Annotated in this window: 52 protein-coding genes, 2 pseudogenes and 1 riboswitch (2 of these 55 only partly in view); of the genes and pseudogenes, 25 read left to right on the forward strand and 29 right to left on the reverse strand. The window is 71.7% G+C overall.

The window, feature by feature from the left end; genetic code table 11:
* The 5 genes from ACZ4EG_RS16395 to ACZ4EG_RS16415 form a co-directional block, all read left to right on the forward strand.
* A protein-coding gene (locus tag ACZ4EG_RS16395) for a pectate lyase family protein (RefSeq protein ID WP_467791069.1) crosses the window boundary here: on the forward strand, positions 1-183 show its 3' portion. The gene continues 1131 nt to the left of window position 1, outside the view; only the last 183 of its 1314 coding nucleotides appear in the window; the start codon falls outside the window, past its left edge; its stop codon occupies positions 181-183.
* Positions 184-215: 32 nt separating this feature from the next.
* Entirely contained in the window at positions 216-1364 is a 1149-nt protein-coding gene (locus ACZ4EG_RS16400) for a pectinesterase family protein (RefSeq protein WP_453548452.1), read from the forward strand.
* Between the two features lie 5 nt (positions 1365-1369).
* Positions 1370-2254 carry a right-handed parallel beta-helix repeat-containing protein gene (locus tag ACZ4EG_RS16405; protein WP_467791070.1) on the forward strand — a complete coding sequence of 295 codons (885 nt, stop codon included), beginning with the start codon at positions 1370-1372 and terminating at the stop codon, positions 2252-2254.
* A 99-nt stretch (positions 2255-2353) separates the two neighbouring features.
* The gene (locus ACZ4EG_RS16410) at positions 2354-3151 is read left to right on the forward strand and encodes an HAD family acid phosphatase (protein WP_453548456.1); all 798 of its coding nucleotides are present in this window, start codon (positions 2354-2356) and stop codon (positions 3149-3151) included.
* A 161-nt stretch (positions 3152-3312) separates the two neighbouring features.
* Positions 3313-4467, forward strand: a complete 1155-nt coding sequence (locus ACZ4EG_RS16415; protein ID WP_467791071.1) for a right-handed parallel beta-helix repeat-containing protein — start codon at positions 3313-3315, stop codon at positions 4465-4467.
* A 102-nt stretch (positions 4468-4569) separates the two neighbouring features.
* Here the strand turns inward: ACZ4EG_RS16415 and ACZ4EG_RS16420 are convergent, their stop codons facing one another.
* The 3 genes from ACZ4EG_RS16420 to ACZ4EG_RS16430 all read right to left on the reverse strand — a co-directional run bounded on the left by ACZ4EG_RS16420 (position 4570) and on the right by ACZ4EG_RS16430 (position 6903).
* Positions 4570-5400 carry a pectate lyase gene (locus tag ACZ4EG_RS16420; RefSeq protein ID WP_467791072.1) on the reverse strand — a complete coding sequence of 277 codons (831 nt, stop codon included), beginning with the start codon at positions 5398-5400 and terminating at the stop codon, positions 4570-4572.
* Positions 5401-5485: 85 nt separating this feature from the next.
* Entirely contained in the window at positions 5486-6337 is an 852-nt protein-coding gene (locus ACZ4EG_RS16425; RefSeq protein ID WP_453548460.1) for a hypothetical protein, read from the reverse strand.
* Positions 6334-6903 (reverse strand): SigE family RNA polymerase sigma factor, encoded by a 570-nt coding sequence (locus ACZ4EG_RS16430; protein ID WP_453548463.1) that lies wholly within the window; start codon positions 6901-6903, stop codon positions 6334-6336. Before ACZ4EG_RS16430 ends, ACZ4EG_RS16425 begins: the two co-directional genes overlap by 4 nt.
* Positions 6904-7139: 236 nt before the next feature.
* Between ACZ4EG_RS16430 and ACZ4EG_RS16435 the strand changes: the two genes are divergently transcribed.
* On the forward strand, positions 7140-8591 hold the full coding sequence (locus ACZ4EG_RS16435; RefSeq protein ID WP_453548465.1) for an NCS2 family permease: 1452 nt from the start codon (positions 7140-7142) through the stop codon (positions 8589-8591).
* 133 nt (positions 8592-8724) lie between these two features.
* Here the strand turns inward: ACZ4EG_RS16435 and ACZ4EG_RS16440 are convergent, their stop codons facing one another.
* The 5 genes from ACZ4EG_RS16440 to ACZ4EG_RS16460 form a co-directional block, all read right to left on the reverse strand.
* The gene (locus ACZ4EG_RS16440; protein ID WP_453548467.1) at positions 8725-10179 is read right to left on the reverse strand and encodes a peptidoglycan D,D-transpeptidase FtsI family protein; all 1455 of its coding nucleotides are present in this window, start codon (positions 10177-10179) and stop codon (positions 8725-8727) included.
* A gap of 53 nt (positions 10180-10232) precedes the next feature.
* The gene (locus ACZ4EG_RS16445; protein WP_467791073.1) at positions 10233-10895 is read right to left on the reverse strand and encodes a response regulator transcription factor; all 663 of its coding nucleotides are present in this window, start codon (positions 10893-10895) and stop codon (positions 10233-10235) included.
* A complete protein-coding gene (locus ACZ4EG_RS16450) occupies positions 10892-12142 on the reverse strand; it encodes a sensor histidine kinase (RefSeq protein WP_467791126.1) in 1251 nt (416 codons plus the stop codon). Before ACZ4EG_RS16450 ends, ACZ4EG_RS16445 begins: the two co-directional genes overlap by 4 nt.
* On the reverse strand, positions 12139-13107 hold the full coding sequence (locus ACZ4EG_RS16455) for a hypothetical protein (protein ID WP_467791074.1): 969 nt from the start codon (positions 13105-13107) through the stop codon (positions 12139-12141). Before ACZ4EG_RS16455 ends, ACZ4EG_RS16450 begins: the two co-directional genes overlap by 4 nt.
* Positions 13108-13193: 86 nt before the next feature.
* Positions 13194-13967 (reverse strand): IclR family transcriptional regulator, encoded by a 774-nt coding sequence (locus ACZ4EG_RS16460; protein WP_363297317.1) that lies wholly within the window; start codon positions 13965-13967, stop codon positions 13194-13196.
* A gap of 154 nt (positions 13968-14121) precedes the next feature.
* Between ACZ4EG_RS16460 and ACZ4EG_RS16465 the strand changes: the two genes are divergently transcribed.
* From ACZ4EG_RS16465 to ACZ4EG_RS16495, 7 genes and pseudogenes are all read left to right on the forward strand, one after another.
* Positions 14122-15651 carry an aldehyde dehydrogenase (NADP(+)) gene (locus ACZ4EG_RS16465; protein WP_467791075.1) on the forward strand — a complete coding sequence of 510 codons (1530 nt, stop codon included), beginning with the start codon at positions 14122-14124 and terminating at the stop codon, positions 15649-15651.
* Positions 15647-15857: pseudogene (locus tag ACZ4EG_RS16470) on the forward strand (aldehyde dehydrogenase (NADP(+))); the annotation flags it as partial. The gene ACZ4EG_RS16465 and the pseudogene ACZ4EG_RS16470, both read left to right, overlap by 5 nt.
* Before the next feature lie 10 nt (positions 15858-15867).
* Positions 15868-16061, forward strand: a pseudogene (locus ACZ4EG_RS16475) (aldehyde dehydrogenase (NADP(+))); the annotation flags it as partial.
* A 57-nt stretch (positions 16062-16118) separates the two neighbouring features.
* Positions 16119-16727: a DUF1349 domain-containing protein gene (locus ACZ4EG_RS16480; RefSeq protein WP_363297319.1), complete on the forward strand. Its 609-nt coding sequence runs from the start codon at positions 16119-16121 to the stop codon at positions 16725-16727.
* A 43-nt stretch (positions 16728-16770) separates the two neighbouring features.
* Complete coding sequence (locus tag ACZ4EG_RS16485; protein WP_467791076.1) at positions 16771-17277, forward strand: GNAT family N-acetyltransferase; 507 nt, start codon at positions 16771-16773, stop codon at positions 17275-17277.
* A 75-nt stretch (positions 17278-17352) separates the two neighbouring features.
* On the forward strand, positions 17353-18069 hold the full coding sequence (locus tag ACZ4EG_RS16490; protein WP_453548479.1) for a DsbA family oxidoreductase: 717 nt from the start codon (positions 17353-17355) through the stop codon (positions 18067-18069).
* Between the two features lie 96 nt (positions 18070-18165).
* Entirely contained in the window at positions 18166-19227 is a 1062-nt protein-coding gene (locus ACZ4EG_RS16495; protein ID WP_453548481.1) for an aminotransferase class V-fold PLP-dependent enzyme, read from the forward strand.
* 35 nt (positions 19228-19262) lie between these two features.
* On the opposite strand, the gene thpD is transcribed toward ACZ4EG_RS16495, so the two are convergent.
* The 5 genes from thpD to ACZ4EG_RS16520 form a co-directional block, all read right to left on the reverse strand.
* Positions 19263-20147 carry an ectoine hydroxylase gene (thpD, locus tag ACZ4EG_RS16500; protein ID WP_467791077.1) on the reverse strand — a complete coding sequence of 295 codons (885 nt, stop codon included), beginning with the start codon at positions 20145-20147 and terminating at the stop codon, positions 19263-19265.
* Positions 20148-20152: 5 nt separating this feature from the next.
* On the reverse strand, positions 20153-20557 hold the full coding sequence (locus tag ACZ4EG_RS16505; RefSeq protein WP_453548487.1) for an ectoine synthase: 405 nt from the start codon (positions 20555-20557) through the stop codon (positions 20153-20155).
* A gap of 20 nt (positions 20558-20577) precedes the next feature.
* The gene (gene ectB, locus ACZ4EG_RS16510) at positions 20578-21849 is read right to left on the reverse strand and encodes a diaminobutyrate--2-oxoglutarate transaminase (protein WP_467791078.1); all 1272 of its coding nucleotides are present in this window, start codon (positions 21847-21849) and stop codon (positions 20578-20580) included.
* A gap of 13 nt (positions 21850-21862) precedes the next feature.
* A complete protein-coding gene (gene ectA, locus ACZ4EG_RS16515; protein ID WP_453548489.1) occupies positions 21863-22381 on the reverse strand; it encodes a diaminobutyrate acetyltransferase in 519 nt (172 codons plus the stop codon).
* Positions 22382-22621: 240 nt separating this feature from the next.
* On the reverse strand, positions 22622-23599 hold the full coding sequence (locus ACZ4EG_RS16520; protein ID WP_453548492.1) for a pyridoxal-phosphate-dependent aminotransferase family protein: 978 nt from the start codon (positions 23597-23599) through the stop codon (positions 22622-22624).
* 225 nt (positions 23600-23824) lie between these two features.
* On the opposite strand from ACZ4EG_RS16520, the gene ACZ4EG_RS16525 reads away from it, so the two are divergent.
* The 5 genes from ACZ4EG_RS16525 (at position 23825) to ACZ4EG_RS16545 (ending at position 28487) form a co-directional block, all read left to right on the forward strand.
* Positions 23825-24679, forward strand: a complete 855-nt coding sequence (locus ACZ4EG_RS16525) for a transporter substrate-binding domain-containing protein (RefSeq protein WP_453548494.1) — start codon at positions 23825-23827, stop codon at positions 24677-24679.
* A gap of 3 nt (positions 24680-24682) precedes the next feature.
* The gene (locus ACZ4EG_RS16530; protein WP_453548496.1) at positions 24683-25516 is read left to right on the forward strand and encodes an amino acid ABC transporter permease; all 834 of its coding nucleotides are present in this window, start codon (positions 24683-24685) and stop codon (positions 25514-25516) included.
* Complete coding sequence (locus ACZ4EG_RS16535) at positions 25513-26316, forward strand: amino acid ABC transporter ATP-binding protein (protein ID WP_390730987.1); 804 nt, start codon at positions 25513-25515, stop codon at positions 26314-26316. Before ACZ4EG_RS16530 ends, ACZ4EG_RS16535 begins: the two co-directional genes overlap by 4 nt.
* A gap of 19 nt (positions 26317-26335) precedes the next feature.
* The gene (locus tag ACZ4EG_RS16540; protein WP_467791079.1) at positions 26336-27427 is read left to right on the forward strand and encodes an amidohydrolase family protein; all 1092 of its coding nucleotides are present in this window, start codon (positions 26336-26338) and stop codon (positions 27425-27427) included.
* A gap of 151 nt (positions 27428-27578) precedes the next feature.
* On the forward strand, positions 27579-28487 hold the full coding sequence (locus ACZ4EG_RS16545) for an SCO1860 family LAETG-anchored protein (RefSeq protein WP_453548501.1): 909 nt from the start codon (positions 27579-27581) through the stop codon (positions 28485-28487).
* An 87-nt stretch (positions 28488-28574) separates the two neighbouring features.
* Here ACZ4EG_RS16545 and cobC read toward each other — a convergent pair whose 3' ends face one another.
* From cobC to cobM, 6 genes are read right to left on the reverse strand one after another with little or no spacing between them, the layout of a single operon-like run.
* Positions 28575-29651: an Rv2231c family pyridoxal phosphate-dependent protein CobC gene (cobC, locus tag ACZ4EG_RS16550; protein WP_453548503.1), complete on the reverse strand. Its 1077-nt coding sequence runs from the start codon at positions 29649-29651 to the stop codon at positions 28575-28577.
* A complete protein-coding gene (locus ACZ4EG_RS16555; RefSeq protein ID WP_453548505.1) occupies positions 29635-30573 on the reverse strand; it encodes a sirohydrochlorin chelatase in 939 nt (312 codons plus the stop codon). The genes cobC and ACZ4EG_RS16555 overlap by 17 nt, the downstream gene beginning before the upstream one ends.
* Positions 30570-31154, reverse strand: coding sequence for a precorrin-8X methylmutase (locus ACZ4EG_RS16560; protein WP_453548507.1), 585 nt, complete (start codon positions 31152-31154; stop codon positions 30570-30572). Before ACZ4EG_RS16560 ends, ACZ4EG_RS16555 begins: the two co-directional genes overlap by 4 nt.
* A complete protein-coding gene (gene cobJ / locus ACZ4EG_RS16565; RefSeq protein ID WP_453548510.1) occupies positions 31151-32854 on the reverse strand; it encodes a precorrin-3B C(17)-methyltransferase in 1704 nt (567 codons plus the stop codon). The genes ACZ4EG_RS16560 and cobJ overlap by 4 nt, the downstream gene beginning before the upstream one ends.
* The gene (gene cbiE / locus ACZ4EG_RS16570; protein ID WP_453548513.1) at positions 32851-34092 is read right to left on the reverse strand and encodes a precorrin-6y C5,15-methyltransferase (decarboxylating) subunit CbiE; all 1242 of its coding nucleotides are present in this window, start codon (positions 34090-34092) and stop codon (positions 32851-32853) included. The genes cobJ and cbiE overlap by 4 nt, the downstream gene beginning before the upstream one ends.
* A complete protein-coding gene (gene cobM / locus ACZ4EG_RS16575) occupies positions 34089-34907 on the reverse strand; it encodes a precorrin-4 C(11)-methyltransferase (protein ID WP_453548515.1) in 819 nt (272 codons plus the stop codon). The genes cbiE and cobM overlap by 4 nt, the downstream gene beginning before the upstream one ends.
* Positions 34908-35002: 95 nt before the next feature.
* On the opposite strand from cobM, the gene ACZ4EG_RS16580 reads away from it, so the two are divergent.
* Positions 35003-35887 carry a ZIP family metal transporter gene (locus ACZ4EG_RS16580; RefSeq protein ID WP_453548516.1) on the forward strand — a complete coding sequence of 295 codons (885 nt, stop codon included), beginning with the start codon at positions 35003-35005 and terminating at the stop codon, positions 35885-35887.
* A 26-nt stretch (positions 35888-35913) separates the two neighbouring features.
* Here the strand turns inward: ACZ4EG_RS16580 and cobI are convergent, their stop codons facing one another.
* The 9 genes from cobI to ACZ4EG_RS16625 form a co-directional block, all read right to left on the reverse strand.
* Positions 35914-36645 carry a precorrin-2 C(20)-methyltransferase gene (gene cobI, locus ACZ4EG_RS16585; protein ID WP_453548519.1) on the reverse strand — a complete coding sequence of 244 codons (732 nt, stop codon included), beginning with the start codon at positions 36643-36645 and terminating at the stop codon, positions 35914-35916.
* Positions 36642-38027, reverse strand: coding sequence for a cobyrinate a,c-diamide synthase (locus ACZ4EG_RS16590; RefSeq protein ID WP_467791080.1), 1386 nt, complete (start codon positions 38025-38027; stop codon positions 36642-36644). The genes cobI and ACZ4EG_RS16590 overlap by 4 nt, the downstream gene beginning before the upstream one ends.
* Complete coding sequence (cobO, locus tag ACZ4EG_RS16595) at positions 38027-38629, reverse strand: cob(I)yrinic acid a,c-diamide adenosyltransferase (protein ID WP_363297343.1); 603 nt, start codon at positions 38627-38629, stop codon at positions 38027-38029. Before cobO ends, ACZ4EG_RS16590 begins: the two co-directional genes overlap by 1 nt.
* On the reverse strand, positions 38629-40632 hold the full coding sequence (locus tag ACZ4EG_RS16600; protein WP_467791081.1) for a putative cobaltochelatase: 2004 nt from the start codon (positions 40630-40632) through the stop codon (positions 38629-38631). The genes cobO and ACZ4EG_RS16600 overlap by 1 nt, the downstream gene beginning before the upstream one ends.
* Positions 40629-44282: a cobaltochelatase subunit CobN gene (gene cobN / locus ACZ4EG_RS16605; RefSeq protein WP_467791082.1), complete on the reverse strand. Its 3654-nt coding sequence runs from the start codon at positions 44280-44282 to the stop codon at positions 40629-40631. Before cobN ends, ACZ4EG_RS16600 begins: the two co-directional genes overlap by 4 nt.
* Positions 44279-45811 carry a cobyric acid synthase gene (locus ACZ4EG_RS16610; RefSeq protein WP_467791083.1) on the reverse strand — a complete coding sequence of 511 codons (1533 nt, stop codon included), beginning with the start codon at positions 45809-45811 and terminating at the stop codon, positions 44279-44281. Before ACZ4EG_RS16610 ends, cobN begins: the two co-directional genes overlap by 4 nt.
* Positions 45808-46758: a cobalamin biosynthesis protein gene (locus tag ACZ4EG_RS16615; protein WP_453548530.1), complete on the reverse strand. Its 951-nt coding sequence runs from the start codon at positions 46756-46758 to the stop codon at positions 45808-45810. Before ACZ4EG_RS16615 ends, ACZ4EG_RS16610 begins: the two co-directional genes overlap by 4 nt.
* Before the next feature lie 101 nt (positions 46759-46859).
* Positions 46860-46999: riboswitch (cobalamin riboswitch) on the reverse strand.
* A 158-nt stretch (positions 47000-47157) separates the two neighbouring features.
* On the reverse strand, positions 47158-47385 hold the full coding sequence (locus ACZ4EG_RS16620; RefSeq protein ID WP_263207263.1) for a hypothetical protein: 228 nt from the start codon (positions 47383-47385) through the stop codon (positions 47158-47160).
* Positions 47386-47417: 32 nt separating this feature from the next.
* Positions 47418-48665: an inorganic phosphate transporter gene (locus ACZ4EG_RS16625; RefSeq protein ID WP_453548532.1), complete on the reverse strand. Its 1248-nt coding sequence runs from the start codon at positions 48663-48665 to the stop codon at positions 47418-47420.
* Between the two features lie 306 nt (positions 48666-48971).
* On the opposite strand from ACZ4EG_RS16625, the gene ACZ4EG_RS16630 reads away from it, so the two are divergent.
* The 3 genes from ACZ4EG_RS16630 to ACZ4EG_RS16640 all read left to right on the forward strand — a co-directional run bounded on the left by ACZ4EG_RS16630 (position 48972) and on the right by ACZ4EG_RS16640 (position 52578).
* The gene (locus ACZ4EG_RS16630; protein WP_467791084.1) at positions 48972-49703 is read left to right on the forward strand and encodes a class II aldolase/adducin family protein; all 732 of its coding nucleotides are present in this window, start codon (positions 48972-48974) and stop codon (positions 49701-49703) included.
* A gap of 123 nt (positions 49704-49826) precedes the next feature.
* On the forward strand, positions 49827-50954 hold the full coding sequence (locus ACZ4EG_RS16635; RefSeq protein WP_453548536.1) for an alpha/beta hydrolase family protein: 1128 nt from the start codon (positions 49827-49829) through the stop codon (positions 50952-50954).
* A gap of 190 nt (positions 50955-51144) precedes the next feature.
* The gene (locus ACZ4EG_RS16640; RefSeq protein ID WP_467791085.1) at positions 51145-52578 is read left to right on the forward strand and encodes a hypothetical protein; all 1434 of its coding nucleotides are present in this window, start codon (positions 51145-51147) and stop codon (positions 52576-52578) included.
* A 22-nt stretch (positions 52579-52600) separates the two neighbouring features.
* Here the strand turns inward: ACZ4EG_RS16640 and ACZ4EG_RS16645 are convergent, their stop codons facing one another.
* Positions 52601-53014 (reverse strand): VOC family protein, encoded by a 414-nt coding sequence (locus tag ACZ4EG_RS16645; RefSeq protein WP_390711324.1) that lies wholly within the window; start codon positions 53012-53014, stop codon positions 52601-52603.
* A 684-nt stretch (positions 53015-53698) separates the two neighbouring features.
* On the opposite strand from ACZ4EG_RS16645, the gene abc-f reads away from it, so the two are divergent.
* The 3 genes from abc-f to ACZ4EG_RS16660 all read left to right on the forward strand — a co-directional run.
* Positions 53699-55297, forward strand: coding sequence for a ribosomal protection-like ABC-F family protein (gene abc-f / locus ACZ4EG_RS16650; RefSeq protein ID WP_467791086.1), 1599 nt, complete (start codon positions 53699-53701; stop codon positions 55295-55297).
* Positions 55298-55632: 335 nt separating this feature from the next.
* Positions 55633-55854, forward strand: a complete 222-nt coding sequence (locus ACZ4EG_RS16655; RefSeq protein WP_010355597.1) for a helix-turn-helix domain-containing protein — start codon at positions 55633-55635, stop codon at positions 55852-55854.
* Positions 55855-55999: 145 nt separating this feature from the next.
* Positions 56000-56326 carry the beginning of an enoyl-CoA hydratase/isomerase family protein gene (locus tag ACZ4EG_RS16660; RefSeq protein WP_453548542.1) on the forward strand. 477 nt of this gene lie beyond the right edge of the window, so 327 of the gene's 804 nt are visible here — the first part of the coding sequence; its start codon is at positions 56000-56002; its stop codon lies beyond the right edge, outside the window.

The raw sequence follows: 56326 nt of genomic DNA on the forward strand, positions 1-56326 counted from the left end.
GCCGCCGACAACTACGTCAACGGCACCCCGACCGATCTCATCGCCGTCCACAACGCCGAAGTGCCGGGCGAGATCCTCCAGTCGGGCGCGGGCTGGACGCCGACCCTGCGGACGAAGGTCGATCCGGCGAAGGCCCTGCCCGGCATCGTCGACCACTGCGCCGGCGCCGGTCACCTGCGCTGATCCGCCGCCCTGCACCGCGAAGGAGCACGCTCATGCCCTCGCACCATCCTCGAACCTCCCTGTCCCGGCGCGGTTTCCTCATGGCGGGCGCCGCGCTGGGCCTTCTGCCGGCGGCTCCCGCGCGGGCCGACGGCGGGCCGCGCCCGTTCGGGCGGTACGGCTCACCGGCCCGCCGTCTCACCCCCGCCACCCTGTACGTCGACCCGCACGGCCGGGGCGACCACACCTCCGTCCAGGCCGCGGTGACCGCCGCTGGGGGCACCTCCCAGGCGTTGAGCACTGGGGGAGGGAGCGGCCGGACGCTGGTCATCGCACCGGGCACCTACCGGGAGACGGTCGTCGTCGACGCCGGCCGCACGGAGACGACCTGGATCGGCGCCTCGGAGGACCCCCGGGACGTCGTGATCGTGTACGACAACGCGGCCGGCACCCCCAAGCCCGGCGGCGGCACCTACGGCACCACCGGATCGGCCACCACCACCGTGCAGGCGGACGGCTTCACCGCCCGCTGGATCACCTTCGCCAACGACTGGCTGCGCGCCGAGCACCCGGAGATCACGGGCACCCAGGCCGTGGCCGTCAAGGTGCAGGGCGACCGCGGTTCGTTCACGCACTGCCGGTTCCTCGGCCACCAGGACACGCTCTACGCCGACTCGATCGCGCTCGGTGCCTTCGCCCGCCAGTATTACCGCGACTGTTACGTCGAGGGCGATGTCGACTTCGTCTTCGGCCGGGCCACGGCGGTCTACGAGCGGTGCCACTTCCGCACCCTGAACCGCGCCGACCTGACCGCCGCGCCGTACGGCTTCGTCTTCGCGCCCTCCACGGCGGTCGCCAACCCGCGCGGCTATCTGGTCACCCGCAGCCGTGTCAGCAGCGAGGCCCCGGACGCCTTCTACAAGCTGGCCCGCCCCTGGGTCCCCGGCTCCGACCCCACCGCCCGTCCGATGCTCACCGTCCGGGACACCCGGCTCGGCCCCGGGATCGACGCGGTCGCGCCCTACACCAATATGTCGGCTGCCTATCCGTGGCAGAGCCAGCGGTTCGCCGAGTATCGCAACACGGGCCCGGGTGCCGGGATCACCGTCTGGGAGAACCGGCCCCAGCTCACCGACGAACAGGCCGGCTCGGCGACCCGCGAGACGTATCTCGGCGACTGGACCCCGTGGAAGGAGTGCTGACGACGATGCGCAGACGCTCCCTCCTCGCCGGGATCGCCGCCGGGGGACTCGGCGCCCTCGGTGCCGCCCCCGCGGCCCTGGCCCACGGCCGCTGTGTCCTGCACGTACGGCCCGGCGGGTCGGTGCAGGCGGCGGTCGATGCGGTGGACGGGCCCGGGTGGACGATCGTCGTCCACCCGGGGACATATCGCGAGGTCGTCCATGTCCCCGCGGACAAGGCGGAGCTGACCGTGCGCGGCGCCGGCCGCGATCCCCGGGCCGCCGTCATCGTGTACGACAACGCCAACGGGACACAGAGGCCGGCCGACGGGATCGCCATCAAGTTCGGCTCCGGCACGGGGAACCTGGTCACCGGAGCCCGCCTTTACAACAATGCGGACGACGGGATCGACTTCTGGTCCTTCTCCTCGCCCGTCACCGTCGAGCACACCTGGTCCTTCGGCAACGGCGTCAACCGCTGGTCCGACTCGGCCTTCGCGGGCGACGGCAACGGCTACAAGCTGGGCGGCGACGGCGAGGTGGTCGCGCACGTGGTCAACAACTCGGCCGCCTGGGGCAACGCGGGCAACGGCTTCACCGAGAACTCCAACACCGGCGCGATCGTCATCAACCGCACCACCGCCTACGCCAACGGCAAGTGGGGCTACTACTTCGCCACCAGCGCCGCCCGCCTCGGCAAGAACCTCGCGGTGAGCAACGGCAGCGGCCGGGTCACCAAGGGCTCCTCGGTGGTCTCCGCCGGCAACAACTGGGACTCCGGCATCTCCACCCCGTCCTTCGTCTCCACCGACGCGTCCACGACGTACAACTCCCGTAAGTCGGACGGCTCGCTGCCCTCGACGACGTTCCTGACGACGGGCAGTACGACCATCGGGGCGACCATGAACTGAGCCGGACGGGTGAAGTGAGGCCCGTGTCACCTGTGGGATAGATATCGATCAGGCAACGGGCCTCGCGCTCACCCTGGTGACGCGCGTAGAACCTTTGTCATGCATAAATCACTGCGTCTCGCGGCCGTCGCCGCCGCCTGTGCCGTCGCCGGTGGCGCCCTCTACGGGGCCGGCGCGGCCACCGCACACCAGTCGACGGCCAACTCCACCCACGAGCCGTACAACATCGGGCTCCTGGTGAAGGACATCGACACGTACTACGGCACCACCGCCGACAGCAACGGCGTGTACCAGGCGTCCCCGGACAGCCCGTACGCCAAGGACCTGGCGCGCATCGACGCCGCCGCCAAGCGCTACATCGACCGGGCCGCGCTCAAGGCCCACCACCGGGGCGAGCAGCCCGCGGTCGTCTTCGACATCGACGACACGCTGCTGCTCAGCCTCGACTACGAGAAGCGCTACAACTACACCTACAACGGGACCACCTGGGCGGACTATGTGAACAAGGCCGACCGCCCGGCCGTCTTCGGCAGCCCCGAGCTGGTCCAGTACGCCGAGTCCAAGGGCGTCGAGGTCTTCTACAACTCGGGCCTGAGCGAGGCGCAGCGCACCGCCGCGGTCGAGAACCTGAAGAAGATCGGCGCCGATGTGAACCTCGACGCCGACCACATGTTCCTCAAGGACAAGGCCAACCCCCCGGCCTACCTGAAGGACTGCGCCACCCCGGGCACCTGGAACTGCACGACCGTGCAGTACAAGGCCGGCACCCGCGAGCACATCGAGGACGACCTCGGGTACGACATCATCGCCACCTTCGGCGACCAGTACTCGGACCTCGACGGCGGCTACGCCGACCGGACGTACAAGCTCCCGAACCCGACCTACTTCGTGAGCTAGTCCGGTACGGGTCAGACACTTGGACGGGATCGTCCCCGGCTCGGTCCATCGACCGGGCGGGGGACGGTCCCGTCGCGTTTCCTTTCCTGCGGGCGCGGCAACCTCTTTTGGCCATGGCGGCAACCTGACTGCGTCCCATCCCCCTAGGAAAGGAGCGGTCAGTGCGTCAGAGCAGCGGACGCCACCGCAGGACGCGCACCCTCTCGATCGCCGCCGCGGTGGCCGCCTCCGCCGGGGCCGGCGGCGTCTGGCTCGGCCTGTCCCACAGTGGGGCCCAGGCCGCCACGACGACGGTCACCGTGTCGAGCACGGCCCAACTGGAGTCGGCCGTGAAGAACGCCGGCGCGGGCACCGTCATCCAGGTGCGCGGCGGCACGTACTATCCGACGGCCACCCTCAAGTCCACGGCCAACGGGACGAGTTCCAACCGGATCACGCTCCAGGCCTACGGCGGGGAGAAGGTGAGGATCGACGGGTCCAAGCTGCCCGCCGGCTCCTGGCTCGCCGGGATCTACGGCAGCTACTGGACCGTGCAGAACCTCACCTTCCAGAACTCCCCGGCCCAGGGCTTCGTCGTCACCTCCTCCACCGGCGGTGTCTTCAAGAACCTGGTCACGGCGGACAACGGCGACTCCGGCTTCACCCTGCGCGGAGACAACACGGTCGGCAACCTCGTCCAGAACCTGGACAGTTACGGCAACTACGACGCGTCCGGCCACGGCCAGAACGCGGACGGCATCGCCGTCAAATTCGGCTCCGGCAGCGGCAACAAGGTCACCGGCGCCCGCCTCTACAACAATTCGGACGACGGCCTCGACCTCTGGCAGTTCTCCTCGCCGGTCGCCATCGAGCACTCCTGGGCCTTCGGCAACGGCAAGAACCGCTGGCACGACTCGGCCTTCGAGGGCAACGGCAACGGCTTCAAGCTGGGCGGCGGGGGAGTCGCGGTCGCGCATGTCGTCAACAACAACGCGGCCTGGGACAACACCCTCAACGGCTTCACCGAGAACTCCAACACCGGTGCGATCGTGCTGAACCGCAACACCGCGTACGCCAACACCGAGGCGGGCTTCTACTTCGCCACCGGCAAGGCACGCCTCGCCCGCAATCTGGCGGTCGGCAACATGGGGGGCCTGGCCAAACTGGGCTCCCGCACCGTGTCCGCCGCCAACAACTGGGACAGCGGCGTTGCCACCCCGTCCTTCAAGTCGACGGACGCGACGACGGCGTACGGTTCCCGCGCGTCGAACGGCTCACTGCCCACGACCACGTTCCTGACCACGGGCAGCACGGCCATCGGCGCCACGATGAACTAGGCGCTGAGCCAGGCACAGGCGAACGCCCCCGCCGGTCGTCACCGGCGGGGGCGTTCTCATGCCGGCCGAGGGGGGCCAGGCCGGCGGATCGAGGTGGGTCGCTCACCCGTACGTGATGTCAGATGAGGAGAAGAGGCAAGAGGTTCCGTCGGGGCCGGTGCCCAATTCCGTCGGCTCCTTGCCGGTGTTGTTGCCCTTGAAGCGGACACAGGTCTTGATCTTCTTCTTGGCGTCGCCGTGGATGCGGATCTTGCGCAGCGCCGCGGTGTCCCCGAAGTTGGAGTTGACACCGACGACGGCCTTGAGCGGCGCGGTGACGTCCACGTCGTTGATGATGATCGTCCGCTTGAACTGCTTCTTGCAGTTGCCGCAGGAGCGCACCAGCTTGCCGGAGTTCTCCACCTGGAACTTGCTGACCACCAGCTTGCCCGCGCCGTTGAACTGCAGCACCTTGTCGTCGGCGTTCTTCGCGCCACCCCCGTGGACCGTGTACACGCCCGAGGCGGACGTGCCCTTGAAGGTCGCGGCGTCCTCGCCGACGTCCAGCCACCACACGTTCTGCAGTGTGCAACTGCCCAGGCAGTGCACGCCGTCCGCGGCCGGGGTGCCGATGATGACGTTCTTCAGGGTCGCGCCGTCGGCGAGCTCGAAGATCGGGCCCTGGTTCTCGTCCTGGCTGTCGGTGCCCAGGGCGCCGGACCCGAAGAACTTGGTGAGCTTGCCGTCGTAGGTGCCCGACACCTCGATCGTCTTCGACACGGCCTTGCTGCCCTTGGCGGTCGGCCAGGAGGTCGCGGCGCCCGCGGAGGCCAGCATCGTCGTGGTGACGATCGCGGCGCCGGTGATGCCGAGGGCGACGGAGCCGGCGATCAGCGCCCGCCGCTTCGTGACCCGGCGGCGGTGGCGGACGCGCTGTTCAGCTCGTGCAGTCATGCCCATTCCTTGTGTGGGGAGAGGAACCTTGCGCTTCCTGGTCGCCGCCGGTGGGGAATGGGTTGCCGCGTCCGCGGAATTTCTTTTACGAGTCGCCCGCGCCGGTGTCGTGCGCCGCGAAGTCCCCGGTCACCGCGTACTGCTTGCCGCCCGCGCCGCCCGTGATGGTGTAGCGGTCGTCCTTGGCGTCCCGGCCGCCGCGCTCATGGTTGTACTGCCCGGCGAACACCCACTGACCCGCCGCGACCTTGCGGCCCTCCTTCAGCGTCCACGTGTAGACCAGGAAGCCGTCCTCCTCGGTCACCGTCTGCGTGAAGTCGGTCTCCGGCAGCGAACGCCAGGCGCCGGCCGAGGACACCCCGCCGGTCTGGGCGACCTTCAGCCGGACGGTGAGCGAGGTCAGTTGCTCCGAGGCCTTCAGGGTCACATTGCTCTGCGCCCAGAAGTCATTGCTGTGCGGGTCCACCGAGCCGTCCGACCACAGCGGACCGTCCTGCTCACCCCGCGCGGTGGGCGCCTGCGCGGAGCCGGAGGCCGTCGGGGTCGGCGAGGGGGAGGAACTCGGCCTGCGGGAATCGTGGGTGGCGCCGGAGCTGGGGGCCGGGTCCGCCGGATGGACCGGCGGCCGCATCGTCGCGTCCGGCGACGGCGTGGGCGTCGGTGACACCGCGACCGTCTGCTGCGGGAGAGCCTTCTCCTTCACCGCGGACGCCACCGCGTACCCGCCGACCGCGAGGACACCGGCGACCGCGGCGGTGGCACTCACCACCCGCACCCAGCCGAACACGGGCGGGCGCGTGGCGCGGTGGTCGGGGCGGGCCTCGGCGGCCATGCCCCGCTCGACGCGGGCGAGGATGCGCGCGCGGTCGGGTTCGTGCGCCTCGGCCGCCTCGTGCAGCCGGGCGCGCAGCTCGTCGTGCACGTCCTGCTGCCTCATCGGTTCCTTCCTCCGCTCTCGCCGCCACGCGCCGCCACCGCCGCGTGCACCTTCTGCGGAACACCCTGGGCGCCGAGCAGCTTCTGCAGTTCGGCCATGCCCTTGGACGTCTGGCTCTTAACCGTACCCACCGAGATCCCCAGGGCGAGGGCGGTGTCCTTTTCCGACAGGTCGAACGCATGTCGAAGCACCACACATGCGCGTTTGCGGAAGGGCAGCCGGCGCAGCGCCGACTGCACATCCACCACGCCCGCCACATCGGGGTTCTCGGTCTTCTCCTCGCGGTGCGACCAGAACAGGGCGATCCGGCGGCGCTCGCGGACCGCGCTGCGGATGCGGGTGCGGGCCAGATTGGCGACGACGCCGCGCGCGTACGCCACCGGGTGGTCGGCCGCGCGCACCCTGTCCCAGCGGTGCCACAGCGCGAGCAGCGCGTCCGCCGCGAGGTCGTCCGCGGCGTCCGCCTCGCCGGTCAGGAGGTGGGCGAGGCGGGACAGTTCGGCGTAGTGGCGTTCGAAGAAGGCGTGGAACTCCACCGAGGCGGCGTCGTCGACGACTGTGCCCACGGGTGACCTCTTCTGTCTGTGGGTGTCATGTGAATGACATGCGAGCATCCGGAGAAGTGCCGGACGGGATTCGGAGCGTAGCAGTGATCGTTTGGCCTGCCCCGTACGGGGATTCGGACACGGTATGGCAGGCCGAACCCGGTTCCGTAACACGGAGAAAACCTGAAACCGGTTCAACGTGGGAACAATCCAGCCAGCATCCACGCACGATCACTCAGGCAACGAGGAGGACGACCATGTCCGAGATCCAGAAGGCGGCCGACCGGCCAAGTGCCGCGCCGCCCGCGGTGAACAGCGTCGACCGGTACTTCAAGATCTCCGAGCGGGGGTCCGGCCTCGGCCGGGAGATACGCGGCGGCATCGCCACATTCTTCACGATGGCCTACATCCTTGTCCTGAATCCGATCATCCTGGGCAGTGCCAAGGACAAGTTCGGCCATCAGCTCGACACCGGCCAACTGGTCACCGCCACCGCGCTGGTGGCCTGTGTGATGACGATCATCATGGGCGTCGGCGGCAACCTCCCGCTCGCCATCGCCGCCGGCCTCGGTCTCAACGCCGTCGTGGCCTTCCAGTTGGCGCCGCTGATGAGCTGGGCCGACGCCATGGGCCTGGTCGTCCTGGAGGGCATCCTGATCTGCGTCCTGGTCCTCACCGGACTCCGGGAAGCGATCATGAACGCCATCCCCCACCAGCTCAAGCAGGCCATCGGCGTCGGCATCGGCCTGTTCATCGCGTTCATCGGCTTCGTCGACGCCGGGTTCGTCAGCCGCATCCCGGACGCCGCGCACACCACCGTGCCCGTACAGCTGGGCGCCGTCGGCCGGCTCACCGGCTGGCCCGTACTGGTCTTCTGTCTCGGCGTGCTGCTGACCATCGCGCTGGTCGCGCGGAAGGTGAAGGGCGCGATCCTCATCAGCATCGTGACCATGACCGTCGTCGCGATCGTCATCAACGCCGTCGCCGACGTCAAGAGCTGGGGTCTGACCACCCCGAAGGTGCCCGACAAGATCGTCGCCGCCCCGGACTTCGGACTCGTCGGTCACTTCAGCCTGTTCGGCGGCTTCGCCGAGGCCGGGGTGCTCACCGCGGTCCTGCTGGTCTTCACCCTGGTCCTGTCGGACTTCTTCGACGCCATGGGCACCATCGTCGGCATCAGCGCCGAGGCCGGGCTGCTCGACGAGAAGGGGCAGGTGCCGGGCATCGGCCGGGTTCTGTTCATCGACGGCGCCGCCGCCGTCGCGGGCGGAGTGGGCTCGGCCTCCTCCAACACCGCCTACATCGAGTCCGCGGCCGGTGTCGGCGAGGGTGCCCGCACCGGTTTCGCCAACCTGGTCACCGGCGGGCTCTTCGGTCTCGCGCTGTTCCTCACCCCGCTGCTGACCATCGTCCCGCTGCAGGCGGCGGCGCCCGCGCTGATCGCGGTGGGCTTCCTGATGATGACCCACGTCAAGCACATCGACTGGGACCGGTACGAGATCGCGATCCCGGCGTTTCTGACGATCGCCGCGATGCCGTTCACCTACTCGATCACCGATGGCATCGGGGCGGGGTTCTTGTCGTACGTCGTCATCAAGACGGTGCTGGGGAAGGCGAGGGAGGTCAACTGGCTGCTGTGGGGGGTTTCGGTGCTGTTCCTTGTCTACTTCGCGATCGATCCGGTGGAGCAGGTTCTTGGCGTGAAGTGAGGGTGGCTGCGCGATCGGCCGCGGGTTCGATGCGGCTGGTCGCTCCCCCAAGTTCTCGGCTTCGCTCGAACAGGGGGGACCCCCATCGCGGCGGAGCCGCATATCGATACAGCCCCGCGCCCCTTTGGGGCGCTTACTTCAGTGCCGCTTGCATCATCGCCTTGGCCACCGGGGCCGCCAAGCCGTTGCCGCTCACTTCCGACCTTGCCGCGTCCGACTGCTCCACCATCACCGCGACCGCGACCTCCTTGCCGCTGCTGTCGGACTTGCCGTAGGAGGTGAACCAGGCGTACGGCGTCTTGCTGTTGTTCTCGCCGTGCTGGGCCGTGCCCGTCTTGCCGCCCACGGTCACGCCGTCGATCAGCGCGTTCGTACCCGTGCCGTCCTTGACGACCGTCTCCATCGCCGACTGCAACTGCTCGGCGGTGGAGGAGCTCACGATCTCCTTGGTGTCCGTGTTGTCGTCGTAGTTCTGCAGCGCATCGCCACCGCTGTCGGTGATCTGCGAAACCATGTGCGGCGAGACCAGCTTGCCGTCGTTGGCTATGGCCGCCGACACCATGGCCATCTGGAGCGGGGTCGCCGTCACGTCGAACTGGCCGATGCCCGACAGGGCCGTCTGCGCCTTGTCCATGCTCGACGGGTACACGCTCGCGTAGGCGCGCACCGGCACGTCCTGCTTGTCGTCGTTGAAGCCGAACTTCTCGGCCATCGCCCTCACCTTGTCCTGGCCGAGGTCGACGGCCATCTTGCCGAAGACGTTGTTGCAGGAGTAGCGCAGGGCGACCCGGATCGAGGCGTTCTCACAGGGCGCCGACTTGTTCTCGTTGGCGAGGATCCTGGTGGTGCCGGGCAGCGTGTACGGGTCGGGGCTGTCGGTGTGTTCGTCCACGTTCCTGTACAACCCGTCCTCCAGCGCGGCCGCCGCGACGACCAGCTTGAACGTCGAGCCCGGCGGCAGCGGCTGACGCAGCGCGCGGTTGGTCAGCGGCTTGTCCGAGTCGGCGCCCAGCCGCTTCCAGGCGGTCCCCGCGGTGTTGGCGTCGGTGAGCGTCGTGGGGTCGTACGACGGGGTCGACACCACCGCGAGGATCTTCCCGGTCTTCGGGTCCATCGCGAGAGCCGCGCCCTTGTTGCCGCCCAGGGCCCGGTAGGCCGCCTTCTGCACATCGGGATCGATCGTCGTGACCACGTTGCCCGGATCGGCGCGCTTGCCGGTGACCGTGTCCATGATGTTCTTCAGCCGGTTGTCCGTGCCGTTGAGCAGGTCCTGGTAGATGCCCTCCAGCTGGGTCGGCGCATAGGCCTGGGACGCGTAGCCCGTGACCGCCGCGTACAACGCGCCGTTCTTGTACGTCCGCTTGTACGCGAGGTCGCCCCCCGTCGTCCGCGTCGAGCCGGTGATGGAATCGCCGGCCACGATGATGTTCCCGAGCGGCTCCGCGTACGTCTCGATCGCGTTGCGCCGGTTGTCCTTGTCGTCCGCGAGGGCCCGGCCGTCGTAGTACTGCACCCAGGTCGCCCTGATCAGCAGAGCGAGCACGAGCAGCAGCGCGAAGACGGACGCCCGCCTGATCGTCTTGTTCATCCCGGAAGAAGACGACCGAGAGGGCCGCAATCGTTCCCGTACGCCCGTTTTTCTCATCGGGGTTTCAGAAAGCCCGCCTCGTACGCGGCGATCACCGCCTGCGTCCGGTCCCGTGTGCCGGTCTTGGCCAGCACCGCCGCGACGTGTGTCTTCACGGTGGCGGGGCCGACCTCCATGCGCCGGGCGATCTCGGCGTTGGTGAGCCCGGCGGCCAGCTGCCGCAGCACCTCCTTCTCCCGTCCCGTGAGCCTCGCCACCCAGGCCGGAGGCGTCGGGACGGCGCGCGCGTACTCGGCGGCCAGCGTCCTCACGGCCGACGGGAACAGCAGGCTGTCGGTGCGCGCGACCAGTCGTACCGCCTGCACCAGCGCGTCGGCCTCGGCCCGCTTCAGCAGGAACCCGGCGGCCCCGGCGCGCAGCGCGTCGTACACATAGGAGTCGTTCTCGAAGGTGGTCACGACGACAATGCGGGGCGGCTCGTCGAGCGTGGCCAGGATCTGCTCGGTGGCCCGGATCCCGTCGGTCTCCGGCATGCGTACGTCCATCAGGACCACGTCGGGCCTCAGCTCCCTTACGACCGACACGGCCTCGGCGCCGGTCGCCGCCTCGCCGACGACCTCCAGGTCCGGCTCGGCGGAGAGAATGGCGCGCAGGGCCGTGCGCACCATGCGCTCGTCGTCGGCGAGGACGATCCGGATGGTCGGGGCCTGGGTCATACGGGTCCTTTCATCGGGAGTCGTACATGCAGCCGCCACATCCCCTCGGCCGGGCCGGCCGTCACCGTGCCGCCCAGGAGGCGGACCCGGTCGGCGATGCCGCGCAGCCCGTGGCCCCCGCCGGGCCGGGAGGGGCAGGGGCCGCTGAGCGGGTTCTCCACGGTGATCTCCAGGTGCCCGTCGGCGGCCGCTATCCGCAGGGCGGCCTCGACCTCGGCGCCCGCGTGCTTGAGGACGTTGCTCAGGCCTTCCTGCACGATGCGGTAGGCCTCGCGGGAGAGTGGCGGCGGCAGTGTCTCCGGGTCGGCCGTGACGGTGGCCTCGACGCTCTGCCCGCCCGCCCGGGTGCGCCGCAGCAGCCCGTCCAGGTCGGCCGCGAGGGTCGGCGCGGGCGCCGTGCCGGGCGCGTCGGCGTCCCGCAGCACGCCGAGCACCGCGTCGAGTTCGCCCACCGTGCGCCGGGTGGTGTCCTCGATGGCGGCGAGGGCCTCGCGGACGAACTCCAGGTCGGTGTCCAGGACACGGCGGGCCGCGCTCGCCTGCAGGGTGACGGCGCTCAGGGCGTGGCCGACGGAGTCGTGCAGCTCGCGGGCGAGCCGGTTGCGCACGGCGAGGTCGGCGGCGCGCGCCTCGGCCGCCGCGAGCCGGTCCTCGGGGGTGGGCCCGAGCAGCGCGGGCGCCCAGCGGGCGAGGAGCGCCCCGGACCCGGCCGCGCAGCCGGCGAGCGCGAGCAGCATGGCGACACCGGCGACCGGCGCGAGTGCCAGTGCCCAGGTGTGGTCGAGGACTTCGGGCAGGCCGAGCCGGGTGTCGCGCAGCCACGCGAAGAGCGGCAGCGCGATCAGCACCGCCGCGAACGGCGGCACGGCGAGGGACATCCCCGAGATGATCCCGCCGAACCCCAGATGCAGCGTGAACCAGGCCGCCGTCCGCCCCCTCGCGGCCCGGGTCCGGGCGGGACCGTGGGCCAGCGCGTCCGGGGGCACCCCGCACAGGGCGCGGGCGGCACCCGCCTCCAGCGGGCGGGTCAGCGGGAACAGGGAGGTGACCGCGGCGATCGGCAACCCCACGGCGAAGGAGCCCAGTTGGACGGGCAGGTCGCCCCAGAAGCGGTTCGAGCCGAGGACGGGCCCCACGATCACCTCGCCGACGAAGACGTACGGCATGGCGAGCGCGCCGCCCAGGATCAGATGGATCCAGCGGCGGCGCGCCGTGCGGCCGAACAGCGGCCGGGCGAACCTCCTCACCACGCGGGCCGCTTCGGGGACCGTGCGGACCGCTCGGCCAAGAACCGGGCGCCGAGGACCGCGACGAGGATGCCGGTCGCCACCTGGCCGGCGTAGGCGAGGTCCAGCAGTGCTGTCGGGCCGTCGGCGCTGTCGTTCACCCCGGTGAGCGGGGCCAGTGCCTGCCACGCGCCCCAGCAGGCCACCGCGCCGGAGCCGACCCAGCCCAGGGCGAGCGGCACGCCGACCGGCAGCGGGCGGCCGCGGCGGAAGGCGAGCTGCCAGGCGCCGATGACGGCGGCGGCCAGGAATCCGACGTACACCACCTCCATCGGCCGGCTGCCGCTCGTGTCCCGCCCGGTCGTGACCCCACAGGCCCACAGCAGCCGGAGCGTGCCAGGAACCAGCGCGAGCACGGCCGCCGTCACGGCTATGGTCCGCTGCGCGGCCGGCGCGCTCTGCGCGGGCAGGTCCCACACCCGCCCCTGCCACAGGTGTCCCCACCGCTCGCGGGCATACCCGACGAAGAGCGCCCCCAGCGCGAGCCCCTGCACGATGAACCCCCCATACACGACCCCGAACACCCACCCGTCGAGGAACGGCCGGTCGTCACCGCTGTCCGTACCCCCGTGGACGACCAGTTGCAGCGGAAATCCCACCATGATCGGCGCGAGAAGTCCCGTGGCGACCCACATCGGCACCGCGAGCAGCCAGGAGGGCACCCGCCGTCCCCACGGCCGGGTCAGCAACAGCGCCAGCACGATGACCGCCGCGTCCATCAGTACGGTGAGCCCGTTGGCGACCACCATGGTCACCCGGTGCTTCAGCAGCGGACTCCCGCCCGGGATGCCGAGGTGACTCCCGGCGATCCAGGCGAGCTTGAGGCCGAGATACGGCAGACAGGCGACGACGGCCACGAGCCGCAGCGCCCGGCGCCGGGAGCCGGTGGCAACGCGGGCCACGGCGGGCGCGGTTGAGAGGTTCATGCCTCAACGCTCCCGTGCCGGCGGGTGGGTCCACCTCCTGCACGACGATGATCCACCTCCGCCGCACGGGGGAGACGCCGTCCCGCTCACAGCCTCCGCGTGGCCAGCGTCAACCGGTCCCGGGCGTCGAACAGGGCATCCTTGATCATCTGCTCGTGGGCGGGGGTCAGCCGGGCCACCGGCACCGAGCAGCTGATGGCGTCGCGCGCGGGGGTGCGGTACGGGATCGCGACGCCGAAGCAGCGCAGCCCCAGCGTGTTCTCCTCGCGGTCCACGGCGAAGCCCTGCTCCCGGACCTGGTGCAGCTCCTCGATGAGCTGCTCCCGGTCGGTGATGGTGTGCTCGGTCAGCGCGGGCAGGGTCTCCGGGAGCAGCTTGCGGACCTGTTCGTCGGTGTGGGTCGCCAGCAGCGCCTTGCCGAGGGACGTGGAGTGGGCGGGCAGCCGGCGGCCGACGCGGGTGAACGGGCGCAGGTAGTGCTGGGACTGCCGGGTGGCCAGGTACACCACGTTGGTGCCGTCCAGGCGGGCCAGGTGGATGGTCTCCGTGGTGTCGTCGGAGAGCCGGTCCAGGGTGGGCCGGGCCGCCGCGACCACCTCGTCACCGTCGATGTAGGAGGTGCCGACGAGCAGTGCCCGCACCCCGATGCCGTACCGGGTGCCGGTCGCGTCCGTCTCCACCCAGCCCAGCTCCACCAGCGTGCGCAGCAGCATGTACAGGCTGGACTTGGGATATCCGACGGCCTCCTGGACCGCCGCGAGGGAGTGCATACCGGGCCGGCCGGCGAAGTACTCGAGCAATTCAACGGTCCGCACCGCGGACTTGACCTGCGCCCCGCCGCCTGTCTCGCCTGCCGACATCGCCCTTGACCCCTTCGTTCGACGGGAAATAGTCTCCAACAGCATATTCATCATCAGAGACGGTGTTCAGTATATCGAACGCCCTGGTGAATGACCCAGATACTGCGGTAATTGCAGCGGCAATGCATCCGCAATGAACGTGGAGGGATTCGCGGTGGCAGCAGCACCAGTCTGGAGTGTCGACCCGCGTACCGGGAAGCAGCGTGAGCAGGTTGCGGTGGAGGCCACGGACCAGGAGGTGGACACCGCCGTCCGGGCCGCCCACGCCGCGCGCGGCTTTCTCGCCGACCGCGCCGTGCGCTCGGCCTTCCTGCGCTCCGCCGCCGCGGGTCTCGACGCGGCCAGGGACCAGCTGGTCGAGGCCGCCGACGCCGAGACCGCGCTGGGCCCGGTCCGGCTGACCGGCGAACTCGCGCGCACCACCTACCAGTTGCGGGCCTTCGCGGACATCGTCGACGAGGGCGCGTTCCTCGACGTCATCGTCAACCACCCCGACGACACCGCGACCCCGCCGATCCCGGACCTGCGCCGCTACAAGGTCCCGCTGGGCGTCGTCGCCGTCTACTCGGCCTCCAACTTCCCCTTCGCCTTCTCGGTCGCCGGCGGTGACACCGCGAGTGCCCTGGCCGCGGGCAACCCGGTCGTCGTCAAGGCCCACCCCGACCACCCGGCACTGTCCGAGCTGGTCGCCAAGGTGCTGCGCCGGGCCGCCGCCGAGCACGGCATCCCCGACGGTGTCCTCGGCCTGGTCCACGGCTTCGAGGCGGGCGTCGAGCTCATCAGGCATCCGCTGGTCGCGGCGGCCGGCTTCACCGGTTCCGTACGGGGCGGACGTGCCCTCTTCGACGCGGCCGCCGCCCGGCCGGTCCCGATCCCCTTCCACGGCGAGCTGGGCTCCCTCAACCCCGTCGTCGTCACCGAGGCCGCGGCCGCCGAGCGCGCCGAGGCGATCGGCACCGGTCTCGCCGGGTCGATGACGCTGGGCGTGGGGCAGTTCTGTGTGAAGCCGGGCCTGGTGCTGGTGCCGTCCGGCGCGGCGGGCGACGGTCTGGTCAAGTCGCTCACGGACGCGGTCAGCGACACCGAGGCGGGGGTCCTGCTCGACCACCGGATGCGGGACAACTTCGTCGCCGGTGTCGCCGAGCGGGCCGCGCTGTCCGGCGTGGAGTCCCCGGTGACCCCCGGCGCGGGCAGCGAGCACACGGTCAGCCCGGGCTTCCTGACGGTTCCGGCGGGCCGGTTGGCGGAGGAGGGGGCGTACGACCTGCTCCTGGAGGAGTGCTTCGGACCGGTGACCGTGGTGGTCCGCTACGAGGACCAGGACGAGGCGACCGCCGTGCTGTCCCGGCTGCCCGGCAACCTCACCGCGACCGTGCACCTCTCGACGGAGGAGGCCGCGGGCGAGGGCCGCGGCGCGGAAATCCTCGCGGAGCTGACCCCGCTGGCCGGCCGGGTACTGGTGAACGGCTGGCCGACGGGTGTCGCGGTGGCACCGGCCCAGCACCACGGCGGCCCGTACCCGGCGACGACGTCCACCTCGACGTCCGTCGGCGGCACGGCCATCGAGCGCTGGCTGCGCCCGGTCGCCTACCAGAACGCCCCCGAGGCCCTGCTCCCGAAGGAACTCCGCGACGACAACCCCCTGGGCCTGCCCCGCCGCTTCAACGGCCATCTGGAACGCTGACCTGCGCCTCGCGGCGGAAGTTCCGGCTGGCGAGGGCGCGGCGCGGAGACGCCGGCGGCGTTGGCGCGGCCGGCGGGGCGGGCTCTGGTGAACGGTCGGCCGACGGGGGTGGCGGTGGCGCCGGCCCAGCACCACGGGGTCCGTGCCCGGCGACGACGTCCACCTCGACGTCCGTCGGCGGTACGGCCATCGAGCGCCGGTTGCGGCGTCGTGTGCGAGGGGTCGGCGCGCGAGGGTTGCGGCGCCGAGATTCTGGCGGCGTTGGCGCGGCCGGCGGGGCGGGCTCTGGTGAACGGCTGGCCGACGGGGGTGGCGGTGGCGCCGGCCCAGCACCACGGGGTCCGTGCCCGGCGGCGACGTCCACCTCGACCTCGAAATCCGTCGGCCCCGGCACTTCGGCGGCCATCTGGAACGCTGAACCCGTACATGGGCCGGTGACGGAGATCGGAAGCTGAGAGACTCTGGCCATGGACCTGGAACTTCCCGAACTTCCTTTTCTTCTCCGTACTTACGGCCCCGACGGGCACTGGTCCTATGAGGACGGCATCCTCAGCGGCTGGGCAGGGCCCCGGCAGGACCGGTTCGTGCCGCCCACCGACGAGGGGCTGGACCCCGCCTCCGACGCGCCCCGGCTGCTCGGGGCGCCGGAGGGGGAGTTCCAGCTGATCGCCCGGGTCACCGTCGGGTTCGGCGCCGCGTTCGACGCGGGTGTGCTCTACGTCCACGTGGGCGACCGGGCCTGGGCCAAGCTCTGCCTGGAGTACTCCCCGGACGTGCCCACCGTCTGCACGGTGGTCACCCGGGGGCACTCCGACGACGCCAACGCCTTCTCCGTGGACGGCAGTTCGGTCTGGCTGCGGATCAGCCGCACGGGCCGTGCCTTCGCCTTCCACGCCTCCCGCGACGGCGTGCGCTGGACCTTCGTCCGGCTCTTCACGCTGGGCGGGGAGAAGGAGACGGACGCGGCGCTGGTCGGCTTCATGACCCAGTCGCCGCTGGGGGAGGGGTGCGTGGTGACGTACGACCACATCGAGTTCAGGCCCGGCTGGCCGGACGACCTGCGCGACGGAAGCTGAGCCCCGGCGGAACCGGACCACTTCCGGACACGTCTTCCGCTGCATGATCAGAGAGCATCGGACCGTCGAATCCCTGGTGATCAGGACAGCCGTGCGCGCCGAGGCCCAGGTCATCGCCGACCTGCATTTCCGGGCCCGCTCGACCTACTACCCGGACGGCGTCCCGCAGTCCGACACGGACTGGAGTGCCGCCTGGCAGAACTCCATCGAGCGCCCGGACGGCCATGTGCTGTGTGCCGTCGCGCACGGCGCCATCGTCGGCATCGCCTCCTTCCGCACTCCGGAGGGCGCCCCCGCGGAGACGGTCAAGCTGTTCCAGTTCCACATCGACCCCGACCACTGGCGCTCCGGCCTCGGCACGGCCCTGCACCGGGCGTGCGTGGAGGAGTGGCGCGCCGACGGCAAGCGGACCGCCGTGCTCGACGTGCACGTGGACAACGCCCGCGCCCAGGCCTTCTACGCCCGCCAGGGCTGGGTCCCGGACCCGGACAACCCGCCCGCCGTGGGGGATCACCACCTCTTCCTGCGGTTCTCCGTGCCCGAGGAATGAACCTCTCTGCTTGAACGTTCATGTACTGGGCGGAGAGAGCCTCCGCGCCCGTACGACCTGGAGAGAGCCGAAGACATGCGCGTCGAGATCTGGAGCGACATCGCCTGCCCCTGGTGCTACGTGGGCAAGGCCCGCTTCGAGAAGGCGCTGGCGGCCTTCCCGCACCGCGACGAGGTCGAGGTGGTGCACCGGTCCTTCGAGCTGGACCCGGGCCGCGCCAAGGGTGACGTCCAGCCGGTGCTGAGGATGCTCGCCAAGAAGTACGGCATGAGCGAGGCGCAGGCCCAGGCCGGCGAGGACAACCTGGGCGCGCAGGCCGCCGCCGAGGGTCTGGACTACCGCACCCGGGACCGCGACCACGGCAACACCTTCGACATGCACCGCCTGCTGCACTTCGCCAAGGAGCAGGGAAAACAGGACGAGCTGATCCAGATCCTGTACCGGGCGAACTTCGCCGAGGAGCGCTCCGTCTTCAGCGAGGGCGACGAGCGGCTCGTGGCGCTCGCCGCCGAGGCGGGCCTGGACGCCGACGCCGCCCGCACGGTGCTCGCCGACCCGGCCGCGTACGCCGACGAGGTCCGCGCCGACGAGCGCGAGGCCGCCCAACTCGGTGCGAACGGGGTGCCGTTCTTCGTCCTCGACCGGAAGTACGGGGTCTCGGGGGCCCAGCCCGCCGAGGTGTTCACGCAGGCGCTCAGCCAGGCGTGGGGTGCGCGTTCTCCGCTGAAGCTCATCGACGAGGGCGGTGCCGAGGCCTGCGGGCCGGACGGGTGCGCGGTGCCGCAGCACTGAAAACCGCAGGTCGGCGCGGACGTATAAGCGTTCCTAAGTGGATCCACGTATAGATTCGCAATGGACTTATGAATTCAGCGGCCGCAGAGTGGATCCATGGAGACCACGGAGACGTTCGAGAGCCTCGTCCGCGCCGAGTTCGCCCCGAAGAGCACCTACCTCAACACCGCGAGCAACAGCCTGCTGCCGGCCCGTACCGTCGCCGCCCTGCACGAGGCGGCGCTGCTGCGGGCCGAGGGCCGCCCGCTGACCCCGCTGTTCGAGGACGTGGAGGCCTGCCGGGCCGCCTACGCCCGGCTCGCCGGAGTCCCGATGACCCGGGTCGCGGTGGGCGCCTCGGTCGCCGCGCACAGCGGGGTGATCGCCGCCTCGCTGCCCGCCGGCGCCGAAGTCCTCACCGCCGAGGACGACTTCACCTCCGTGCTGAACCCGTTCCACGTCCGCGGCGACCTCAAGGTCCGCACGGTGCCACTGGAGCGCATCGCGGAGTCCGTCCGCCCGGGCACCGCGCTGGTCGCGGTCAGCGCAGCCCAGTCGGCCGACGGACGCATCGCCGACCTGCCCGCCCTGCGCGAGGCCGCCCGCGAGCACGGGGCGCGCACCTACGTCGACCACTCCCAGGCCGCCGGCTGGCTCCCGATGGACGCGGACGCCCACGACTTCACCGCCGCCGTCTCCTTCAAGTGGCTGCTCGGCCCGCACGGCACGGCCTTCCTCGTGGTCCCCGAGGACTTCGGCGGGCTGAGCCCGGTGCTCGCGGGCTGGGTCGCGGGCGAGAACCCGTGGGACAGCTGCTACGGCCCGGTCGCCGAACTCGCCCACTCCGCCCGGCGCTTCGACCTCAGCCACGCCCTGTTCACCTTCGCGGGTCTGCGCCGCTCGCTCGACCTGATCGAGGAACTCGGCGTGGCCGCCGTCCACGCCCACGACGTGGCCCTCGCCGACCGGTTCCGGGCCGGACTCGCGACCCTCGGCCACGCGCCCGTGCCCGCCCCCGGCTCGGCGATCGTCTCGGTTCCCGCGCTCGGGGAGCGCCAGCCGGAGCTGAGCCGCGCCGGCATCGAGCTCTCCAACCGCGCGGGCAACCTGCGCGCCTCCTTCCACCTGTACAACACGCCTGCCGACGTCGACCGCCTGCTGGACGTCCTGTCGGGCTGACCCTCGTCGGCCTTGCTGTAGCCGGATGCGGCAGCTCAGCGCACCGGGGTGAAGTCCCGCGCCCCGATGAACTCCGGCCGTCGTACCGGAGCCGCGAACGGCTCGACCGCCGCGTTCTCCACGCTGTTGAACACGATGAAGACGTTGCTGCGCGGGAACGGCGTGATGTTGTCGCCGGACCCGTGCATGCAGTTGCAGTCGAACCAGGTCGCGGAGCCGGCCCGGCCGGTGAAGAGCCGGATGCCGTACTCGCCCGCCATGGCGGTCAGCGCCTCGTCGGACGGCGTGCCCGCGTCCTGCATCTGCAGCGACTTCTTGTAGTTGTCCTCGGGCGTGGCTCCCGCGCACCCGAGGAACGTCCGGTGCGAGCCCGGCATGATCATGAGCCCGCCGTTGGTGTCGAGGTTCTCGGTCAGCGCGATCGACACGGACACCGTCCGCATGTTCGGCAGCCCGTCCTCGGCGTGCCAGGTCTCGAAGTCCGAGTGCCAGTAGAACCCGCTGGCCCCGAACCCGGGCTTGACGTTGATCCGGGACTGGTGGACGTACACGTCCGAGCCCAGGATCTGCCGGGCCCGCCCGACGACCCGCTCGTCCCGGACGAGCGAGGCGAACACCTCACTGATCCGGTGCACCTCGAAGACGGAGCGGATCTCCTTCGACTTCGGTTCGACGATGGAGCGTTCGTCGGCGCGGATCGCCGGGTCGTCGACGAGCCGCTCCAGCTCCCGCCGGTAGACGGCGACCTCGTCATCGGTGATCAGCTGGTCGATCGGGAGGAAGCCGTCGCGCTCGTACGCCTGCAGGTCGGCGCTCGCGATCGGGCCGGGGGTGTCGGGGGCGCCCCAGACGACCGGGTCCTGGCGCGGAACGGACACCTCGGTGGCGCCGCGGCTGGGATAGAGATCGGTGACGGTCATGCTCCTCACACCTCCTCGGGTTCGGTGAGCAGGGGGTAGACGCCGTTCTCGTCGTGGTCCTCCCGTCCCGTCACGGGCGGGTTGAACACGCAGATGCAGCGGAAGTCCTCCTGGACGCGGAGCGTGTGCCGCTCGTGCCCGTCGAGGAGGTACATGGTCCCGGGAGTGAGGGAGTACGTCCTCCCGGTCTCGTGGTCGGTGAGCTCGGCCGCGCCCTCGACACACACGACGGCCTCGATGTGGTTCGCGTACCACATCGACGTCTCCGTCCCCGCGTACAGAACGGTCTCGTGGAGGGAGAAGCCGACCCGCTCCTTGGCGAGGACGATGCGCTTGCTCTCCCAGGTGCCGGACGCCGACCTCACATGCCGGTCGGTGCCTTCGATGTCCTTGAACGAACGGACGATCACGGTGGTGCACAGCCTCCTTGCTAGATGGTTTCGCGAACGGCCCGGGCGAGGACGCTCAGTCCCTCGTCCAGCTCCTCGGGGGTGACGGTGAGGGCCGGCAGCAGCTTGACGACCTCGCCCTCCGGGCCGGACGTCTCGATGAGCAGCCCGAGTTCGAAGGCGCGCCGCGCGACCCGGTCGGCGCGCGCCTTGTCGTGGAACTCCATGCCCCACACGAGCCCCCGGCCCCGGTACTCCTTCACGTCGGCGAGGTTCTCCTCGGTGATGGAGACGAGCGCCTGTTCGATCTGCTCGCCGCGGGCCCGGGTCTGCTTCTCCATGGCGGACCCGTCGGTCCAGTACGTCTCCAGGGCCGCGGTGGCGGTGACGAACGCGGGGTTGTTGCCGCGGAAGGTGCCGTTGTGCTCGCCCGGCTCCCAGATGTCCAGCTCGGGCCTGAACAGGCAGAGCGACATGGGCAGTCCGTAGCCGCTGATGGACTTCGACACGGTGACGATGTCGGGCACGATCCCGGCCTCCTCGAACGAGAAGAAGGCACCGGTGCGGCCGCATCCCATCTGGATGTCGTCGACGATCAGCAGCATGTCCTGGCGCTCGCACAGCTCGGCCAGGGCGCGCAGCCACTCCGGACGCGCGACGTTGATGCCGCCCTCGCCCTGCACGGTCTCCACGATCACGGCGGCCGGTTTGTTGAGGCCGGACCCCTGGTCCTCCAGGAGCCGCTCGAACCACAGGAAGTCGGGGACCTTGCCGTCGAAGTAGTTGTCGAACGGCATGGGCGTCCCGTGCACCAGCGGTATGCCGGCGCCGGCCCGCTTGAAGGCGTTGCCGGTCACGGCGAGCGAGCCGAGGGACATGCCGTGGAAGGCGTTGGTGAACGACACGATCGCCTCGCGGCCCTTCACCTTCCGGGCCAGCTTCAGTGCGGACTCCACGGCGTTGGTGCCGGTCGGCCCCGGGAACATGACCTTGTACGGCAGGTCGCGCGGCCGCAGCACCAGGTCCTGGAAGGTCTGCAGGAAGGACCGCTTGGCCGTGGTGGACATGTCGAGCCCGTGGGTGACCCCGTCGCGTATCAGGTAGTCGATCAACGCCCGTTTCAGGACGGGGTTGTTGTGGCCGTAGTTGAGCGAGCCCGCTCCGGCGAAGAAGTCGAGGTACCGGTGTCCGTCCTCGTCGTACATCAGGCTGCCCTGCGCACGGTCGAAGACGGTGGGCCAGCCGCGGCAGTAGCTGCGTACCTCGGACTCGAGGGTCTCGAAGACGCTGAGGTCGGGCTGGGTGATGGTCACGGTTGATCGCTCCTCAGTGCGATGTGTGGGGGGTCAACGGCCCGATGCGATAAAGGATTTCGGGCTCGTGGGCGCCGTCGGGGAACAGGCCCGCGTCGAACAGCACCTCGCGGGTGACACGGGCGCCGTGCCGGTCGGCGTACGAGGTGAACAGGCGCTCGGAGGCGGTGTTGCCGGGGGTGATGGTCGTCTCGACGGAGGTGATCGGGCGCTCGGCGCCGATCCGCGCGGTCAGTCCGTCGAGCAGCGCGGCGGCGATGCCGCGCCCCCGGTGGGTCGCGTCGACCGCCACCTGCCAGACGAGCAGGGTGTGGGGGCGCTCCGGCCGTACGTAGCCGGTGACGAATCCGACGGGCTTTCCGTCCGCCCCGCGCGCGACGGCCGATGTGCCGGCGAAGTCGCGGCACCACAGCAGATAGCTGTACGAGGAGTTCAGGTCGAGGGTCCCGGAGTCCTTGGCGATACGCCAGAGGGAACCCCCGTCCGTCACCTCCGGTCGGTCGATGAGCAGGTCTGCTTGTGCGGCAGTCATGCGGCTTGAATTTAGCGAGGCAAATTCAAAAATGCACGGAGTGAGGGTGTGGCCGGGATGACATCGGCTGGCTGAATATAGCGATTTGTACCGCGCGAAACTGGGCAAATGCACTGCCTGTGTGGAGTGTGTCACAGGGTTGAAACCAGGATGAAATTCCCCCTGTTTAGCTCCGCAAAAAGCGGGCAGAAGAACTCGGGAAAGCTATCGATGGAAAAGGATTCAGAAATTGCCCTGAATTCAGACCCCGGCGACTCCGTCGAGGTTCACGTTCAGGCCCTTCTCGGCGAGCGCCTTGCCCAGTGCCGTCAGGGAGTTCCGTACCGTCTCCGGGGTCGCGTCCGCTCCGTAGTGGTTGACCCTGATCATCTCCTTGGCCAGGGCTCCGCCGCCCGCGGCCGGCGGGAGGGTGGGGTCGGACTCCAGGGCCCGGGACACCAGTTCCGACGCCACCGTGCCCGGCGGTACGCGGAGCGTCGTGGCGACCGGTGCGGCGTCCTCGGCCTCGTGGGCGTACGGCTCCAGGCCTCCGCCCAGGGCCACCGCGCCCGCCCGCGTCGCCGCCGCGGCGGACGCATGGCGGGCCATGGCCGCGTCCAGCCCCTCTGTCTCGATCCGCTCGACGCACGCCTCCAGCGCCGGCATCTCCAGCTGGGCGGGGGTGTGCAGCAGCGCCTTGCGGCCGCCGTCGATCCACCGCTCCTTCCAGTCGAGGGGGGAGAGGTAGGAGCGGCGGGGCGCGTGCGGGTTCGCCGCCATCCGCGCCCACGCCCGCTCGCTCGCCGACACCGCCGACACACCCGCCGGCCCGCCCATCGCCTTCTGTGCCCCGATCACACACAGGTCCACGCCCCACGCGTCCGGCAGCACCGGCTCCGCGCCGACCGAGGCGACCGCGTCCAGGCAGAACAGTGCGCCGTGCGCCCGCACCACCTCGCCGATCTCCGCGACCGGGTTGGTGTTGCCGGTCGCCACCTCCGCGTGCACCAGGGACACGAAGTCGATCTCCGGGTGCTCGGCGAGGGCCTCGTGGATCTGTGCGGCGGTGACCGCCGTGTGGAAGGGCACCGCCAGATCGATCACCGTGGCACCGCAGTCCCGCAGCCAGTTCCCGAAGGTCTGGCCGTACGGCCCGGTGATCACGTTCAGTGCGGTCGTGCCCGGTCCCGCAGCCGCAAGGATCGCGCCCTCCAGGGGCGGCAGCGCCTCACCCTGCACGCCGGGGCAGATCGAGGTAGGCGTGGGTCACGGCGGTGCGCTCTTCGCTCACGAGGGGGTGGACGCAGACGAGCGTAACCGGCAGGCCTCACGCCCTCCGGCCGTGGACTTCGCAGGCCGCGCAGCCCCGCTGCCATGGGTTTGGTTTGAGGGACCCAAACATCTCCTTATAATCGGAACTCCCGCAACCGGAATCCAAAGCTCCCCCACAGGAGGTCCCCCCTCGTGAACACGCTCCTCGGGCGCCGGGCCCGCGTCCTGGCCGCAACCACCGCGACGGTCGGGCTCGTGCTCGTGGCCGGCTGCTCGTCGAGCGACAACGGCGGCGGCGCCAAGAAGACGGCCGCCGGCGGGGTCGCGCTCGCCAAGGCCGGTCAGCTCACCACCTGCACCCACCTGCCCTACCCGCCCTTCCAGTCGGAGATCGACGGCAAGGTGCAGGGCTTCGACGTGTCACTGATCGACCTCGTTGCCAAGAACCTCGAGGTGAAGCAGACGATCCTCGACACGCCGTTCGAGAACTTCAAGACCGGCGCGTTCCTGAACTCCGGCCAGTGCGACGTCGCCGCCGCGGGCATGACCATCACGGCCGAGCGCAAGAAGAACGTCGACTTCTCCGACCCGTACTTCGACGCAACCCAGGCCGTCCTCGTCGACAAGAAGAGCGGCGTCACCTCGCTCGCCGACGTCAAGGCCAAGGGCAAGAAGCTCGGCGCCCAGGCGCAGACCACCGGCGAGGACTACGCGAAGAGCAAGGGCTACGACCCGATCTCCTTCGAGTCCTCCGACGCGGTCCTCAACGGCCTGCGCACCGGCCAGGTCCAGGCGGTCGTCATCGACTACCCGGTCGTCCAGGGCTGGCTCAAGGACAAGGCCAACGCGGACGCCTTCAAGGTGGTCGACAACCTCAACACCGGTGAGCAGTACGGCTTCACGGTGAAGAAGGGCAACACCAAGCTCCTCGCCGCCGTCAACAAGGCGCTCGCGGACGCCAAGTCCGACGGCACCTACCAGAAGCTGTACGAGAAGTGGATCGGCCCGTACCCCGCGTCCGCGTCCGCCTCGCCCTCCGCCTCCTGACCCATGGCCTTCACAGACGTACCACTCCAGCCGAAGAAAAAGGGTCTGACCCGGCGCCAGAAGCGCAGCCTGTCGCGTGGCGTCCAGTACACCGTCTTCGTCGCCGCCGTGATCGCCCTCGCGGTCACGGCGGACTGGGGGCGGCTGCAGAACCAGTTCGCCCAGCCGGACATCGCCAAGCAGATGTTCCCCGACGTCATCACGCTGGCGCTGAAGAACACCGTGCTCTACACGGTGTCCGGCTTCGTGCTCGCGATGGCCCTCGGGCTGGTCGTCGCGCTGATGCGGCTGTCGTCCGTGGGCCCGTACCGCTGGGTCGCGAGCGTCTTCATCGAGGTCTTCCGCGGCCTGCCCGCACTGCTGATCTTCGTCTTCATCGGCGTGGCCGTGCCGCTGGCCTTCCCCGGCACGGAGATCCCGGGCGGCACCTACGGCAAGGCCGCCCTCGGGCTCGGTCTGATCGGAGCCGCCTACATGGCGGAGACGTTCCGTGCGGGCATCCAGGCGGTGCCCAAGGGGCAGATGGAGGCGGCCCGTTCACTGGGCTTCTCGCCCGCCCGCGCCATGGTGTCGATCATCATCCCGCAGGCGTTCCGGATCATCCTCCCGCCGCTCACCAACGAGTTCATCATGCTCTTCAAGGACTCCTCCCTGGTCCTGCTGCTCGGTGTGACCCTGGAGGAGCGCGAACTGTCGAAGTTCGGCCGTGACCTGGCCAGCACGACCGCCAACTCCACGCCGATCCTGGTCGCGGGTCTGTGCTATCTGCTCGTCACGATCCCGCTCGGCTTCGTCGCGCGCCGCTTGGAGGCCAATGCCCAGGAGGCGGTCAAGTGAGCAGTCCCGGCACCGCTGAGATCCAGGTCCGCGACCTGCACAAGTCCTTCGGCGACAACCAGGTGCTCAAGGGCATCGACCTGGAGATCGCCCAGGGCGAGGTCGTCTGCGTCATCGGCCCGTCCGGCTCCGGCAAGTCGACGCTCCTGCGGTGCGTCAACCTGCTGGAGGAACCCACCAAGGGCCAGGTCTTCGTCGGCGGCACCGAGGTCACCGACCCGGACGTCGACATCGACGCCGTACGCCGCCGTATCGGCATGGTGTTCCAGCAGTTCAACCTGTTCCCGCATCTGTCGGTGACCGAGAACCTCACCCTGCCGCAGCGCAGGGTGCTCCGGCGGGACAGGGCGACGGCCGCGCGGATCGCCGCCGAGAACCTGGCGCGGGTCGGCCTGTCCGAGAAGGCGGAGGCCTATCCGTCCTCCCTCTCCGGCGGCCAGCAGCAGCGCGTCGCCATCGCCCGCTCGCTGGCGATGGGACCCGAGGTCATGCTGTTCGACGAGCCGACCTCGGCGCTCGACCCCGAGCTGGTGGGCGACGTCCTCGCGGTCATGCGGATGCTCGCCGACGAGGGCATGACGATGATGGTCGTCACCCATGAGATGACCTTCGCCCGTGAGGTCGCCGACCGGGTCGTCTTCATGGACGGCGGTGTGATCGTCGAGGACGGCACCCCCGCCCAGGTCATCGGCAACCCGCAGCACGAGCGCACCCGTCACTTCCTCTCCCGCCTCCTCGACCCCGCGATGGCCGAGGTGGAGGAGGAGACCCCGGACCAGGTGGGGAAGTCCGAGGGGTAGCTGTCCTAAGGTGCGGTACATGAGCGATCACGCGGTACTGCACGTGAAGGGGCGGATCCTCGTCGGCCCCGACGAGGTCCGTGACGAGCTGTGGGTCGTCGGAGGGCGGATCTCCTACGACCGTCCGGCCGGCGCCCAGGACATCCGGACCGTCGAGGGCTGGGCGCTGCCCGGCCTCGTCGACGCGCACTGCCACGTGGGCCTGGGCGCACACGGCCCGGTCGACGCGGACGTCGCGGAGAAGCAGGCGCTGACCGACCGGGAGGCGGGCACCCTGCTGATCCGCGACGCGGGCTCGCCCTCCGACACCCGCTGGGTCGACGACCGTGAGGACCTCCCGAAGATCATCCGGGCCGGCCGGCACATCGCCCGCACCCGCCGCTACATAAGGAACTTCGCGCACGAGATCGAGCCGGACGAACTGGTCGCGTACGTCGCCCAGGAGGCCCGGCGCGGCGACGGCTGGGTGAAGCTGGTCGGCGACTGGATCGACCGCGACCTCGGCGATCTGTCGGCCTGCTGGCCCCGCGAGGCGGTGGAGGCGGCCATCGCCGAGGCCCACCGGCTCGGCGCCCGGGTCACCGCGCACTGCTTCGCCGAGAGTTCCCTGCGGGACCTGGTCGAGGCGGGCATCGACTGTATCGAACACGCCACGGGCCTGACGGAGGACCTGATCCCGCTGTTCGCCGAGCGCGGTGTCGCGATCGTCCCGACCCTCGTCAACATCGCCACCTTCCCCCAGCTCGCCGCCGGCGGCGAGTCCCGGTACCCGAGCTGGTCGGCCCATATGCGGCGGCTGCACGAGCGGCGCTACGACACGGTGCGCGGCGCGTACGACGCCGGGATCCCGGTCTACGTCGGCACGGACGCCGGCGGCTCACTGGCGCACGGTCTGGTCGCGGGCGAGGTGGCGGAACTGGTCACCGCCGGGATCCCGCCGGTCGAGGCCCTGTCGGCCACGGCCTGGGGCGCCCGGAAGTGGCTCGGGCGGCCCGGTCTTCAGGAGGCGGCTCCGGCGGACCTGGTGGTGTACGAGGCGGATCCACGGGCGGACGTACGGGTGCTGGCGGCGCCGCGACGTGTGGTGCTCAACGGGAGGGTCGTCGAGTAGAGGCGAGCGGGGGAACGCCTGTGCCGTGGGATTCGAATGGGTTCGCGGAAAGTCCACGATGGAGTGAAGTAACGCAGGAGTGCTGACCGTTCACCCACAGTGCGTAATTCTGACCGGGTCCCAAGCATGTCTCGTCTGGGGGTCCCACACCTTGAACGGCAACCACTTCCGCATGCCCGCACGCCGTCTCGCGACCGTCGCGACGGCCACGGCCCTCGCCGCCGGTCCCGCGGCGCTGGCCGATGCGGGCGCCGCGCACGCGACCACCGACCACGGTCGTGCGAGCGCCGTCGTCCTGCGCACCGGGCTCGATGTGTCCCTGCTCAACAAGTCCGTGAACGTCCCGCTCACGCTCTCGCTCAACGAGGTCCGAGCGCCGCGGAGCGCGTCGAAGACCGCGCTCACCGCCGAGCTCGACGGTGTGGCCGGCGGCAAGCCGTTCGCCGTGCTGGGCGCGGACGTCGCCGCGGCCAAGGCCACGCTCTCGGCGAGCCGCGCCGAGGGCTCCGTCCGCCTCGCCCACGCCAAGCTCCATGTCCCCGGCCTGCCCCTGCTGTCCCTCGTCGAGGTCGAGACGGTCACCGCGCAGGCGACCTGCGAGGCCGGCAGACAGCCCGTCGCGTCATCGAACGTGCTGGGCGCGGTCACGGTGCTCGGCAAGCGCGTGACGCTCACCGCTGGCGGCCCGACGAAGGTGAAGGTGCCCGGGGTCGGCGAGGTGCGTCTGGATCTCTCCCAGCGGCAGACCACTTCCCGCACGGCCGCCGCCACCGCCCTCGAACTGAAGGTCTCCGTCAACCCGCTGAAGCTCAACGTGGCCGAGGTGGAAGGAACGTTGACCCTCGCCAGGGCGACCTGCGAGAGCCCCGCCGCCCCGGCGAAGTCCGCCCCGCCGAGCACCGATCCGGCGCCCGACGTCAAACCGCAGGGAGCCCCGGCCGAGGCGGGCCTCGCGGAGACCGGCGGCAGCTCGACCACGCCCTACATCGCCGGCGGGGCACTCGCGCTGGTCGTGGCGGGCGGGGGAGCCCTGGTGCTGGCCCGGCGGCGCCGGGGCTGAGCGCCGCGGCCTGCCCGGCCTGGTCATCGGAGGCCGGACGGGCCGGTCATCGGAAGCCGGACGGGCCGAGCCGCCCGTCCGGCGTCCTCACCGTCCGGCCAGCGTCATGGCCTTGTCCAGGGCTTGCAGGAAGCCGTTCACCGTCGCCCGGTCCCGCACCGCGAGCCGCAGCCACTCCTCGTCCAGCCCCGGGAAGGTGTCCCCGCGCCGTACCGCATAGCCGAGGTGGCGCAGATGCCGGCGCACGGCGGCCGCCCGTGGCAGCCGTACGAGGACGAAGGGGCCCTCCGCGGGAGTCACCACCCGCAGCCCTTCCGGGGCGAACTCCTCAAGGCCCGCGACGAGATGGGCCCGGTCCGCAGCGATGCGATGGGCCGCGTGGGCCGCCTCCGCCAGGGCCCGGGGCGCCACACACGCCCGGGCCGCCGCCAGCGCGGGGGTGGACACCGGCCACAGCGGCTGGGCCCGCTCCAGTTCCGCGATCGTCTCCGGCGCCGCCAGCACGTAGCCGATCCGCAGCCCGGCCAGACCCCAGGTCTTCGTCAGACTGCGCAGCACCACCAGGCCGGGCACGTCGGTCCGCCCGGCCAGCGCCTCGCGCTCACCCGGCACCGCGTCCATGAACGCCTCGTCGACCACCAGGGTCCGCCCGGGACGGGCCAGTTCCGCGACGGCCGCCGCCGGGTGCAGCACCGACGTGGGATTCGTCGGATTGCCGATCACCACCAGGTCGGCGTCCTCGGGCACGGCCGCCGGATCCAGCCGGAAGCCGTCCTCCGCCCGCAGCAGCACCCGCTCCACGGTGTGGCCCGCGTCCCGCAGCGCCGCCTCCGGCTCCGTGAACTGCGGGTGCACGACGACCGGCAGACGCACCTTCAGCGCGCGCGCCAGCAGCACGAACGCCTCGGCCGCGCCCGCCGTCAGCAGCACCCGCTCCACCGGAACCCCGTGCCGCGCCGCCACCGCAGCCCTCGCGGCCCGCCCGTCCGGGTAGGCCGCGAGACCGGTCAGCGAATCGGTGATCCGCTCCCGCAGCCACTTCGGGGGCGTGTCGGCGCGGACGTTGACGGCGAGGTCGACCAGTGCCGATCCGTCGTCCCGGACCTCGGCGTCACCGTGGTGGCGCAGATCGTGCCCGGGGGTGTCCTCAGTGCGCATGGGCATGTCCGCCGTGGTGATGATGCCCGTGCCCGTGGTGATGGTGTCCGTCGTCGTCCGGGTGGAAGTGCGGCTGCTGCGGCAGCCCCACCTTGTCCTCGAAGCCGGGCAGCGCGATGCGGTACACGCACGAGTCGCAGTTCATCCGCAGCTCGCCCTTGACGGCCTCCTCGTACCGCTCCATCACCAGGTCGAGCAGTTCAGGCTCGGGCCCGATGACATCGGCCGAGCGCACGTCGAGTTCCGGATGCGCGGCCGCCCAGTCCTCGGTCTGCTGTCGCACCCGGTCCGGGAGGATGCCGGTGAACAGGAAGTACGGCAGCACGACGATCCGCTTCGCGCCCAGCTTCGCGCACCGGTCCAGGCCGCTCGGCACGTCCGGCGCCGCCAGCGACACGAACGCCGTCTCCACGCCCGCGTATCCGCGCCCCTCCCACAGCAGCCGGGCCGCCTTGTGCACCTCGGCGTTGGCGTCCGGGTCCGTCGAACCGCGCCCGACCAGCAGCACGGTCACCTCGGCCCGGTCCAGCGGGGTGCGCCGCCCGGCGTCGGTGCCCAGCGCCTCGTCCAGGCGCCGCTCCAGCACGTTCAGCAGCGCCGGATGCGGGCCCAGCGGACGGCCGTAGGTGTACGAGATCCCGGGGTGGCGTTCCTTCTCGCGGGCCAGCGCGGCCGGGATGTCGCCCTTGGCGTGCCCGGCGGACACCAGCATCAGCGGAACGGCGGCGAACCGGCGTACGCCCCGCTCCACCAGCTCGGTCACGGCCTCGCCCAGCGGCGGCGGGGACAGCTCGATGAAGCCTCCCGCGACGGGCAGTTCGGGGTGGCGACGCCCCAGCTCGCGCACGAAGTCGCGGAACGCCTCGGCCCCGGCGTCGTCCCGGGTGCCATGGCCGGCGATGAGCAGGGCGGGCGGCGGGGTGGTCACGCGTTCTCCTTCGAAGTCGGGTGGTACAGAAGGGCGTTGAGCGCGGCCGCGGCGACCGCCGAACCGCCCTTCTCGGACACGTTGCTGACAGCGGGCAGCCCGCTCTCGCGCAACGCGGCCTTGGACTCGGCCGCGCCGACGAAGCCGACGGGCAGGCCGATGACGAGCGCGGGGGAGACGTCCAGGGTGAGCAGCTCCTCCAGGGCGGTCGGCGCACAGCCGATCACCCAGAGGGCGCCGGGCCCGACCTGCTCGTACGCCAGCCGGACCGCGTGTGCCGAACGGGTGAGACCCGGCCCGGCCTCGGCGTCCTTGAGGCGGCAGACGGTCTCCCGCCGGGTGATCCCGGCCGCGACCATCTCCACGTCCACGACGACGGGCGCCCCGGCGTGCAGCGCGGAGTGCGCCTTCTCCAGGTCGCCCTCGTCCATGACGAGATCGCTCGCGTACTCCAGGTCGGCGGCGGAGTGGATGACCCGCTCCACCACCGCCCGGGTCAGCGGCGCGAAGTGCGAGGTGTCCAGGCGGGCGCGCAGCCGCCGGAACGACTCCTGCTCGATCGGATGAACGACACGGTTCACTTGGCCTCCTCCGGGGAGCTTTCCTGCCAGCGGTAGCCGCGCGGGGTGACCATGCGCCCCGCGATGTCCCTGGTCGCGGTGTTGCCCACGGTCACGACGGTCATCATGTCGACCGTCGCCGGGTCCAGGGCGGCCAGCGTCGTCAGCCGGCTGGACTCGTCCGGCCGCGAGGCGTTGCGCACGACACCGACCGGCGTCGTCGGCTCCCGGTGCTCCGCGAGGATCGCGAGGGCCTTCGGCAGCTGCCAGTCCCGGCCCCGGGAACGCGGGTTGTAGAACGTCACGACGATGTCCGCCGCCGCCGCGGCCCGCACCCGCCGCTCGATGACCTCCCACGGCGTGTGCAGATCGGAGAGGCTGATCGACACATGGTCGTGGCCCAGCGGCGCGCCCAGGATCGCCCCGGCCGCGAGCGCCGCGGTCACGCCCGGCACCCCGACCACGTCGATGTCGTCGGACGCCTCGGCGAGCGCCGGGGAAGCCATGGCGTACACGCCCGCGTCCCCGCTGCCGATCAGCGCGACCGCATGGCCCCGGCGGGCCTCGGCGACCGCCGTGCGCGCCCGCTCCTCCTCGGCCCCGAGGCCCGACTCCAGGATCCGGGTGCCGGGCCGCAGCAGATCGCGGATCTGGTCGACGTACTGATCGAGGCCCACGAGCACGGAGGCGCGCCGCAGTTCCGCCTGCGCACGTGGGGTCAGCAGATCGCGGGCGCCGGGACCGAGCCCGACCACCGCGAGCCGCCCGCGCCCCGGCCGCCGTACGACGGCACAGGTCGCCATCGCGGGCTGCCCGTCGGCCCGCAGCGACTTCCGCTTGGGGACGAGGAGTTCACCCCCGCGCACCAGGGCGGCGGCCTCCGCCACGGAGGGCGTGCCGACCGCGGAGAGCGGCGCGTCGGATGGGTTGGGCACCTCGACGGCCGCCAGCTCCTCGGCGGAGTACGTCACCAGGGGCACACCGAGGCGTTCGGCGGCGGCGACGATCCCGGGTTCGTCCGACTTGGCGTCGACGGTGGCGAGTTCGGCGAGGGACCCGGCCGAGAGCCCGGCGTCCCGCAGCGACGTCTCGATCAGCCCGAGCACCTCCTCGGCGGAAGCACCCCTGGACGCGCCGACGCCGACCACCAGGGACGGCGGGCGCAGCAGCACCTCGCGCTCGCCGGGTTCGACGGCACGGTCGGTCAGCCGGATCGTGTACGCGCCTTGCGCCGCCGTCGGCAGCGGAGGCAACGGCCACGGCATCTCGGCCTCCAGGGCGACGGGTTCGCCGTCCAGCAGGGCCCGCGAGACGGTCGCGACCGCCCCCTCGAAGGGGAACCCGAGGGTGTCGAGGCCCGGCAGCCCGGCGGAGTCGGTCGCGGTCGTCACCACGGGCTCGGCACCGAGCACCCCGCCCACCTCACGGGCGAGTTCATTGGCGCCGCCGCCGTGCCCGCCGACCAGCGCCACGGCGAACCGCCCGCCCTCGTCGACGCACACCACACCCGGGTCGGACGCCTTGTCACCCAGCAGCGGCGCGACGAGCCGGACCACCGCACCGGTCGCCAGGAAACACACCAACTGCTCGCACTGAGCGAACGCGGCCCGCACGGCGTCCCCGACGGGACCCTCGTACACCCGCGTCCGGTCCGGCCACGCGGCCGCCAGCCGGTCCCGCGCCGCCGCGCCCGCCGCGGTGGCGGAAATGAGGCCGATCACCGAGCAACTCCCTCGATAGGTGCTGGAAGCCGGACGCCCCACAGCAGGAACACTGGATTGGTGGCCGCGAGCCGGGTCACGTCCCCCGGCAGCGGCGCGAGCCGCGACGACTGCAGCAGCACGCCGTCGCAGGAGAACCCGGCGCCGGTGAGCGCCTCGCGCGCGGCCGGCACCCGGTCGAGCGCGGCCATCGCGATCACCACCGTGCGCCGGGCCCGCCGCGCGCACGCGGTGACGATGGCGGGCAGTTCGCGGCCCCCGCCGCCGATGAACACGGCGTCGGGATCGTCGAGTCCGGACAGCGCGGCCGGCGCCTCCCCGTGCACCACCCGCACGTCCACACCGTGCGCCGCGGCATTCGCCCGGATGTGCCCGGCCCCGTCCACGGTCTTCTCGACGGCGACGGCGGCGGCACCGAGCCGCGCGCACTCGACGGCCACGGACCCGGAGCCCGCTCCGACGTCCCAGACCAGGTCGCCCAGGCGCGGCCCCAGCCTGGCCAGCGCCAGGGCCCGCACCTCGAACTTGGTGATCATCGAATCGCGGTGCGCGAACCCGGCCTCGTCCAGCGCCCATCCGGCGGGCCCGTCGAGCCCGCCCGCGACGGTCCGTACGGCGCTCAGCGCCCGCGACTCGTCCAGACACAGCACCACGCTGACCGCCGTACCCCAGTCCCGGGCCGCCGCCTCGGCGGGCGTCACCCGCTCCACGCGCTCGCGCCGCGGATCGCCGAGCGCACTGGCCACGACCAGGACGCGGTCGCCGGACACGGCGGCGCCCAGCTCGGCCGGACCGGCACCCGGCCCGGTCAGCACGGCGACCTTGGGATGCGCCCGGCACACGTTGACGGCCGTACGCAGGTCACGCCCGTGCGCGCTGACCACGACCGCGTCGTCCCAGGGCAGCCCCAGCCGCGCGAAGGCCGTCGCCACGGAGGAGACACCGGGCCGCACATCGAGCCGCCCGGCCCCGAACCGCTCCGCCAGCGCCCGCACGATCCCGAAGAACCCGGGATCCCCGGAGGCCAGCACGACGACCCGGGCGCCCTTGTCGACATACCGCTCGACGGCGTCCAGCGCCGGTGCCAGCGGCCCGAGGACGATCCGCTCCGCCGCCTCGGGCAGCCGTACGGCGTCCAGATGCCGCCGCCCGCCGACGACCAGCGCGGCCCCGGCGAGGACGTCCTCGGGAACCGGCGCCCCGGTCCCCGTACCGACGACGGTGATCGGCGGGGTCATGTGCTCGCACCCCGCTCGCGCAGCTCCTTGCGGGCCTGCGGGTCGGCCTTGCGGTGGCCGTGGAAGTGACCGGGGTGGTAGAGGTGCGAGCGGGTGCCGTGCGCGTCCAGGGCCGGGCCGACCAGGAACAGCGTGTGCTTCCAGAGCTTGTGCTCCTTGACCGTCTCCTCCAGCGTGCCGATCGTGCACCGCACGACCAGCTCCTCCGGCCAGGTCACCTGATGGGCGACGATCACCGGCGTACTGGTCGGGTACCCGCCCTCCAGCAGCTCCCGGACCAGCTGGCCGCTGCGGGCCGCCGACAGGAAGACCGCCATGGTGGTGCCGTGGCGCGCGAACTCACGGACCTCCTCGCCGGGCGGCATCGGCGTCTTGCCGCCGCCCAGCCGGGTCAGGACGACGGACTGCGCGACCTCGGGGATGGTCAGCTCACGCCGCGCGAGGGCGGCCACGGCCGAGAAGGAGGACACGCCGGGCACGATCTCCGTGGCGATGCCGATCTCCGCGCACCGGTCGAGCTGTTCCTGCGTACCGCCCCACAGCGCCGGGTCGCCGGAGTGGATCCGGGCGACGCGCAGCCCCTCCTCCCGGGCACGCCGGTAGACGGCAACGACGTCCTCCAGGGACATGGTCGCCGAGTCGAGGATCTCCGCGTCCTCGCGCGCGTGCTGGAGGACCTCCGCCTGGACCAGGCTGGCCGCCCAGATCACGACGTCGGCCTCGGCGATGGCGCGCGCGGCACGGAACGTCAGCAGGTCGGCGGCGCCGGGGCCGGCACCGACGAAGGTCACCTTGCCGGTGGGGGCATCGGCCATGGGAAGGGGTCCTCTCATACGAAATATCACGGTGTGGGCGGGTGGCAGCGTGGCCGGATGTGCGCGATCGGGGTGCGATCGGATAGCAAAGGCCTATGGCGGTCCTTGTCGCGCTCGGCGCGTTCCTGATGACGCTGGCCGGCGGCTGGACGGCACAACGCGTGACCGACCGTCGCCACCTGGTTCTGGGCCTGGCCGGCGGTCTCATGCTGGGGGTGGTCGGCCTCGACCTGCTGCCTGAGGCCATGCGTGCGGCGGGCCGGGAGGTCTTCGGCGTACCGGCGGCCCTGTTGCTGTTCGTGGCCGGATTCCTGCTCGCCCATCTGGTGGAACGGCTGCTGGCCGCCCGGCAGGCCGCACACGGCGCCGAGGAGCGCGTTCATATGGCTGCGCCTCAGGAGCGCCTCAGCCGGTGTCGAGCGGCCGATCGTGCTCAGCCCTTCGGGCCTGCGCGTTCCCCCGAGCTCTCGGCTGCGCTCGAGCAGGGGGGACCCCCATGCCCACTCGACACCGGCGCGCCCCCGAGGCTCCGCGACCACCGCGCGCCCGAGGTGGGCCTCACGGCGGCCGCCGCGATGGTCGGCCACAGCGCCATGGACGGCGTGGCCATCGGCGCGGCCTTCCAGGTGGGCGGCGGCATGGGCGCGGCGGTCGCGCTGGCCGTGATCGCCCACGACTTCGCGGACGGCTTCAACACGTTCACCATCACCAGCCTGTACGGCAACGGCCGCCGCAAGGCGGTCGCCATGCTGGTCGCGGACGCGTGCGCGCCGGTCCTCGGCGCCCTGTTCACGGCGTTCTTCACCATCCCGGCGCCGCTGCTCGGCGGCTACCTCGCCCTGTTCGGCGGCGCGCTCCTCTATCTCGCCGCGGCCGAGATCCTCCCCGAGGCGCACCATGAGCACCCCGCCCGCTCCACCCTGCTGTGCACGGTGGCGGGCGCGGCCTTCATCTGGCTGGTGGTGGGCATCTCCGCCTGAGCCGGGCGGGGTTGCGGCCGAGTCGATCACAGCTTGCCGCCCCGCCCGCCGTCGCGCCGCGCGGGCGCGATCAGCGTGGAGAGGTACGGCAGCGGGGCCCCGTCGAGATCGCCCGCGGGCCGGATGGACTCCTCCGGCAGCCCGAGCGCCGACCCCCACACCGCGTCGTCGATCCGCCCGGTCTCCCGCAGCGCCTCGGCGACCTCCCCGGCCTGCCGCCCGAACTTGTACGCCACGACCGTCCCCGGACCGTTCAGCGCCTCCTTGAGCACGGCCGCCCCGGCGGTGACCGGAACGAGCGTCAACGGCTCGGTGCCCTCGGTCAGCACCGCCCCCGAGCGCGCCGCGAGATCCTGCATCGCGGTGATCCCCGGCACGGTCTCGACGACCGTCCCCGGCACCAGCTCCGCGATCGTCTGCGCGAGATAGGTGAAGGTCGAGTACACGTTGGGATCGCCGATGGTCGCGAAGGCGACCGAGCCCCGCTCCCGGAGCAGTTCGGCGACCCGCTCACCGGCCGCGTCCCAGGCGGCCTCGCGGCGCCCCCGGTCGGTCCGCTCGTTGAGCGCGAACACGACCCGGACGACCTTCTCCCCGGGCACGTAGTGCAGCACGGTCGCCTCGGCCCGCCCGCGTTCTCCGGAGTCCATGACCGGTACGACGACGACATCGGCCGCGCGCAGGGCGTTGACGCCCTTGACGGTCACCAGCTCCGGGTCGCCCGGCCCCACCCCGACACCGATCAGCCTGCTGCTCATGACGTCCTGCACCTCTCCACGAACCGACGGGCCGCACCGGGCACGGACGCCCAGTGCGTGTGCAGATAACTCGCGTGCACACCCTGCTGTACGAAACCTTCGACCCGCCGTCGAGGGGCGCGCACACCCCAGGCGGGAGCCGCCCCCGAGCCGGGCTCGACGACGGTCCGGTGGAACTCGTGCCCCCGCATCCGCGTTCCCGCCACGGCGAGCACGCTGTCGCTCACGGCCACGGCGTCCCGGTACCCGAGCGTGAGCCGCTCGCTCATCCGGGCGGTGGCGTCCAGCACCCCGCACATGGGCCGTCCGTCCAGCTCCCGGCACAGATAGAGCAGCCCGGCGCACTCGGCGGCCACGGGAGCGCCGGATTCCGCGAGCGCCGCGACGGCCTTCCTGAGCGGCTCGTTGGCGGACAGCTCGGCGGCGTACACCTCGGGGAAGCCGCCGCCGATCACCAAGCCGCGTGTTCCGTCGGGCAGTTGCTCGTCGCGGAGGGGGTCGAAGGTGACGACGTCGGCGCCGGCGGCGGTGAGGAGTTCGGTGTGCTCGGCGTAGGAGAAGGTGAACGCTTCTCCACCGGCGACAGCCACTACGGGCGTCGGCTTCTCGGCCGACCGAGTCGGGTGGTCATGGGTGCGCGGGGCGATGGCCTCGGCCGCGTCCCAGGCCGCACCCGACAACGCACCGGCACCACGCGCCAGCGCCATCAGCGCATCCAGATCACAGCCGTCGGAGACCTGTGCGCCCATCGCCGCGACGGCCGCTACCGCCTCCGCCCGCCGCTCGGCGACCGGCACCAGACCCAGGTGCCGCGACGGAGTGTCCACCTGCGGCGCCCGCCGCAACACCCCCAACACCGGCACCCCGACGGAGTCCAGCGCGTCCCGCAGCAGCTCCTCGTGCCGGTCCGAGGCGACCTTGTTCAGGATCACGCCCCCGACCCGCACCTCCGGATCCCAGGAGGCGAACCCGTGCACCAGCGCGGCCACCGACCGCGACTGCGACGACGCGTCCACGACCAGCACCACCGGCGCCCGAAGCAGCTTCGCCACATGGGCGGTGGACGCCAGTTCACCCTCCCCGGCGGCCCCGTCGTACAACCCCATCACCCCCTCGACGACCGCGATGTCGCAGCCGCGCGCACCGTGCGCGAACAGCGGACCGACCAGCTCCGGCCCGCACAGGTACGCGTCGAGGTTCCGCCCCACGCGCCCGGTGGCGAGCGCGTGATACCCGGGGTCGATGTAGTCGGGGCCGACCTTGTGCGGGGACACGACAAGCCCCCGCGCGGTCAGCGCGGCCATCAACCCCGTGGCGACGGTGGTCTTGCCGCTGCCCGACGAGGGCGCGGCGATGACCAGCCGGGGCACGGACGGGGACATCACCACTCGATGCCTCTCTGCCCCTTCTGACCCGCGTCCATGGGGTGCTTGACCTTGGACATGTCGGTCACCAGGTCCGCGAGGTCGAGAAGCTTCTCCGGAGCGTTCCGCCCGGTGATCACCACGTGCTGGGTCCCCGGCCGGTCGCGCAGCACCTGCACCACCTCGTCGGTGTCGACCCAGCCCCAGTGCATCGGGTACGCGAACTCGTCGAGCACGTACAGCTTGTACGTCTCGGCGGCCAGGTCCCGCTTGACCTGTTCCCAGCCCTCGCGGGCCTTCTCCTCGTTGGTCGAGTTGTCGATGTCACGCTGGACCCACGACCAGCCCTCGCCCATCTTGTGCCAGTCGACGGTCCCGCCCTCGCCGGAGGCGCCCAGCACCTTGAGCGCGTTCTCCTCGCCGACCTTCCACTTCGCCGACTTGACGAACTGGAACACCCCGATGGGCCACCCCTGGTTCCAGGCGCGCAGCGCGAGCCCGAACGCGGCGGTGGACTTCCCCTTGCCGATGCCCGTGTGGACGACGACGAGCGGCCGGTTGCGCCGCTGCCGCGTCGTCAGCCCGTCGTCCGGGATCACACTCGGCTGCCCCTGAGGCATTACGCGGCCCTCCTCGATGTCCCCTGCACATTCCTGACCAACCCGGCGATGCTGTCGGCCCGCAGCTCGTCCAGCGTCACCGCCGTACCGCCCAGCTCACCCGCGAGCTGTCCGGCGAGCCCGAGCCGCACCGGCCCCGACTCGCAGTCCACGACCACGGAGGCGACCTGCTCGGCCGCGAACAGCCGCGCCGCACGCCCCGCCAGGGCGACCGGCTCCGGACCGCCCGTGGCCCGCCCGTCGGTCACCACCACGACGAGCGCCCGGCGCGCCGGATCCCGCAGCCGCTCGACCCGCAGCACCTCGTGCGCCTTCAGCAGCCCGGCCGCCAGCGGGGTCCGCCCGCCCGTCGGCAGCGACTCCAGCCGGGCCGCCGCCGCGTCCACGGACGAGGTCGGCGGCAGCGCGACCTGCGCGTCCTTGCCGCGGAAGGTCACCAGCCCCACCTTGTCCCGCCGCTGGTAGGCGTCGAGCAGCAGCGACAGCACGGCACCCTTCACGGCGCCCATCCGCTGCCGCGCCGCCATCGACCCGGAGGCGTCGACGACGAACAGCACGAGGTTCCCCTCGCGCCCCTCGCGGGTGGCCTGCCGCAGATCGTCCCGGCGTACGACAAGTCCCGGCCCGGAGCGGCCCCGCGCCCGCTGATGCGGTGCCGCCGCCTGGACGGTGGCCGCCAGGTGCAGCTTGGACAGCTTGCCCTGCGGCCGCCGCGCCCCGGTCGTGCGCCCGTGCTCGGTCCGCGCCCGCGAACGCCGTCCGGCGGCGCCCTCGCCGATCCCGGGCACGCTCAGCACCTTCGTGCGGAAGGGCTCGGCGGCGCGGACGGGGGACCGCTCCGCGGAGCCGGACGCCTGCGGCTCGCCGCCCTCACCGGTCTCGGGCCGGGCCGCCGTGTCACCGCCCTGCGGACCGGCGTCCGGCGCGGGCTGCCCGCCGCCCCCGCCCGGTCCACCACCGTCGGGATCGGGATCGGAATCGTCGTCGCCGTCGCCGGAGAACTCCTCCAGCGTCTCGTCGAGCTTGTCCTCGTCGAGCCCCGGCGCGTCGAAGGGGTTCCGCCTGCGGCGGTGCGGCAGCGCCAGCAAGGCCGCCTGCCGTACGTCCTCGGCGAGCACATCGGTCCGCCCCGCCCAGGCCGCCAGCGCGGTCGCCGTACGCGCCATCACGATGTCGGCCCGCATGCCGTCCACCTCGAACGCGGCACAGGTGGCCGCGATCTGCCGCAGCGCGCCGTCGCCCAGCCGCACCGACGGCAGCAACTCCCGTGCCGCCACGATCCGTTGACGTACGGCGGTCTCCTCGCCGGCCCACCGCGCGGCGAAACCGTCGGGGTCGTCGTCGTAGGCGAGCCGCCGCCGTACGACCTCCACCCGCTGGTCCGGCTCCCGCGAGGCCGCGACCTCGACGGTCAGCCCGAACCGGTCGAGCAACTGCGGGCGCAGTTCCCCCTCTTCGGGGTTCATGGTGCCGACGAGCAGGAAGCGGGCGGCATGCCGCACGGAGACGCCCTCGCGCTCGACGTAGGAGGCGCCCATCGCGGCGGCGTCAAGGAGCAGGTCGACGAGATGGTCGTGGAGCAGGTTGACCTCGTCGACGTACAGGATCCCGCGGTGCGCGTCGGCGAGCAGGCCGGGCTCGAAGGCCTTCACGCCCTCGGCGAGCGCCCGCTCGATGTCCAGGGCGCCCACCAGCCGGTCCTCGGAGGCACCGACGGGCAGCTCCACCATGCGCGCCGGACGGGACTCGAACGCCCCAGGTTCGTGCGGACCGTCCGGGCAGGCGGGGTCGGGGGAGCCGGGGTCACAGGAGAAGCGGCAGCCGGAGACGACGTCGACCTCGGGCAGCAGCGCCGAAAGGGCCCGTACGGCCGTGGACTTGGCGGTGCCCTTCTCGCCGCGCACCAGCACTCCGCCGACCGCCGGCGACACGGCGTTCAGCAGCAGCGCGAGCCGCAGGTTGTCCTGACCGACGACGGCCGTGAACGGAAAGGGGGTACTCACTTCTCGTCGCCCTCCAAGTCGCCTTCCAGCTCCAGGTAGGTGGCCCGCAGCCGCTCCAGGGTGTCGGCGTCCGGCTCGGCCCACAGCCCGCGGTCGGCCGCCTCCAGCAGCCGCTCCGTGATCCCGCGCAGCGCCCAGGGGTTGGACTTCTTCATGAAGTCCCGGTTCTCCGCGTCGAAGACGTACTCGGCGCTGAGCTTCTCGTACATCCAGTCGTCCACGACGCCGGCCGTGGCGTCGTACCCGAAGAGGTAGTCGACCGTCGCCGCCATCTCGAAGGCGCCCTTGTAGCCGTGCCGCCGCATGGCCGCCATCCAGCGCGGGTTGACCACGCGGGCACGGAAGACGCGGTGCGTCTCCTCGCCCAGCGTCCGGGTCTTCACCTGGTCGGGCACGGCCGAGTCGCCGACATACGCCTCGGGGGAGGCGCCGGTCAGATGGCGGACCATGGCCACCATGCCGCCGTGGTACTGGAAGTAGTCGTCGGCGTCGACGAGGTCGTGCTCGCGGGTGTCGACGTTCTTCGCCGCCACCGCGATCCGCCGGAACGCCGTCTCCATGTCCCCGCGCGCCGCCCGCCCGTCGAGCCCCCGCCCGTAGGCGTAGCCGCCCCAGACGGCGTACACCTCGGCCAGGTCCGCGTCCGAGCGCCAGTTGCGGGCGTCGATCAGCGGCAGCAGCCCGGCGCCGTACGCCCCCGGCTTCGAGCCGAAGACCCGGGCCGTCGCGCGCCGCCGGTCGCCGTGCTCGGCGGTGTCCTCGTCGGCGTGGGCGCGCACGAAGTTCCGCTCGGTGGGCTCGGCCAGCTCGGCCACCGCCCGCACCGCGTCGTCGATCAACCCGACGACGTGCGGGAACGCGTCCCGGAAGAAGCCCGAGATACGGACCGTGACGTCGATGCGCGGCCGGCCGAGCTCCTCCAGGGACACGATCTCGAAGCCCGTGACCCGGCGCGAGGCGTCGTCCCACACCGGGCGGCAGCCCAGCAGCGCCAGGATCTCGGCGATGTCGTCGCCCTGGGTGCGCATCGCGGATGTGCCCCAGACCGTCAGACCGACGGACTTCGGGTACTCGCCCGTGTCCTGCAGATACCGCTGCACCAGCGAGTCGGCGAGCGACTGGCCGACCTCCCAGCTCAGCCGGGACGGAATGGCCTTGGGGTCGACGGAGTAGAAGTTCCGGCCGGTCGGCAGGACGTTGACCAGGCCGCGGGTGGGGGAGCCAGAGGGTCCGGCGGGGACGTAACCGCCGTTCAGCGCCCGGAGGATGTGGCCGATCTCGTCGGTGGTCCGCGCCAGGCGCGGTACGACCTCGGCGCAGGCGAACTCCAGCACGGCGACGGCGTCGGGGAGTTCGGTGCCGAGGACGTCACGGACGAGGCCCGGGACCGCCGCGCCGTCCCAGCCGCGTTCCTCCATCCCCTCCGCGAACCGCCGGCACAGCTGCTCCAGCAGATCGATCGCGTCGGCGGCCGTACGGGACGGCCCCTCGACCAGGTCCGTCAGCTCCACCGGCACCTTCACCGGCGTGCCCGGCTCGGCGAGCAGTTCCTTCTCGACGAGCCCGAAGTGCTCGGCGAGCGAGGCCCGCAGCCCCGGCAGGGCGTTCGCCTGCCCGCCCCACACCTGAGAGGCGCGCAGCACGGCGAGGACCAGGTTGACGCGCGGCTCCGCGACCGGTCCGCCACCGAGGATGTGCAGACCGTCGCGGATCTGCACGTCCTTGATCTCGCACAGATAGCCGTCGATGTGCATGACGAACGAGTCGAAGTCGTCGTCCTCGGGCTGCTCGTCCACGTGCAGGTCGTGGTGCAGCTCGGCCGCCTTGACCAGCGTCCAGATCTGCGCCCGTACGGCGGGCGCCTTGGTCGGGTCCAGGTCGGAGACCAGCGCGTACTCGTCGAGCAGCTGCTCCAGCTTGGCGAGGTCGCCGTAGGTGTCGGCGCGGGCCATCGGCGGCACGAGGTGGTCGACGACCGTGGCGTGCCCGCGCCGCTTGGCCTGGGTGCCCTCGCCGGGGTCGTTGACGATGAAGGGGTAGATCAGCGGCAGGTCGCCGAGGACCGCGTCCGGCGCGCAGCCCTTGCCGAGCCCGAGCCCCTTGCCCGGCAGCCACTCCATCGTGCCGTGCTTGCCCATGTGCACGATCGCGTCCGCGCCGAAGCTGTTCTCCAGCCAGCGGTAGGCGGCCATGTAGTGGTGCGACGGCGGCATGTCCGGGTCGTGGTAGATCGCGATCGGGTTCTCGCCGAAGCCGCGCGGCGGCTGGATCATCACGACGACGTTCCCGAACCGGAGGGAGGCGAGGACGATGTCGTCGCCGTCGACGTACAGGGAGCCCGGCGGCTCGCCCCACGCCTCCAGCATGCCGTCCCGCAGCTCGGGGTCGAGCTTGTCGAACCACGCCCGGTAGTCGGCAAGCGGCACGCGCGCGGGCGCCGCGGCCAGCTGTTCCTCGGTGAGCCATTCGACGTCGTGGCCGCCGGCCTCGATGAGCCGGTGGATCAACTCGTCGCCGTTGTCGGGGTATTCGGTGAGGGAGTAGCCGGCGTCCCGCAGCGCGTCGAGGACCCGGACCGCGGAGGCCGGGGTGTCGAGGCCCACCGCGTTGCCGACGCGCGAGTGCTTGGTCGGGTAGGCGGTGAAGACCAGCGCGACCTTCTTGTCCGCGTTCGGCTTGTGCTTCAACTGCGCGTGCCGTACGGCGATTCCGGCGACGCGCCCGGCCCGCTCGGGGTCGGCGATGTACACCGGGACGTCGTCCGGACCCTGCTCCTTGAAGGAGAACGGCACGGTGATGAGACGGCCGTCGAACTCGGGGATCGCGACCTGCATCGCCGCGTCCATGGGGGAGAGGGCGGCGTCGGACGCGTCCCACGTGGCACGGGAGGAGGTCAGACAGAGCCCTTGCAGCACCGGGATGTCGAGGTCGGCGAGCGCCCCGATGTCCCAGGCCTCCTCGTCGCCGCCCGCCGAGGCCTGCGAGGCGTGGGTGCCGCCGGCGGCGAGGACCGTGGCGACCAGGGCGTCGGCCCGGCCGAGGATCTCGTACAGCCCGGCGTCGGCGCCGCGCAGCGAACCGCAGTACACGGGAAGGGCGTTGGCGCCCCGCGCCTCGATCGCGTCGCACAGCGTGTCGACGAAGGCGGTGTTGCCGCTCAGTTCATGGGCCCGGTAGAAGAGCACGCCGACGGTGGGCCGGCCCTCGACGAGGGCACGTTCGCCGTGGACGCCGTACTCGGGCATCTTCCGCGGCTCGTCGAAGCCCTCGCCCGTGAGCAGCACGGTGTCGGACAGGAAGCGCGCCAGTTCGGTGAGGTTGGCGGGCCCGCCCTCGACGAGATAGCGCAGCGCCTCGGCCACGACACCGGCCGGCACGGACGACTCGGCCATCAACTCGGCGTCGGGCACCGCCTCCCCGCCCAGCAGCACGGTTGGGATCCCGGCGGCTTTCAACGCGGCGAGCCCCTCCTCCCAGGCCCGCTTGCCGCCGAGCAGCCGTACGACGGCGAGGTCGGCCTGCCGGAGGAGTTCCGGAAGCTCCTCGGTGACGTCGACCCGGGTCGGGTTGCCGATCAGGTAGGACGCGCCGGAGGCCCGGGCCGCCAGCAGATCGGTGTCGGCGGTCGACAACAACAACACTGTGCTCATGCGGGCGCTCCCGGTGGAATGAAGGGCAGTCCTTGCGGCGCGCCCGACTCGATGAGCCGCCAGAGCGCGTCCGTGTCCGCGTGCTGTTCGATCAGGTCGCCGAGCCGGTCGAGCTGCTCCTCGCGCAGCGCGGCGAACGAGGTGTCGGGCGCCGGTACGAAGCGGCGGCCCGCGGCGGCCGCCACCTCGCGCAGGAAGGCCCGCCGGAAACCGTCCGACTCCAGGGAGCCGTGCCAGTGCGTGCCCCAGGTCTGACCGACTCGGCAGCCGTCCAGGCTGTGTCCACTGCCGTCGGAGAAGAACGTCTCCCCGCCGTGGATGTCGGCGACCCCGTGGTGGATCTCGTACCCCTCGACGTGCTCGCCGAGGGCTTCGCCGACGGGCCGGGTGAGGGTCTTCTCCCTGGCGAACCGCACCCGCACGGGCAGGATCCCGAGCCCGTCCACGTGCCCCTCGCGGCTCTCGACGTCGTCCTCGATGTGCTCGCCGAGCACCTGGAAGCCGCCGCAGATGCCGAGAACGGGCCGGCCCTCGTGAGCCCTTGTGATGATGGCGTCCGTCAGTCCCCGCTCCCGCAGCCACTCCAGCGCCCGGACCGTGCCCCGGGTGCCCGGGATCACGACGAGGTCGGCGTCGGCGAGTTCCTCCGGCCGGTCCACGAACCGCACGACGACACCGGGCTCGGCGGCCAGGGCGTCCACATCGGTGAAGTTGGACATGAGCGGGATCGCGCAGACGGCGACCCGCAGCACGTCCTTACCGACGGGCGGCGCGACGGACGACTCGCGCACGGTGCCGCGCAGCGAGACGCGGAGCCCGTCCTCCTCGTCGATGCCGAGCCCGTGCCGGAACGGCAGCACTCCGTAGGTGTGCCGCCCGGTGAGCCCGTGCAGCATGTCGAGCCCCGGCTCCAGCAGGGACACGTCCCCACGGAACTTGTTCACGAGGAATCCGGCGACCAGTTCCTGGTCCTCGGGCGAGAGCAGGGCCACGGTCCCGAAGAAGGAGGCGAAGACGCCCCCGCGGTCGATGTCGCCGACGACGAGCACGGGCAGCCGGGCATTGCGCGCGATCCCCATGTTCACGATGTCGGTCCGCCGCAGATTGATCTCGGCGGGAGAGCCGGCCCCCTCACAGATCACCGCGTCATACGTGCCCCGCAATTCGGCGAGACAGTCGAGAACGGTTCCGAGAAGTCTCTGCTGCCGGCCCCCGTGATAGCCGCGGGCGCTCAACTCGCCCACCGGCTTCCCCAGCAGCACGACTTGGCTGCTCTGCTCACCACCGGGCTTGAGCAGCACGGGATTCATCAGCGCGCTGGGCTCCACCCGGCACGCCTGGGCCTGCATGGCCTGCGCCCGTCCGATCTCGGCGCCCTCGCGCGTCACGAACGAGTTGAGGGACATGTTCTGCGCCTTGAAGGGCGCGACCTTGACGCCCTGTCGCACCAGCCACCGGCAGATCCCCGCCGTCACGACGCTCTTGCCCGCGTCGGAGGTGGTGCCGGCGACGAGCAGACCACCGTTCATGACGTGCCCCCCTTTGCCTTGCTTACGACGGCGCGCGCGGCGACCCCGACGCCGAGCGCGAGCAGACCGACCCGACGGGAGAGCCGTACGGCCCGGTCGATGTCCTCGGTGGCCACGGCGCGGCCGCCACCGTTGAGCACGGGCCGGTGCTCGACCCGCCCTCCGTAGGAGAGGGTTCCGCCGAGCCGCACGCCCAGGGCCCCCGCGAAGGAGGCCTCGACGGGACCGGCGTTGGGGCTGGGATGCCGGCGTGCGTCGGCCCGCCAGGCACGCAGGGCGCCGCCCGGATCCGGGCCCGCGGCGGCGGCCAGTACGGCGGTGAGGCGGGCCCCCGGCCATCCGGCGACGTCGTCGAGCCGGGCGGAGGCCCACCCGTAGCGCCGGTACCGGGCGGACTTGTGCCCGACCATGGCGTCAAGGGTGTTGACCGCGCGGAACCCGAGCAGTCCGGGCACGCCGCCCACGGCGCCCCACACCAGCGCCCCTACGACGGCGTCGGACGTGTTCTCCGCGACGGACTCGACCACGGCCCGGGCGATCCCGTCGGTGTCGAGCGCCTGCGGATCGCGTCCGCAGAGGTGAGGCAGCCGGGCACGGGCCCCTGCCACGTCGCCCGCCTCCAGGGCACGCCCGACGGCCCGGGCCTCCCGGGCGAGCGAAGTCCCCCCGACCACGGCCCAGGTGGCGGCAGCGGTGAGCGCGACGGAGGCGGTGGGGGAGGGACGTACGGCTCGGCGGGCGAGGGCGCCGAGGGCCACGGCCCCACCGACGCACGCGGCGGTGTGCAGGGCGCCCCAGCCGCGGTGGTCCCGCCACAGCACCCGCTCCACGGCACTCGCCGCACGCCCGAACGCGGCGACCGGATGCCCGCGGCGTGGATCGCCCAGGAGAAGGTCACCGAGGAGGCCGGCGGAGGCGCCGTACGCGAAGACGCGATCGGCACGCATCGGCTCAGCCGGCCGTGGGGTCGAGCAGCGACCTGGTGCTGTACCTCAATCGGCAGCCGAGCATGGCGATATGTCCTCACTCAGGGTGTCCGCGCCCTGGTTCGACGAGACCGGCGGTGGGAGTTCCTGGCTTCCGGAGAGTTCTTCCCCGGTGACAGTGGCGGGACCGCGCCGGATTCACACCGGCTTCCTCCCTTGCCGCCGTACATGGCTCCGGCAGTCCACCACGCCCCCGGAAGGGCCGTCAACTTGCCGTTGACCTGCAAGGGGAGAGTGTGCTGAGACCCACACCGGCGCTGCGCGGGCGGGTGTGGGGGCACGCGAAAAGGCTCCTCCCCGAAGTATCGGGGAGGAGCCCGGTAAAGCTCGGTCAGGCCTTGGCCATGAGCTGGGCCGGGGTCAGGCCTTGGCCATGATCAGGTAGATGCCGTACGCCACCGCCGCCGCGCAGGCCGCGAAGCAGACGTACGCTCCGGTGACCGCGAGGGGGGCGGAGCCGCCCTGGGCCGTGGCGCGCTCGCGGTGCGCGAGGCCCTTGACGCCCAGGGTGAACAGGGCCACGAGGCCCACGGTGACCACGAGGCTGACGCCGAAGACGGAGCCGAGGGCTGCCCAGTCGATCTTCATGGTGATGCTTCCTTAGTAACCGGGTCTCGGGGTCAGACGGTGGCGGCCGGAGGGGCGGCCGGGTCGGTGGCGGGGGCGGTCGCGGGGGACGGGATGGTGGCCGTCAGGTCCTCGGTCACGGTGCCCGCCGGGGGCGGCGTCACGGCGGCCATCGCCGTGGTCACCACACCGGCCGGCTCCTCGGTGTCGTTGACGTTGCTGTGGTCGACCACCAGGCGACGCGAGAGCTTCCAGATCGCGGCGCTGGAGGCGATCAGGAAGACGGCGACGACCGCGGTGCCCCAGTTGCCCAGGTCGGTCACGGACTCCGCGAGCGCAGCGACCAGGGCGGCCGCCGGCAGGGTCAGCGCCCAGGCCACGACCATGCGGGTCGCGGTGGACCAGCGGACCACGCCGCCCTTGCGGCCCATGCCCGCGCCCATCACGGAGCCGGAGACGGCGTGCGTGGTGGAGAGGGAGAAGCCCAGGTGGGAGGAGGCCAGGATGACCGTCGCGGCGCTGGTCTGGGCGGAGAAGCCCTGCTGCGGCTGAAGGTCGGTCAGGCCCTTGCCCATGGTGCGGATGATGCGCCAGCCGCCGATGTAGGTGCCGAGCGCGATGGCGAGGCCGGCGGAGAGGATCACCCAGACGGGAGGGTTGGAGTCGGGGGCGATGGCGCCGCCGGCGATCAGCGCGAGGGTGATGATGCCCATCGTCTTCTGCGCGTCGTTGGTGCCGTGGGCGAGGGAGACGAGACCGGCGGAGGCGATCTGGCCGGCGCGGTAGCCCTTGCGGGTGGCCGCGCTGTCGGCGTCCTTGCTCAGCCCGTAGGAGAACCTCGTGGCGAGCATGGCGGCCACGCCGGCGACGATCGGGGCCGCGACGGCCGGGATCAGGACCTTGGTGACGAGCACGTCGCCGTGGACGGCGCCGGTGCCGGCCGACGCGATCGTCGCGCCGATCAGACCACCCATCAGGGCATGCGAGGAGCTGGACGGGAGCCCGACCAGCCAGGTCAGCAGGTTCCAGAGGATCGCGCCGACCAGGGCGGCGAAGATGACCTCGGGACGGATGCCGGTCTCGTCGACGAGACCCTTGGAGATCGTGTTGGCGACCTCCACGGAGAGGAAGGCGCCTACAAGGTTGAGCGCGGCGGACATGGCCACCGCGACCTTGGGCTTGAGCGCACCGGTCGAGATGGTCGTGGCCATCGCGTTGGCGGTGTCGTGGAAACCGTTCGTGAAATCAAACGCGAGTGCGGTTACCACCACAATCGCGAGGATCAGCGAGAAGTTTTCCATTTACCCAGGCAATCGTTCAGAGGACGTCATTGGCTGGTTGACCGTAGGCAACCTGGGTGAACGGAAGGTGAACTGAGGCAGGACTCGGGGTGTCGCAAACGAGGGGTCGCCGCTCCAGTGCGGCCCGCTCCGGCCCGGCGGCCCAGACGCCCCTTGACCAGTTGCCCCGGGCGGACGACCTCAGCCGGTTCAACGGCCCGTCGAAGAGACTTTGGTCACCCGGCAGACGGCCTGGTGGGACGGGACGTCGTGTCCCTTCGGCAGGCCCGCCGTGGACGCCGGGGCGCCGGCTGGCAGGATCGCCGCATGGCTGAGCAGCGGCGGGACCAGCGGGACGAACGGGATGACCGGGAGGGCACACCGCTTGTGCCGGAGGTACGGAGGAGGTCTGTGTCCGACGGGGAGGCGCACGCCTGGGAGGCGCTCGTCGCGACAGCCCGCCGGACCGTGTCCGACGGCCTGGTCGTCGGCACCTCCGGCAATGTGTCCGTGCGCGTCGGCGACACCGTGCTGGTCACGCCGTCGGGCGTGCCCTACGACCGGCTGACGCCGGACGACGTGACCGGGGTGGACCTCGCCAGGCGGCAGGTGCTCGGCACCCTCGTCCCGACCAGCGAGCTGCCCATGCATCTCGCCGTCTACCGCACCACCGACGCCCGCGCCGTCGTGCACACCCACGCCGTCCACGCGACCGCCGTCTCGACGCTCGTCACCGAACTCCCGTCGATCCACTACATGACCGGCGCCCTCGGCGGCCCCGTCAGGGTTGCCCCCTATGCGACGTACGGCACCGACGAGTTGGCCGAGAACATGCTCCAGGCCCTCGCCGACCGCTCGGGCTGTCTCCTCCAGAACCACGGCACCCTCACCTACGGCACCTCCCTCGACCAGGCCTACGACCGCACCGCCCAGCTGGAGTGGATGTGCCGGCTGTGGCTGACGGCGTCATCGGTACCCGGCCTGACACCGTCGCTGCTGTCGGAGCGGCAGCTGGCCGAGGCCGGGGAGCGGCTGCGGGCATACGGCCAGCGCCGCTGACGGCCGTCGGGACGGTCCGGCGCCCTCCGGGAACACCCGGTGCCACCGGCCGAAAACCGCAGGTGTCACCGGACGGGCCTGCGCCCACTGGCCGGTGACCGCGTCCGCCGGGACACTGGAGGGGTGCGCACTGTCACAGCGACGGCCGCAGCCGTCACCGCGGTCCTGGCGGCCGGCGCGGCCGGCGTCGCCGCCGGGCGGATAGCCAGCGACGCCGCACTCAAGGCGCCGCCCGGCCGGCCACTGCCCACCGAGCCCCGGCTCACCGTGCACGGCACCGCCGCGGGCCGGATCACGCTCACCCGCGACCTGGCCTCCCTGCGCCCCGGCCTCTACGGCCTGTCCGGCGACGGCTCGCACGCTGTCGTCGGACCCGTCCTGGAGTCCGCCGAGCACAAGGCCGACACCGTCGTACGCCGCCTGGAACGGGTCACGCACGGCACCCTCGACTCCGGCGACAGGGTCTGGCTCACCCCGAACGTGCACGTCGGCAACCCGAGCACCGCCCTCGGCCTCGACCACGCCGACATCGACGTGCCCGGCGAACTCGGCGCCCTGCCCGCCTGGTTCGTGCCCGGGTACCGGGACACCTGGGTGATCACCGTGCACGGCCTGGGCACCACCCGCGAGCACCCCATGAACGTCATGGGGTTCCTGCACCACCGGCGCCTCCCGGTGCTCGACCTCGCCTACCGCGGCGACCTCGGCGCACCCCGCCCGCCGGACGGACTCAACCACCTCGGCGAGACCGAATGGCGCGACCTGGACGCGGCGATCCGCTACGCCGTCCGGTACGGCGCGCGCCGCGTCGTCCTGTACGGCTGGTCCACCGGCGCCACCATGGCGCTGCGCGCCGCCCTGCACTCCCCGGTGCGCGACCACGTCGCCGGTCTGGTCCTCGACTCGCCGGTCCTCAGCTGGGAGGCCACGCTGCGCGCCCTGGCCACGGCCCGGCACACCCCGGAGGCCCTGTTGCCGCTCGCGGTGCGCGCCGCCCAGGGCCGCGCCGGTCTGCACGCCGACCATGTCGCCGAGACCGCGGACCCCGACCAGCTCAGGGTGCCCACCCTGATCATCCATGGCCCGGACGACGAGGTGGCCCCCTGGGCCCACTCCCGCCGGCTCGCCGCCCGCCGCCCCGACCGCGTCGCCCTCCATACGGTGCCGCACGCCCCGCACGCGGCGATGTGGAACGCCGACCCGAAGGAGTACGAGGAGCGGCTGCGCCGTTTCCTGACCCCGCTGATGTGAGGTTTCCCGCACTCTCCCGCCTGCCGGGCTCCCGGGCCGCAAGCCCGGTCCCGGCCGTTCCGTTTAAGGCCGTACTACTGGCCTGAACCCGCCTCCCCGGCCCCCGCCGGAGCGCGTGCGTTGGCCAGCCCCGTCGCCCGCCGTGACATTCCGTTTGGGTTTTCGGACCGTCAACCGGAAGACTGCACCTGTGACGTCCCGTATCCCGCGCGACTCCAGGCTTCGACTTGTCCGACCGCGACCCCTGGCCGCCGCCCCCAGAGCGATGAACCAGCGGCCCTCGCGCCGCCCCGCACCGCGCCCTCCGGAGGGCACACCGGCCCCTGTGGAACTGGCCAGAATGGCGCGCTCCGGTCTGGCCGACGCGGCCCGCGTCGCCCACTGGGCCGACGCCGCCCTCGGCCCCGGCCGCGCCGGTGGGACCGACGACGGCAAGGCCACCCTCTCCGACGCGACCGCCGAACGGGCGGCCGCCGACCTGGGCCTGACCTCGGCTCAGGTGCGCGCCGACTGGGACATCGCCCGCCTCGCGGGCCTCGTCGAGGTGCACGGCGACAGCGCGCGCCCCGGCTGGCGGCTGCGCGCCTGGGACCGGGACGACAGCGCCGTACTGCGCGGCTGGGTCGCCCTCTTCGACGCCTGGTCGCTCGCCCACCCGGAACCCCCGGACCACGAGCCCGCCGCGGTCGCCGAGGTCGTCTCGGCCATGCCCCAGGTGCTCTCCTTCCTCCAGCTGTCCGCCGGTCCCGTCCCGGTCGAGCAGCTTCTCGACCTGCTCCAGCAGCGGGTCACCGAACTGCGCACCGAGCGCTGCGAAGTCCCCTACGAGCCAGGGCCCGCGAGCCTCGCCACCGCCGCGCCGCCCGTCGGCGTCGACGCGGCGGAACCCGCACCCGTCGGGGACACCCCGCTCGCCCCCCTGCTCGACTGGTCCCTGCACGCCCTCGCCTCCGTCGGCGCCCTCACCTGCGGCGACGGCCAGGCCACGCTCACCCCGCTGGGCAGCTGGGCGGTCTGGGTCAAGCTGGAGCAGATCTGCGTGGCCGCACAGAGCCCCGCCGGGAACATCGAGCAGGCCGCCGAGGCCATGCTGCGCGGCTGCGCCCAGCTCCGCCCCAACGCGGCCCGCGCCGAGTACCGCGCCTGGCTCGCGGCGCGCACCGTCGGCAGCGCCGTCACCGAACTCATCGGTGCCGCCCGCGGCGAGGACGCCCTGCTGCGCGGCCTCGCCTTCGAGGCGCTGCGTGTCGTCGGCGCCCCCGCCGAACCCGACGTCCGCGCGGTGGCCGACGATCCGACCCTGCGGCCGTACGCCCTGCTGTGGCTCGCCGAGCACGACGGTGCCGACCCGGAGGACGCCCACGAGGTCCTCACCCGGGAAGAGGCCACCTGGCTGTGGGTGGACACCGCCGCCGCGGTCGCCGACCACGGCGAGGCGCCGCTGCTCGTCCGGCACCTGGAGTCCGCGGTGCAGCCCACCGTCCCGCAACTGCTGGACGAGGTGCGCGCCGTCGGTCATCCCCGCACCGTGCAGGTCCTGGTCGCCCTCGCCGCGGCCCACCCCGACCCCGCCCTGGCCAAGGCCGTCCGCCGGGCGGCCTTCCAGGTGCACACCGGGGGATAGCCGGGCGGGCGAGAGGGGCCGCTCAGGCCGCTATCTCGGGGGCGTACGTGCCGAAGCTCCAGATGTTGCCCTCGGCGTCCCGGGCCATGTAGTCCCGCGAGCCGTAGTCCTGGTCCGTCGGGGGCATCAGGATGTCCGCGCCGTGGTCCACGGCGCGCTGGTGGTGTGTGTCCACGTCGTCCACGACGACATACACACCCGCGGGGCCCGCGTCCTTCATCGCCGCGTCGAAGACACCGCCGCGGCCCTTGGAGCCGATCATCACGGCGCCGTTGCCCTGCACCAGCTCGGCGTGCAGCACCGAGCCGTCCTCGCCCTCGTACACCGAGAGCTCGGTGAACCCGAAGGCCTCCGTGAGCTGCTTGATCGCGGCTTTCGCGTCCACGTAGAGCAACGTCGGAAAAATACTCGGCCGCCCACCGCCCGTACCTGCCATGCCGATCACTCCTCGTGCGTCGGTCCTGCACCGGTGTCGTGAGCCTGCTGCCCAGTCTGGCACCCCCCACTGACAACGCCCTGGGACCGGGAACCAGGGCCTCAGAAGAAGGTGTTGCACTGTGCGCTGGTTCGCCCGCGACGCTCGTCGTCGGCGTGCGGTTCGTCACGGTCGGGGCCGCACCCGCACCCGGTCGCCCGGCCCGGTGCCTGTAGGCCCGGGAGCGTGCGCGGCGTCGCTGTCCGCGACCTGGGCCGGTTCGCCCCCGGTGCGGTGCGGGCCTGCGGTTCATCGCGGCCGGGCCGCGTCCGCACCCGGTCGCCCGGCTCGGTGCCCGTGGGCCCCGGAGCGCGCGCGGTCGCGCTGTCCGCTGGCTGGGCTCGTTCGCCGCGCGGTGTCTGCCGTCGGCGTGCGGTTCGTCACGGTCGGGGCATTGGCCGGGCGCTCGCTCCGTGTGTGCGGGCGGCCGGGCCGTGCGTGGTGGTGCCGTTCGCGAGCTGGGGTGGAGTGGTCGGTGTGCGCCTGGTGCGGGAGCTCGGGCAGCCGCATCCGTGCGTCTGCGCGCAGAAAAAACGCTTGCATCGCCCCGTTAGACTTGGCCCATGGCCATTCTCCTCGCGCATTAGACGGCGGGAACGTCCTCAGCCGCCCACCCGCCAACCCCCTCCGCCCTGGAGTCTGTCCGTGATCTCCGCCTCCGGTATCGAGCTGCGCGCCGGTGCCCGCATCCTCATCGAGAACGCCTCCTTCCGTGTCGCCAAGGGCGACCGCATCGGTCTCGTCGGCCGCAACGGCGCAGGCAAGACGACCCTGACCAAGGTCCTGGCCGGCGACGGCATCCCCGCCGGGGGCACCGTCACCCGCTCCGGCGAGGTCGGCTACCTCCCCCAGGACCCCCGCACCGGCGACCTCGACGTGCTCGCCCGTGACCGCATCCTCTCCGCGCGCGGCCTCGACGTACTGATCCGCAAGATGCGCGAGAACGAGGAGCGCATCGCCACCGGCAAGGGCACCACCCGCGAGAAGGCCCTCAAGCAGTACGAGCGCCAGGAGACCGAGTTCCTCACCAAGGGCGGGTACGCCGCCGAGGCCGAGGCCGCCACCATCGCCGCCGCGCTCAACCTGCCCGACCGTGTGCTCGGCCAGCCCCTGCACACGCTCTCCGGTGGTCAGCGCCGCCGTATCGAGCTGGCCCGGATCCTGTTCTCCGACGCGGACACGCTGCTGCTCGACGAGCCGACGAACCACCTCGACGCGGACTCGATCATCTGGCTGCGCGACTACCTGAAGACCTACCGCGGCGGCTTCATCGTGATCTCCCACGACGTCGACCTGGTCGAGACGGTCGTGAACAAGGTGTTCTACCTGGACGCCAACCGCTCCCAGATCGACGTCTACAACATGGGCTGGAAGCTCTACCAGCAGCAGCGCGAGGCCGACGAGAAGCGCCGCAAGCGGGAGCGGCAGAACGCCGAGAAGAAGGCCGCCGCGCTCAACGCCCAGGCGGACAAGATGCGCGCCAAGGCCACCAAGACGGTGGCCGCGCAGAACATGGCCCGCCGCGCCGAGAAGCTGCTGTCCGGCCTCGAAGCGGTCCGCCAGTCCGACAAGGTCGCCAAGCTCCGCTTCCCCGAGCCCTCGCCCTGCGGCAAGACCCCGCTGATGGCCGAGGGGCTGTCCAAGTCGTACGGCTCGCTGGAGATCTTCACCGACGTCGACCTGGCCATCGACAAGGGGTCGAGGGTCGTCATCCTCGGTCTCAACGGTGCCGGAAAGACCACCCTGCTGCGGCTGCTCGGCGGGGTGGAGCAGCCCGACACCGGCGAGGTCGTCCCCGGTCACGGCCTCAAGCTCGGCTACTACGCCCAGGAGCACGAGACCCTGGACCCCGAGCGCACGGTCCTGGAGAACATGCGCTCGGCCGCCCCTGACCTGGACCTCGTGGAGGTCCGCAAGGTGCTGGGCTCGTTCCTCTTCTCCGGCGACGACGTGGACAAGCCGGCCGGTGTCCTGTCCGGCGGCGAGAAGACCCGGCTCGCCCTGGCCACGCTCGTGGTCTCGTCGGCGAACGTCCTGCTGCTCGACGAGCCGACCAACAACCTCGACCCGGCCAGCCGCGAGGAGATCCTCGGCGCGCTGCGCACCTACAAGGGCGCGGTCGTCCTCGTCACCCACGACGAGGGTGCCGTCGAGGCGCTCCAGCCGGAGCGGATCATCCTGCTGCCGGACGGCGTCGAGGACCTGTGGGGCGCGGACTACGCGGATCTCGTCGCGCTCGCTTGATCGAATCGGTGATCCACGGGTTATGGATCATTCGGCCTAGCCGTGATCCATCATCTGTGTGAGATCTCCTCGTATCGAGGTGTGTCCTACATCGATTTCGCGGCCGATCCCTTTGTCGACAAGGGGTCGGCCGCGCCGCGTCTCTGACCTGGTACTTCGCGAAAGAACCCGTTCGGCCGTATGGGCACTAGCGTTCGGAATGATGGATTCCGCTTGTGGGGATGTGCTCCTGTCGTCAAAACCATGTCTCACGGACCTTGCCGAATGGGTGGCCATCACGCCCCGGAGGGGTGATCATGAGGGGACCAGAGCGCACTTCCCATGAGGAGGCACGGGTGGCCGAGACTCTGAAGAAGGGCAGCCGGGTGACCGGCGCCGCGCGCGACAAGCTCGCGGCAGACCTGAAGAAGAAGTACGACTCCGGTGCGAGCATCCGGGCGCTGGCCGAGGAGACCGGCCGCTCGTATGGCTTCGTACACCGGATGCTCAGCGAGTCGGGCGTCACGCTGCGTGGGCGTGGCGGAGCGACCCGGGGCAAGAAGGCCGCAACGTCCTGACCTCGGGCGGCCATCGGCTTCGATGGTGGCCACCCGGTCGGTCGGGTGATCGGCCGGGTGGTTACTGTGCAGTCACTTAGCTGTGCCGTCGTACGACCCGATGTCGTACGGTGCGCAGGACGACCGCACCCATCGGAGGCGCCCCATGGCTTCGCCCGACCAGGACCTCGCTCCTGTACTCGACAAGGATGGCGTAAGGCTCACCGTCGACGACGCGCTCGCCACGGTGACGCTGACCAACCCGGCCAAGCGCAACGCCCAAAGCCCCGCACTGTGGCGGGCGTTGGCCGAGGCCGGCCGGTTGCTGCCGGGCTCCGTCCGGGTCGTCGTGCTGCGCGGCGAGGGCAAGTCCTTCTCCGCCGGCCTGGACCGTCAGATGTTCACGCCGGAGGGGATCCCGGGCGAGCCGACGTTCACCGACATCGCGCGCCGCGACGACGCCGCGCTGGACGCGACCATCGCCGAGTACCAG

This window comes from Streptomyces sp. NPDC025638 (assembly GCF_055558775.1).

What these genes read in the sequence shown, in the direction of transcription:
- ACZ4EG_RS16490 (WP_453548479.1), top strand. Translation starts at nt 17,353, where the DNA reads ATGCGCGTCGAGATCTGGAGCGACATCGCCTGCCCCTGGTGCTACGTG.
- thpD (WP_467791077.1), bottom strand. Translation starts at nt 20,147, where the DNA reads ATGACCGTCACCGATCTCTATCCCAGCCGCGGCGCCACCGAGGTGTCC.
- ACZ4EG_RS16460 (WP_363297317.1), bottom strand. Translation starts at nt 13,967, where the DNA reads ATGTCGGCAGGCGAGACAGGCGGCGGGGCGCAGGTCAAGTCCGCGGTG.
- cobN (WP_467791082.1), bottom strand. Translation starts at nt 44,282, where the DNA reads ATGAGCACAGTGTTGTTGTTGTCGACCGCCGACACCGATCTGCTGGCG.
- ACZ4EG_RS16530 (WP_453548496.1), top strand. Translation starts at nt 24,683, where the DNA reads ATGGCCTTCACAGACGTACCACTCCAGCCGAAGAAAAAGGGTCTGACC.
- ACZ4EG_RS16435 (WP_453548465.1), top strand. Translation starts at nt 7,140, where the DNA reads ATGTCCGAGATCCAGAAGGCGGCCGACCGGCCAAGTGCCGCGCCGCCC.
- ectA (WP_453548489.1), bottom strand. Translation starts at nt 22,381, where the DNA reads ATGACTGCCGCACAAGCAGACCTGCTCATCGACCGACCGGAGGTGACG.
- cobI (WP_453548519.1), bottom strand. Translation starts at nt 36,645, where the DNA reads ATGAGCAGCAGGCTGATCGGTGTCGGGGTGGGGCCGGGCGACCCGGAG.
- cobM (WP_453548515.1), bottom strand. Translation starts at nt 34,907, where the DNA reads ATGGCCGATGCCCCCACCGGCAAGGTGACCTTCGTCGGTGCCGGCCCC.
- ACZ4EG_RS16480 (WP_363297319.1), top strand. Translation starts at nt 16,119, where the DNA reads ATGGACCTGGAACTTCCCGAACTTCCTTTTCTTCTCCGTACTTACGGC.
- ACZ4EG_RS16425 (WP_453548460.1), bottom strand. Translation starts at nt 6,337, where the DNA reads ATGAGGCAGCAGGACGTGCACGACGAGCTGCGCGCCCGGCTGCACGAG.
- ACZ4EG_RS16610 (WP_467791083.1), bottom strand. Translation starts at nt 45,811, where the DNA reads ATGAACGGTGGTCTGCTCGTCGCCGGCACCACCTCCGACGCGGGCAAG.
- ACZ4EG_RS16620 (WP_263207263.1), bottom strand. Translation starts at nt 47,385, where the DNA reads ATGAAGATCGACTGGGCAGCCCTCGGCTCCGTCTTCGGCGTCAGCCTC.
- cobO (WP_363297343.1), bottom strand. Translation starts at nt 38,629, where the DNA reads ATGCCTCAGGGGCAGCCGAGTGTGATCCCGGACGACGGGCTGACGACG.
- ACZ4EG_RS16540 (WP_467791079.1), top strand. Translation starts at nt 26,336, where the DNA reads ATGAGCGATCACGCGGTACTGCACGTGAAGGGGCGGATCCTCGTCGGC.
- ACZ4EG_RS16625 (WP_453548532.1), bottom strand. Translation starts at nt 48,665, where the DNA reads ATGGAAAACTTCTCGCTGATCCTCGCGATTGTGGTGGTAACCGCACTC.
- ACZ4EG_RS16400 (WP_453548452.1), top strand. Translation starts at nt 216, where the DNA reads ATGCCCTCGCACCATCCTCGAACCTCCCTGTCCCGGCGCGGTTTCCTC.
- ACZ4EG_RS16485 (WP_467791076.1), top strand. Translation starts at nt 16,771, where the DNA reads ATGATCAGAGAGCATCGGACCGTCGAATCCCTGGTGATCAGGACAGCC.
- cobC (WP_453548503.1), bottom strand. Translation starts at nt 29,651, where the DNA reads ATGCCCATGCGCACTGAGGACACCCCCGGGCACGATCTGCGCCACCAC.
- ACZ4EG_RS16405 (WP_467791070.1), top strand. Translation starts at nt 1,370, where the DNA reads ATGCGCAGACGCTCCCTCCTCGCCGGGATCGCCGCCGGGGGACTCGGC.
- ACZ4EG_RS16410 (WP_453548456.1), top strand. Translation starts at nt 2,354, where the DNA reads ATGCATAAATCACTGCGTCTCGCGGCCGTCGCCGCCGCCTGTGCCGTC.
- ACZ4EG_RS16630 (WP_467791084.1), top strand. Translation starts at nt 48,972, where the DNA reads ATGGCTGAGCAGCGGCGGGACCAGCGGGACGAACGGGATGACCGGGAG.
- ACZ4EG_RS16420 (WP_467791072.1), bottom strand. Translation starts at nt 5,400, where the DNA reads ATGACTGCACGAGCTGAACAGCGCGTCCGCCACCGCCGCCGGGTCACG.
- ACZ4EG_RS16580 (WP_453548516.1), top strand. Translation starts at nt 35,003, where the DNA reads ATGGCGGTCCTTGTCGCGCTCGGCGCGTTCCTGATGACGCTGGCCGGC.
- ACZ4EG_RS16455 (WP_467791074.1), bottom strand. Translation starts at nt 13,107, where the DNA reads ATGAACCTCTCAACCGCGCCCGCCGTGGCCCGCGTTGCCACCGGCTCC.
- ACZ4EG_RS16495 (WP_453548481.1), top strand. Translation starts at nt 18,166, where the DNA reads ATGGAGACCACGGAGACGTTCGAGAGCCTCGTCCGCGCCGAGTTCGCC.
- cbiE (WP_453548513.1), bottom strand. Translation starts at nt 34,092, where the DNA reads ATGACCCCGCCGATCACCGTCGTCGGTACGGGGACCGGGGCGCCGGTT.
- ACZ4EG_RS16440 (WP_453548467.1), bottom strand. Translation starts at nt 10,179, where the DNA reads ATGAACAAGACGATCAGGCGGGCGTCCGTCTTCGCGCTGCTGCTCGTG.
- ACZ4EG_RS16615 (WP_453548530.1), bottom strand. Translation starts at nt 46,758, where the DNA reads ATGCGTGCCGATCGCGTCTTCGCGTACGGCGCCTCCGCCGGCCTCCTC.
- ACZ4EG_RS16445 (WP_467791073.1), bottom strand. Translation starts at nt 10,895, where the DNA reads ATGACCCAGGCCCCGACCATCCGGATCGTCCTCGCCGACGACGAGCGC.
- ACZ4EG_RS16645 (WP_390711324.1), bottom strand. Translation starts at nt 53,014, where the DNA reads ATGGCAGGTACGGGCGGTGGGCGGCCGAGTATTTTTCCGACGTTGCTC.
- ACZ4EG_RS16590 (WP_467791080.1), bottom strand. Translation starts at nt 38,027, where the DNA reads ATGTCCCCGTCCGTGCCCCGGCTGGTCATCGCCGCGCCCTCGTCGGGC.